Below are 54,200 nucleotides of genomic sequence, written 5' to 3'. Positions count from 1 at the left end.
GTGCATTAATAATGGGAGAAAACCAACCACCTCCAATCCCCCCTAAATTAGATATAGTAAAACATCCTCCAGTCATATCTGAAACATTTAACTCTTTTTTATGCGCTTTTTCTGATAATGATATTAATTCATAAGATAATTGTTCAACATTTTTTTTATTGACATCTTTTAATACAGGAACAAATAAATCATTCTTTACGTCTATAGCGATTCCAATATTAATATATTTTTTTAAAACAATTTTTTTATTATTAGAAGTAAAAGAACTATTAAATATAGGAAATTTTTCTAATGCATACGCGACTACTTTAATTATAAAAACTAATATTGTAATATTATTATTTATTTTTTTTTGATTTTTATTTTCGTTATTATATTTTTTTCGAAATTTTTCTAAATCGCTAATATTAACTTCATTAAACTGTGTAACATGAGGTATGTTAATCCAATTCTGATGCAAATTGTAACCAATTTTTTTCTGCATGCTACTTAATTCAAATTCTTCTTTTTCTAATTGATTGTAATTATTGACATCAGTTATTTTTTTTTCCTTTAAAATATTATTCTCAAGATTTTTTTGATATAATTCTATATCTTCTTTTAAAATACGATTTTTAGGACCAGTACCAACAATATCAAATAAATTAATATTTAAATTTCGTGCTAAACGTCTTATCACTGGAGTAGCATGAGAAAAATTCTCTTTTTTTATTTTTTTTTTAAATTCAAGACTAATATCTTTGTCTAAACAATATTCTTTTTTTTGTTTAACATCACAGTTGATGTCATCAACTTGACACATCATTATCAGAGAATTAGTTTTAATTTTTTCGCCAATTTTTATATAAATTTTTTTTACAAAACCTGATATGGGTGATGGTATTTCCATAGAAGTTTTATCTCCTTCTACAGTTATTAATCCTTGTTCTAATTCTATTTTTTCATCTGTATTAACTAATATTTCAATCACCTCTGCTTCATCTAAACCAATATCAGGCATTTTTACTTCTATATCCACTGTTTTTACCTCTCAAGCTAAACGCGGATTAATTTTATAAGTATTAATCTCAAATTTAACAATTGCATCTTCTACCACTTTTTTGTCAATATAATTTATATTAGATAATAAATTTAAAGCAGCTATCACAATGTAATAAGCATTTACTTCGAAATGATCACGTAACTTATCTCGACTATCTGAACGACCGAAACCATCAGTTCCTAATACATGATATTCTTTTGAAGGAATATAATTGCGAATTTGCTCAGCAAATAATTTCATATAATCAGTAGCTGCAACAGTAGGATTGTTATTCATAACTTTTTTAACATATGCTATTTTATTTTTTTTATTAGGATGCAACATATTCCATCGTTCACAATCTTGACCATTTCTAGCCAACTCTGTAAAAGAAGTAACACTGTATATATCTGTAGTAATAGAATAGTCTTTTAATAAAATTTCTGCAGCTTCGCAGACAGAACGCAAAATAGCACCAGAACCCATCAACTGTACTTTTAATTTAGTATTACCATGCAAAGTTTTTAATTTGTAAATTCCTTTACAAATACCTTCTTCTACACCTGTAGGCATAGAAGGCATGTAATAATTTTCATTAATTGTAGTAATATAATAATATATATTTTCTTGAGAGGGGCCATACATACGTCTTAATCCATCTTGTATAATTACAGCAACTTCGTAAGCGAAAGAAGGATCGTAAGATACACAATTAGGAATAGTTAGAGATTGTATATGACTATGTCCATCTTCATGTTGCAAGCCTTCGCCATTTAAAGTTGTTCTCCCTGAAGTTCCACCAATCAAAAATCCTCTTGCTTGTTGATCTCCAGCTGCCCAAAACAAATCCCCTATTCTTTGAAAACCAAATATTGAATAATAAATATAAAAGGGAATCATAGGAAAATCATTAGTGCTATACGAAGTAGCAGCAGCTAACCAAGATGAAGCCGCACCTAATTCATTTATTCCTTCTTGTAATATTTGACCTTTTTTTTCTTCTTTATAATATGCTAACAGTTCTCTATCTTGAGGAATGTACTTTTGACCATTAGAACTATAAATGCCAATTTTACGAAATAATCCTTCCATTCCAAAAGTTCTTGCTTCATCAGCAATAATTGGAACTATTAATTTTTTTATGGAATTATTTTTTAAAATTATATTTAAAACACGTATAAAAGCTATAGTTGTAGAAATCTCTTTCTTTTGTTCTTCTAACAACGATTGAAAATCTATTAAATCTGGTAAAATTAATTGATTAGTAAAACGAGACAAACGAAAAGGAATATAACCACCCAGCTTTTTTCGTTGTGAATGAATGTAACAATATTCTTCAGAATCTTTTTTGAAAGTCATGTATGGTAATTTTTTTATATCATCATTTGATACAGGAATATTAAAACGATCTCGAATATGCATTATTCCATTAATATCCATTTTTTTTATTTGATGAGCAATATTTTTACCTTCTGCAGTTACACCCATTCCGTATCCTTTGACAGTATGTGCTAAAATAACTGTTGGTTTATATTTTGTTTCTTTTGCTTTTTTTAAAGCATTAAACATTTTTTTTGGATCATGCCCTCCTCTATTCAACTTCCATATTTCTTCATCGGTCATATCTTTAACTAATTCATATGTTTCTTTATATTTTCCAAAAAAATATTTTCGAACATACGCACCATCTTTAGATTTAAGGGTTTGATAGTCTCCGTCAATTGTTTCATTCATTAATTGAATTAATTTGCCAGTGGTATCTTTTTTTAGCAAACAATCCCATCTGCTTCCCCATATGACTTTTATGACTTTCCATCCTGCACCATAAAAAAAACTTTCTAATTCGTTTACAATCTTTCCATTTCCTACTACTGGACCATCTAATCTTTGCAAATTACAGTTAATAATAAATATTAAATTATCTAATTTTTCGCGAACAGCTATAGAAATAGCTCCTTTAGATTCCGGTTCGTCCATTTCACCATCACCTAAAAAAGCATAAACTATTTGTTTTGAAGTATTTTTTAATTCTCGATTTTGTAAATATTTTAAAAATTTTGCTTGATAAATAGCACAAATGGGTCCTAGACCCATAGACACTGTGGGAAATTGCCAGAAATTAGGCATTAATTTAGGATGAGGATAAGAAGATAGACCTATTCCATCAACTTCTTGTCTGAAATTATTAATTTGTTCTTCTGATAAACGTCCTTCTAAAAAAGAACGAGCATAAATACCTGGAGAAATATGACCTTGAAAATAAACTAAATCACCTCCATCCTTATCGTTTTTAGCACGAAAAAAATGATTAAAGCAAACTTCGTATATTGTAGCAGAAGACTGAAAAGATGATAAATGACCACCTAAATCTAAATTTTTTTGTGATGCACGTAATACCATCATAATAGCATTCCAACGGATTGCTGAACGAATGCGTTTTTCTAAAATTAGATTTCCTGGATATTCACATTCATCTTCACTACAAATAGTATTAATATAATTACTAGTGAAAAAACAACTAAAAAATTCTACTCTATTAATTTTAGATTTTTTTAAAACTTGTTCAATTAAAAAATGAGCTCTTTTACGACCTTCTTGACGAATAACAGACTCAATAGCTTGCACCCAATCATTAGTTTCAATTGGATCCACGTCATTATATAAACGTTCTGACATGGTATAAATTCCTTATACATTATATATGTATTTTACGATTAAATTAAAATTTAATCCAAAAAATTATTATAACTAATTTTTTTTTAATGAAAATTTTATTTTTACATACTATTATCTAAATAAAAAATTAATCACAAATATCTTAAAAAAAATCAATAAAATTAAATATATATAAATATAATTAATTTTATTGATTTTATAATATAATAAATTTTGAAATTAATATTATGTTACTCTTTGAAAATGTTAAAAACGCAATTTTCTTGCTCAGTTACTCGTATAAATGTAGTTCTTTTTGTTAATTCTTTTAATTTTTCTGCACCTACATAAGTACAAGAAGAACGCAATCCTCCTAGAATATCACGTATAGTGCCGTCCACACTTCCACGAAAAGGTATTTTAACTGTCTTTCCTTCAGAAGCACGATATCCAGCAATTTTCCCAGTATAACGTTTCATTGCAGAAATAGAACTCATGCCATAAAATATCATATATTTTTTTGATTTTTCTTTGATTACATCTCCCGCACATTCTGTATGACCTGAAAGCATACCACCTAACATAACAAAATCTGCGCCCCCTCCAAAAGCTTTTGCAATATCCCCAGAAACAGTACATCCTCCATCGCTAATAATTTGCCCATTCAAACCATGTGCTGCATCAGCACATTCTATGATGGCTGAAAGTTGAGGGTAACCAACTCCAGTTTTGACTCGTGTAGTACAAACTGAACCGGGACCAATGCCTACTTTAACTACATCTGCTCCAGAAAGTATTAATTCTTCGACCATCTCTCCCGTTACAACATTTCCAGCACAAATAATTTTGTCTGGAAAATAATCTCTTACTAATTTTAAAAAAGAAACAACATGTTCAGAATAACCATTTGCAATATCAATACAAATATATTTTATCTCGGAAGACAATAAAAAAATTTTTTTAATTTTTAAAAAGTCTGTTTCAGAAATCCCAATTGATACAATTACATTATTTAATATCTTTTTAGAAGCAGAATGAATAAAAATCTTCCATTCTTCAAAAGAATAATATTTATGTACTGCCGTTAATATGTTAAAATCAGACAAAGATCTTACCATTTCAAATGTACCTATAGTATCCATGTTCGCTGCGATAATAGGAATACCAGACCAAATACTAGAAGAATATTTGAAAGAAAAACAACGCATAAGATCAACTTGAGCACGACTTTTTAGTATAGAACGTTTAGGTCTAATTAATACATCTTTAAAACCTAATTTAACATCTTCTTCAATTCTCATAAAATTATTATCCTAATTTAAAAATAAATACTAATAATAAAAATTTAAAATATGATGACTTATATTGTAGCGCTTACTGGGGGTATTGGTAGTGGAAAAACTACTGTTTCCAATAACTTCAAAAAAATCGGTATCAATGTTATTGATGCAGACGTTATTGCAAAAGATATTATAGAATATAATTTAAATGTATCATTTGCTATCAAAAAAAAATTTGGGAAAAAAATATTAAATTTAGATAATTCAATTAATCGATTTTTACTTAGAAAATATATCTTCCAGAACAATAACAATCGTTTCTGGTTAGAAAATCTATTACATCCTAAAATTTATAAAGAAACTAAAAATCAAATAAAAATTATAAAATCAAATTGGTGCCTATGGGTAGTACCTCTACTAATTGAAAAAAAATTAGAGAAAAAAGCTGATCGGATTCTTTTAGTTGATATACCAATACGAAAACAAATAACACGCATAATGCAAAGAGATAAAATCAGTCTTATAGAAGCTAAAAAAATCATTGCATTACAAGCTACTAGAAAAACAAAAATTTCTTTATCAGATGATATTATTTCAAATATAAAAAATATTGAAAAAATAAATACCTATGTTTTTTATCTCAATAAACTTTATTCATATTTATCAGAAAAAAATAACAAAAAAATAACGGAAATTAAAAAAAACTATTTAACAAAATTCTACTAACATATAAAAATTTTTTTAAAATTTTTGTGTTTAAATAATTCTTTCACAAATAATTCTTTCAATGTAAAGATTACTTTATAATAAAAAATTAAAACTTTAGTATTTATTTTTAAGAGAAGTTATAATATTGTAATTTGCAATTGGAAAATCAAAATATCTCAAATTATATAAATATTTCCAATCATAAGAATATCCTTCGATGCTATAGGGTTCACCTTTCCATTTTTTGATTAAAAAAAAATATAATTTTGTTTTTTTTAAATGAATGTATTCTACATATTGAAAAAAACTCACTTCTAATATGACAATTCCAACTTCTTCGAATAACTCTCTTTTTAATGCATGTACTATATTTTCATGTTTTTTTATTTTTCCACCTGGAAATTCCCATAAATTTTCTTTATATTTCCCTCTTGACACATAAACTTTTTTTTTATTTATAATAATTCCAATTGCTGCTTCTATATAATGCATTGGATATGTCCTTAATATGTCTTTATGTCTTCATATCCATAATAAAAAATATGTTATTTTATAAAAAAACCTTAAAAGCTCCCATGACAATACTTGTATTTTTTTCCTGACCCACATATACAAAGTTTATTTCGACTGATTTTAGTGTTATTAGGATCTACTCTTAAGTGTTTATTTAATTCTATGTATTTTTTTGCATAAGATAAATTAATTTTACTAAGAAATGATACTACTTCATATTTTAACAATTCTAACATGCTAGAAAACATATTAAAAGATTCTCTTTTGTATTCTTGTTTAGGATCTTTTTGAGCATAACCACGTAAATGAATACCTTGTCTCAAATAATCAATAGCTGATAAATGTTCCTTCCACAGAGAATCTAATGTTTGCAACATAATAATTTTTTCTATTGTTCGCATATTGTTTTGACCAATTAATTTTTCTTTATTTTCATAATTAATTTTTGCAAAATCTATTATTTTTTTTGCAATTTTTTCATTTGTTAAATTAGGATCTATAGTTACCCAGTCTGATATTGGAACATTCAAATGAAAATCAGTATTTAACTTATTTTCTAAATCAACAATATTCCATTTATCTTTTATTACATTCTTAGGTATATATAAAATAATATTTTTATTTAAAACATCTTGAAAAATATCAAAAATCATTAATTTTATATCTTTTGCATCAATTAATTTATTGCGTTGAGAATAAATTGCACTACGCTGTTCATTAATAACATCATCATATTCTAAAAGTTGTTTTCTGATATCAAAATTTCTATTTTCTACTTTTTTTTGAGCATTTTCTATAGCTTTAGTTACCCAAGGATGCTCAATAGCTTCATTAGAAGATAATCCTAATTTTCTCATCATATAAACAATTTTATCAGATGCAAAAATACGCATCAATGAATCTTCCATAGAAAGATAAAAACGTGAAGAACCACTGTCTCCTTGACGACCAGAACGACCTCTCAATTGATTATCGATCCGACGGGATTCATGACGTTCGGTACCAATGATATGAAGTCCTCCAGCAGAAACAACTAAATCATGTTCTTTTTTCCATCTTTTATTAATTTCTTCAAGTTGATTTGAATCGATATTCGGGTGTTTATTTAACTCTGCTTCTAAATTACCACCAAGAACTATATCTGTACCTCTACCAGCCATATTAGTGGCAATTGTAATGGATCCAGATTTTCCTGCTTGAGCAATAATTTCAGCTTCTTTAGCATGAAACTTCGCATTTAAAACATTATGTTTAATATTTAATTTGTACAACTCTTGAGAAATGATTTCTGATTTCTCAATAGAAACTGTACCAACTAAAACGGGTTTATTTAATTTTATACATTCTTGTATATCTTTAATAATAGCATTAATTTTTTCTTTTTGAGTAAGATAGACTAAGTCAGGCAAGTCCTTACGGATCATTTTTCTATTTGTTGGAATTACAATAGTATCAAGATTATAAATAGAACTAAATTCAAAAGATTCAGTTTCAGCAGTACCTGTCATACCAGATATTTTTTTGTATAACCGAAAATAATTTTGAAAAGTAATAGATGCTAGAGTTTGGTTTTCATTTTTTATGAAAACATTTTCTTTTGCTTCTATTGCTTGATGTAATCCATCCGACCATCTTCTTCCTGGCATAGTACGACCCGTATGTTCATCTACAATAATGACACTATTATCTTTTACAAGATAATCAACATCGCGAATGAACAATTTATGAGCCCGAAGCGCAGATAAAACATGATGCATTAATATTATATTGTTTGAAGAATATAGTGACTCACCTTCATTCATTAATTTCTTATTAAATAATATTTTTTCAATTTTAATTAACCCTCTTTCTGTTAAATATATTTGTTTAGATTTTTCATCAATAGAAAAATGTCCTGTTCCTTGGAAAACATCTGAATCTTCTTTTTTTTGGGAAATTAAAAGGGGAACAATATTATTAATTTCTTTGTATAGTTCAGAACTATCTTCTGATGGTCCTGAAATAATTAAAGGTGTTCTAGCTTCATCGATTAAAATTGAATCTACTTCGTCTACTAATGCATAATTTAATTCTCTTTGGACTCTTTCCTCAGAAGAAAAAACCATATTATCACGCAAATAATCAAAACCATATTCGTTATTTGTACCATAAGTAATATCAGATAAATAAGCTTTTTTTTTAGATGAAAAAGACATTTCGGACAAATTCAAACCCACTGTTAAGCCAAGAAATTTAAATAATAAAGTATTTTTCTCAGCATCTCTTTGAGCTAAATAATCGTTCATGGTTACTATATGTACACCTTTTCCACTTAATGCATTCAAATACGCTGGCAAAGTCGATGTTAAAGTTTTTCCTTCACCTGTTCTCATTTCAGCAATGCATTGTTGATGTAAAACAATTCCACCAAGTATTTGCACATCAAAATGACGCATACTAAAGACACGTTTGCTGGCTTCTCGCACTGTTGCAAAAGCTTCTGGTAATATATCATCTAACGTTTCACCATTACTTAATCTTAACTGAAACAGTTTTGTTTGTTCTTTTAATTTTTTATCTGATAAACTCTCAAAATTTTTTTCTAATTTATTAATAGATAAAACTATTTTTTTAAACTTTTTTAAAATACGATCGTTGCGATTACTAAATATTTTATTTAAAAATTTAATTAACATACTATAAATTCTCATATTTAAAATTTTTTAATCAAAAAAAAATAAAAATTTTTTATTGTTTTAAAATTCACTTAATCAATTATTTAAATTTAATTTATATAAAACATAATCAAAAATCTGATTAAAAAATATTTTTAAATTCATTTAAATAACAATATAAAATTAAAAAAATCATCTTTTAATAAAAAATAAAATTGCACTTTCTTGAATATAAAATTTATATTATTTAAAAAAATTTTTTAAAGAGAATAAAAAATTCTTTGTTTTCTTTATCAGAGAATATCTTGATAATATGTCACTATTACAATTTTTTTTATTTTTTACCAACCATATTGGTAGACTTCGATTATGTTTATCATTTTTTTCACAAAATAATTGTCCTGAATTATTAACATAAAACATATTAACATTTTTTGGAGGTTTTAATATTAGTGGTATTGGATGTTGATATTGCAGATATCTTCTATAAATTTGCATTGCTCCGGAAGCGCTATATAGTTTTGTTGTTTGATTATTATCTCTTCCTATCCAAGTAATTGCAATTTGTTTTCCATCAATACCTACAAACCAATTATCAACTAAATTATTTGTAGTACCAGTTTTTCCTGCTAAAGAAAATTCTTTAAACATTGTTCCTAAGGACTTTGCAGTTCCGCTATTAACTACTTGTTGCATAGCATATAATGTTAAATAAGAAGCTTCAGAAGATTCTATATGTTTCGATTGAGGTAAAGATTGATAAAATACTTTTCCATTATCAGAAATAATTGATCTAACTGATGATAATAATGACTTATCACCACCACTTGCAATTATCTGAAAGACTTGTGCTATTTCAATAGGTGTTAAATTAATAGCTCCTAAAGATATTGACGGTAAGGGAGTAATTTGATTTTTAGAAATACCCAAATGCAACCAACTATCAACTAGTTTTTTTAAACCTATATCGATACTAAGATTGACTGTAGGAATATTAATCGAATTAATTAAAGCGTCTAATAACATCACCTTTCCACTAAAAGAAAAATTATTATTTTTTGGTGTCCAATATTTACCATTATTTAATTTAATTGAAAGAGGCCGATCAGAAATCCAAGTATTCAAATTATATTTTTTAGGTTCTGATAAAGCAGTTAAATATGTTATTGGTTTAGATAAAGATCCAATAGCACGACGAGCTTGCAAGGCACGATTATAACCATTAAAATCAGGATTAGAACTGCCAATCAGCGCCTGTATTTCTCCAGTAAATCTATCTATTACTATCATGGCCACTTCTAGATCTTTCAGTTTTTTTTTATCTTTTAATATAGGAATTTCTATTTTAATAGATTTTTCCACCGCCTTTTGTGAAACAGGATCAAGAGTTGTAAATATTTTGATTCCAGAGAAATTTTCGATTGGATTTTTTATTTTATTTCTAAACTCTTTATATACAAGTTGCATAAAATAAGGATGAGGTGAAATCATATTTCCTTTAGATTGAACATTTAAAGATCGTTTACATAAATCTTTATAAATTTTTTTTGTAATATATTTCTGTTGATACAATGAAAACAAAACCAAGTTTCTTCTTTTTAATGCGGATTCAGGATGACTCCAGGGATTGTATAAAGACGCCCCTTTTACCATTCCAACTAACAAAGCATATTGTTCTAAAGTTAATTCATCTATTGGTCTGCCAAAATAATAAATACTGGCGAGAGGAAAACCTCGAATTTGTTCATCACCGTCTTGTCCTAAATAAACTTCATTTAAATATAATTCTAAAATTCGATCTTTTGAGTAAAAACCATCTAAAATTAAAGCCATATACATTTCGTTTATTTTTCTCAGAATTGAACGATCATTTGTCAAAAAAAGATTTTTTATCAGTTGCTGAGTAAGAGTGCTTCCTCCTTGTATTGTACGACCAGCCATTATGTTTACTAAAAACGCACGACCTATAGAAGATAGATGAATTCCATCATGCTGATAAAAATATTTATCTTCGATTGCCAGCAATGTTTTAACTAACATTTCTGGATATTTATAACGAGGAATAAATATACGTTTCTTTTTTTCAGGTGATTTTAACATGCTGATTAATTTAGGTTCTAAACGAAAAAAACTAAAATTACGATTATTTTCAATATTTTTTACTTCTTCTAAAACATTTTTTTTAAAAGATAATCGTGTATGAAATTCACCTTCTTGAATATCAGGAAAATCAAAAGAACGCCGTATAAATTCTATAGTATTGTCTTTTATACTATATTCTCCAGGTAACATAACTAAATTTACTTTTCTATACATGGTACTTTCTAAAAAATTTAATATATCTTTCTGAGAATATAAATTACCTGGTTCTAGATTTATGATGCGCCCATATATTGAGTTAGGAAAATTCCACACTTTTCCCTTAATTGAATTCTCTATCTTAATATATAAATACAATCCGTAAAAAATAATTAAAATGAACATCAATAAAAATATTTTTATCAAAATTTTTCTTTTTTTATATTCATGCACTTTAATAATTCCTTTGAATTTTATTCAAAAATTTTTATTGGAATGAATAAACTAATAATTTAATGTTGTTTATTTAAAAAAAATATAGAATTATATGCTGATTGGGGCAACTTAAAATGCAAAGGATATTCCACATATGTTAAATACAAACCTTTAGCAGGTGCAGTATCTCCTGCATATTTTCTATCTTTTTTTTGTAATAACTCTTTTATCCAAAATTCTTTTTTTTTAGAAATACCAATTTCAATTAAAGAACCAACAATATTTCGAACCATATGATGTAAAAAAGAATTAGCTGTAATATCAATAAAAACTAAACTATTACAACGAAAAACATTTAATTTAGTAATTTTACGCCAAGGTGAATACGATTGACAATTAACTGCTCTAAAAGATGTAAAATCGTGTTCTCCTAATAAAAATTGAGATTCAGAATACATTTTATTTATATTTAATTTTTTATAGACATGATTTAAATTAGTTTGAAAAAGAGCGGAACGAATATAATAATTATATATTATATAACGATAAGAACGTGTTATAGCACTATAACGAGCATGAAAATTTTCTGGAACCTCTTTGACCCATATAATAGAAATTTTTTTTGATAAATAACGATTTGCTCCCAATAACCAAGAATGTTTTTTTCTCACGGCTGCAGTGCTGAAATGTATAACTTGTCCTATACTATGGACTCCTGCATCTGTGCGACCTGCGCATATAACATCTATCTTATGATTAGCAACTATAGATAAAGCTCGTTCTATTTCTGCTTGAATAGTAGGCAATTTTCTTTGACGCTGCCATCCATGATATAAACTTCCATCATATTCCACTCCTAAAGCAAATTTTTTGATATTTTTTAGTACCATTTTAAAAACATCCTATCATGAATATTTAAAAAAATAATAAACTTAAATTCTTATAAAAAATATATTTAATTATAGTTTATGTTAAAATATTTTATTATAATGATTTATTTAGTAAAAAATTATATATTTAATATTATATTAAAAATATTTTTTTAAAAATTATATAATTTTGACTTAAATTCTTTTCTTTTCATTAAAATATATAACATATCAAGAAGAAATATAAAATTAATACATCTTAAAAATAATTTCTAAATTTAACATCACAAAAAATAATACAAATCAATATTTGTATTAACAATTTTTCTTTATATTTAATATTTAATAAAAATATTATCTCGGAGCGAGTTATGGAAAAAGAAAAAAACAAAAAAACATCATCTTTGAACGTTCTTTCTATTGCAGGTTTGAAACCTTATCAAAAAAAAATAGATGAGCCATATATGAATGAGAATCAAATTTTACACTTTCATAAAATCCTTGAAACATGGAAGAATCAATTAAAAGATGAAATCAACCATACTCTGCTCTATATACAAGATAAAGCTACAAATTTTCCAGATCCTATTGACCGAGCTACACAAGAAGAAGAATTTAGTTTAAATTTACGAAATCGTGATCGCAGTCGAAAATTAATTAAAAAAATTGAAATTACTTTAAAAAAAATTAAAGAAAAAAATTTTGGTTACTGCAGTTCTTGTGGAATTGAAATTGGAATTCGTCGTTTAGAAGCTAGACCTACTGCTAATTTGTGTATTGATTGCAAAACATTAGCAGAAATTAGAGAAAAACAAATGACTGGTTAGTTTTGTAGGCTAAAAAATTTATGTCGGGATATTCAATTGATTCGAAAAATTAATTCGAATATCCTTTCTTAATTAAAAAATATTAAAATAATGGAGTCAATATGGAGTCTATTACAATTTCCCAATTAAAAGATTGGAAAAAAAATAAAAAAAAAATTGCAGCTATTACAGCTTATGACTTTAGCTTTGCTAAATTGTTTTCTAATCAAGGAATTCCAATTATACTAGTTGGTGATTCACTTGGAATGACTATACAAGGTCACACTTCTACATTACCGGTGACAATACAAGATATTCAATATCACACAAAAGCAGTTAGAAAGGGAGCTCCAAAAACTTTTGTTTTGTCTGATCTGCCTTTTATGTCTTATTATGAAATTAGAGCAGCACTTAAAAATACAGCCAAAATCATAAGATCTGGTGCAAATATGATAAAAATAGAGGGTGGAAAATGGTTGGCAAAAATTATTAAAGAGCTATCTGATAGATCAATATTAGTATGTGGTCATATTGGTTTAACACCTCAATCTTTTCATTATCTAGGTGGATATAAAATTCAAGGAAGAGAAAAAAAAGATGCAAATAAATTAATAGATGAAGCATTATTATTAGAAGAATCTGGAATTCAAATGCTTATAGTAGAATGCATTCCAGAAAAATTAGCAAAAACAATAACTAAAAATTTATCTATTCCAGTTATCGGAATAGGTTCAGGTAAATATACTGATGGACAAATCCTTGTGATGCATGACTTGTTAGGAATTACCGAAGGAAAAAAAATGAGTTTTACAAAAAATTTCCTTTCTGGAAGTTGCAGCATTCAAGAAGCAATTCAAAAATATATACATGAAGTTCAAAAAGGTATTTATCCTAGTGAAAAATATAGTTTTTAAAAATATGGAGTTAAAGTGTATATTGTAAAAAAAATAGAAACTTTATATAAAAAAATAATAGTTCTAAAAAAAACAAATAAAACAATAGGATTAGTCCCTACAATGGGTAATCTACATAATGGTCATATAAATTTAATATTATTAGCAAAAAAACATGCGGATATTGTTATAGTAAGCATTTTTATTAATCCAATGCAGTTTAATTGTTTATTAGATCTAAAAAATTATCCCCAAACCTTTATCGCGGATTGTAAAATACTAGAAAAACAAAATGTAGATATAGTGTTTGCCCCTGATGTAAAACAAATTTATCCTAATGGTATAAAAAATCAAACATTTGTCGAAGTGCCAAAATTATCTAAAATTTTAGAAGGTCAAGCACGACCAGGACATTTTAAAGGTGTTACAACAGTTATTTCTAAATTATTTAATTTTATACAACCAAACTTTGCTTTTTTTGGAGAAAAAGATTATCAACAATTATTAACAATAAAAATTCTTGTAAAAGAATTAAATTATATGATAAAGATAATCAGCTCACCTATAATACGACTTCCCAATGGTCTTGCACTCAGTTCAAGAAATAATAATTTAAATTCTGAAGAAAATAAAATAGCACCCTATTTATATAAAATTATAAAAGAAACATGTGAAAAAATTCAAAACGAAGATGATCATGCTCGAGAAAATATTATTGAATTAGCTAAAATTTGTCTTATTAAAAAAGGATTTTCTATTGATATATTTAATATATATGATTCTAAAACATTAAAATATCCATCCCAAAAAAATAGAAAATCTATTCTTCTCGCATCTGTATGGCTCGGAAAAACTCGTTTAATTGATAATAAAAAAATTTTTTAATAAATTTAAAAATTTTGATTTTTTCATTATTATTTTTTAAAAACCACTTTCCCTATATATGGTAAATAACGATAAGACTGATCATAATCAATACCATACCCTACTATAAAAAAATTTTCTAAAATAGAAAAACCGATGAAATCAACACCAATATTAACTTCACGACACTCTGGTTTATCCAAAAGAGTACAAATTGACAATGATTTCGGATTTCTAAGTTTCAAAATATCTAAAACTTTACTCAAAGTTTTTCCTGAGTCAATAATATCTTCTACAATTAGAACATTTTTATTATAAATATCTTCATCTAAATCTTTTATAATTTTCACATCTCCATTAGATAACATTCCTCGTCCATAACTAGAGGTTGTCATAAAATCTATTTCGTGTTTAATATGAATACTGCGACATAAATCTGCTATAAAAACAAAAGAACCTCTTAGTAATGCTATTAATATCATTTTACTTTTACTGTTTTTATACTTTTTTGTAATTTCCCGGCCTAATTCTCGGACACGGATATCAAGTTCTTTTTTAGTAATAATCACTTGAATAGTATGTTTCATAATATTAAATAAATAGTTAGTGTAAATTAAATTATATTGAAAGTTTAAAGTAATGCACTGAATATTTTATTAAAAAATATAATATATTAAGAAAATAAATTTTTAATGTACAATTAAAATTTAAATATTTGTTTTTTAAAATGTTGCGCTAATAATGATCACTATGTTATAAAAATTAAAACAATAAAAAAATATTTTCTATATAAATCAAAATATAGTTTATGTTATATTTTATATATAATTATAAAAATTATATTTTATGCAATAAAAATATTACGTTTTTAATGTAATATAGTTTTTTTTATTATTAAAGAAATAATTTTTTATTATATTATTTTGATAAATATAAACACATATTTAATTTATGATAAAATCAAAAAATACTGCTTTTACAGCATTCTAAATAAATAAAAATATTTTTCATAAACAATGTAAATTATATTAAAAGATATTATCTAATACAATTAATTAACACACTTTACGTATTCAAAAAAAAATATTAATATCTATTTATAGCCTCTTCACTAGAATAGCTGTTCTAATAATTATAACTAGTCATGGTGTAGGCTCAGATAATATTTAAAAACCTGCCCATACTAAGGGCAGGTTTTTTTATGATATAAATACAAGGAATTATCAAATATGAAATTGTTAAAATTTGGTGGCACTTCATTAGCTGACGCAAAAAAATTTTTATCTGTAGCTGATATTATAGAAGAAAATATTAAAACAGAACAAGTTGCAGTAGTTCTTTCAGCACCAGCAAAAATTACTAACTATTTGGTTAATATTGTAGAAAAAACAATTAAAAATAATCAAATTTTAGAAAAAATAGATCTTGCGGAAAATATATTTATTCAGTTAATAAATAATCTTTTAAAAATACAATCTAATTTCCCTTATCAAGAAACAGAAAAAATTATCAAATCTGAATTTAATAAACTCAAAAACATAATACATGGAATTATCTTATTAAAACAGTGTCCAGATAATATTCACGCTACTATAATTTCTCGTGGAGAAATACTTTCAGTTTTGATAATGAAAAATATATTACAATCCAAAAATTATAATGTAACTATTATTGACCCTGTTAAAAATCTTGTTTCTATAGGTAATAATTACTTAGATTCAACTATTGATATATCTAAATCAAAAAAACATATTCGTAATATAAATATTCAAAAAAATGATATTATTTTAATGGCTGGTTTTATCGCAGGCAATCAAGATAAAAATTTAGTAGTATTGGGTCGAAATGGTTCTGATTATTCTGCTGCAGTTTTAGCTGCATGTTTAGATGCAAATTGCTGTGAAATTTGGACGGATGTTGATGGAGTTTTCACCTCTGATCCAAGAAAAGTTCCAAATTCTTATTTATTAAAATCAATATCATACCAAGAAGCAATGGAATTATCTTATTTTGGGGCCAAGGTATTGCACCCTCGCACTATTGAACCAATTTCTCAATTTAAAATCCCATGTTTTATTAAAAATACCGCTAATATTAAATCTCCTGGAACTTTAATTTGTGAAAAAAATCATTCTGAAAAAGATTTTTTAAAAGGTGTTACTCATATTGATGATATAGCAATGTTTAACATATCCGGACCTAGCATAAAATATATAAGAAATATAATTTCACGTGTTTTTACTGTGATATCAAGAGAGAATATTAAAACATTCTTAATTACTCAATCATCTTCAGAATATAAAACAAATTTTTGTATTTTTGAATGTGACATTCAGAAAATTCTGTATTCTTTAAATAAAGAATTTCAACTAGAATTAAAAACTGGATTATTAAATCCATTTAATATAAAAAAAAATTTATCTATTCTCTCAGTAGTTGGATCAAACATTTATAAAAAATTCGACATTGCATCAAAAATATTTTCTACTTTAGGCGCTTCAAAAATTAATATCCTTGCAATTGCACAAGGCTCTTCAAAACATTCTATTTCACTTGTAATTGAAAAAAAACATATTTTAAAAGCCATTCAAAATGTTCATAATATGTTGTTTTGTAATAAAAAAATTATTCATGTTTTTTTAATCGGAATAGGTGGAATTGGTACTACATTACTGAACCAAATATTAAAACAAAAAGATTTTTTAAATAAAAAAAATATAGAAATTAAAGTTTGCACTATTGCAAATTCTAAAAAAATATTATTTTTAGACAACTCTTATAATTTATCTAATTGGGAAGATGATTTTAAAAAATCAACTAAAAAATTTAATTTAACACTCTTAAATAATTTAATAAAAAATAATAATTTTTCAAATGCAGTAATCGTAGATTGTACATCTGATCAATTCTTATCAGAACAATATGTCAACTTCATTTATAATGATTTTCATGTAGTAACTTCCAATAAAAAAGCAAATACTAGTGAATTGGATTACTATAAAAAAATAAGAAATGCTACTTCTAAAACAAATAAAAAATTTTTATATGAAACTAATGTTGGAGCAGGATTGCCAGTAATAGAAACTCTTCAAAATTTATTCAAAACAGGTGACAACTTAATTCGTTTCAAAGGTATATTATCTGGATCATTATCTTTTATTTTTGGAAAATTAGAAGAAGGCACTTTACTGTCAGAAGCCACTAAAGAAGCTAAAAAGTTAGGTTTCACTGAACCAAATCCATTAGATGATTTATCAGGTATAGATGTTGCAAGAAAATTACTAATTTTAGCCCGCGAATCCGGATATAATATAGAACTTAAAGATATTAAAATTGAACCTTTATTACCAGATTCCTTTAAAAAATATGAAGATGTTAATGAATTTCTATCAAAATTAAAAGAATTAGACGTATATTTCTTGGAAAAAATCAATCGAGCACGTAATGCAGGAAATGTACTGCGATTTGTTGCTACAATAGAAAAAGAAGAACAATTTTTTATAAAACTTGAAGAAGTTAACATTAATGATCCATTATATAAAGTAAAAAATGGTGAAAATGCACTAGCATTTTATACTAATTATTATCAACCCATTCCTCTAGTGCTTAGAGGTTATGGTGCTGGTAATAATGTTACAGCGTCTGGAGTATTTTCCGACTTACTGCGTACACTATCATAAACGTCAGGAGCATAGTAATGATTAAAGTTTATGCACCAGCTTCTATTGGTAATGTTGGAGTGGGATTTGATATTTTAGGTGCTGCAATTATACCTATCAATGGTGATTTTTTAGGCGATTTTGTAACAGTAAAATTATCAGATAAATTTAATTTGATTAATAGAGGTGTTTTTTCTAATAAATTACCTCAAAATACCGAACAAAATATTGTTTGGAAATGCTGGTTGAAATTTTGTAAGGTTATAAAAAAAAATGTTCCTGTTTCTATTATACTAGAAAAAAATATGCCTATTGGATCAGGATTAGGTTCTAGTGCTTGTTCAATAGTAGCCACTTTAGTTGCTATAAATGAATTTTGTAATAAACCGCTAAGTGAAAAAGAATTATTACTTCTTATGGGAGAGGTAGAAGGTGAAATATCAGGAAGTATACACTATGATAACGTCGCTCCATCTTATCTTGGAGGACTACAGTTAATATTAGAAGATTCCGAAATAATAAGTCAAAAAATTCCAAATTTTAAAAATTGGTTTTGGATAATAGCTTGGCCAGGAATAAAAGTTCCGACTTCAGAAGCAAGAGAAATTCTACCAAAAAAATATAAAAAAGAAATATGCATAAAAAATAGTCGTCATCTATCTGGTTTTATTCATGCTTCATATAGTCAACAACCTTATTTGGCAGCGCGATTAATGCAAGATTTTATAGCAGAACCATATCGTATTAAATTGCTACCCAATTTTTTAGAAGCTAAAGAAAAAATCAAAAAACTTGGAGCTATAAGTTTCGGAATATCTGGTTCCGGACCGACTATTTTTTCTATTTCTGACAACATATATACAGCTCAAAAAATATCTTTATGGTTAACAGAAAATTATTTACAGAATAAAACAGGATTTGTTCATATTTGTTTTTTAGATTTAAAAGGTGCACGAAAAATAGGATAAAAAAATGAAACTTTATAATTTAAAAGATCATAGCGAACAAGTAGATTTTGAAACAGCTGTAAAACTAGGATTAGGACAACAACAAGGATTATTCTTCCCTGTAGAATTGCCTGTTATTGAACCTATTGAATTATCAAAAATATTAAAAATGGATTTTATTACTCGCAGCACCGAAATACTTTCTAAATTTATTCATTATGAAATATCAAAAGAAAAACTATATGAATATGTCAAAAAATCATTTTCATTTAAACATCCGTTAAAAATAAAAATTACAGAAGATATACATTGCTTTGAACTATTTCACGGCCCAACATTAGCATTTAAAGATTTTGGAGCACGTTTTATGGCTCAAATGATATTATTAATGAATAAAAAAAATGAATCAGTTACTATTTTAACTGCAACATCAGGTGATACAGGTGCAGCAGTAGCACATGCATTTTATGGAATGAAAAATGTACGAGTAATTATTTTATACCCTAAAGGAAAGATTAGTGAATTACAAGAAAAATTATTTTGTACTTTAGGTAAAAATATAAAAACTATATCAATCAATGGCAGTTTTGACGATTGTCAAAAGTTAGTAAAAGAAGCTTTTAACGATAAAAAACTCAAAGAATCAATAGGTTTAAATTCCGCTAACTCTATTAATATAAGTAGATTATTAGCACAAATTTGTTATTATTTTGAAGCTTTTTCTTTAATTTCAGAAAAACAGAGAAAAAATTTAGTTATAGCAGTTCCATGTGGAAATTTTGGCAATTTAACTGCTGGATTGTTATCTAAGTCTCTCGGTTTACCAATTAAATCATTTATAGCATGTACAAATGCTAATGATACAGTACCTAGATTTCTTCATAATGGAATATGGTATCCCCGGAAAACTGTATCTACAATCTCTAATGCTATGGATATTAGCCAGCCTAACAATTGGCCTCGAATTGAAGAATTATTTTATCGAAAAAAATGGGATTTAAAAGAACTGAGATTTGGCAGTGTGCCAGATTATAGAACCAAAGAAACGTTGAAGGAATTGTTTGACTTAGGTTATGTTTCTGAGCCTCATGCTGCAATTGCATATCGATTATTACGAGATCAATTAAAAAAGAACGAATTTGGCTTGTTTCTAGGTACTGCACATCCTGCTAAATTTAAAAACACTGTAGAAGAAATATTAAAAAATAAAATTTTACTACCTGATGCGCTAAAAAGTAGAATTGATTTACCATTGTTATCTCATAATATTAATCCTGTGTTTAGCAAATTAAAAAAAATTTTGTTAGCAAAATAAATATTATGTTAGAGAGGATTATAATATTTTCCTCTCTAAAAATAACATATATTGAATAATATAAAAAATTAATCATCTTTAAACGTTAAATAAAAAATGAATAATATCTCCATCTTGAACGTGGTAATTTTTCCCTTCTACTTTAAACTTTCCCATTTCTTTAATTTTTGCTTCACTTTTATATTTTATAAAATCTACATATTTAATAATTTCTGCTCTGATAAAACCTTTGCTAAAATCACTATGTATTTTATGAGCAGCTTGAATACTAGTACTTCCATTAAGAATTTCCCAAGCTCGAATTTCTTTTTTTCCTACAGTAAAAAAAGTTATTAAACTTAATAATTTATAACCGGCAGAAACAACATTATTTAAACTTAAAGTTTTTATATTAAACTCTTTCATAAAAGATTTTTGTTCTTCATCACACATTTTTACTAAATCTAATTCTAAATTTTCATGAATCGGAATAACTATAGAACCTTCTTTTTCAGCCATCTGATTTAATTCTTCTAAAAAGTAGGAAGATTCTTTTTCTTCATTAATATTAGCAATATACATTGTTGGTTTTAAAGTTAAAAAACGAAAATGACTAATTAATTCTTTTTCATCTTTTTTCAAATCAAGAGTTTTTAACATTAAAAATTTTTTTAAATGACTCATGCATTTTTTTAAAACATTAAGAGTCTTTTCTATTTTTTCGTTCTTTAAAATTGTTTTTTTTTGTAGTTGTAATATATTCTTTTCACAAAAATCAAAATCACATAATATAAGTTCACTATTAATAATATCTACATCTTTTACAGGTTGTACTTTATTATAAACGTGAGTAATTTTATCGTTTTTAAAACAACGAACAACATGTGCTATAGAATGAGTTTCTCGTATGTTGCCTAAAAATTGATTACCTAATCCTTCGCCTTTAGATGCTCCTTTAACTAAACCAGCGATATCTATAAACTCTATAAATGCATGAACTATTTTTTGAGGAGAAACAATTTTAATAAGATGATTGATGCGTTCATCAATCACTGAAACAATACCTATATTAGGTTTAATAGTACAAAACGGGAAATTAGCAACCGCTGAATTTCCTTTCGTTAAAAGATTAAATAAAGTAGATTTGCCAACATTGGGCAAACCTATAATACCACATTTAAAACCCATATCTTATACACCTTAAAAATAGAAGACATGTTATTTAATTAAAATTTTAAAATCTTAAAAATAAAATTTTCTTCTATTGCATGTAAAATTGCTCTTCGAATTAAAAATTTCTCTTTTTTTGTCGGGATTGATAATACAAAAGATGCTATTTGATCGCGATTAATTGGACGACCTATACCAATCCTAAATCGATAAAAATTAATTTTTTTATTAAAAACATTAACAACATCTCTCAATCCATTATGTCCATTATGTCCATAACTATATTTTAATTTTATAACTCCAGGTTGAAGTTCTAAATCATCATGAACTACTAATATTTCACTTAAATCAATATTATAAAATGATGCCATTTTCAATATTGACTGACCATTTATATTCATAAAAATATCAGGTACAAGTAATCGGATATAGTTTGATTCTATTTTAAAAGAAGCAGTAAAACCAAAAAATTTCTTTTCTTTTTTTAAATTTTTTAAATAATTTTTAGCTAAATTATAAACATACCAAGAACCTACATTATGACGTGTATTATGATAATCTATTTTTGGATTAGATAATCCAACTATCATTTTAATAGTATTCAAAAAAATGTCCTTTAATCTTAAAAAACTACTTTGATACTTTATGACATACATTAAAAAACATATAATTTTCCATTATATGTTTTTTAAAAATCATCAGAGAAAATATAAAATTAAGTAAAAAATATGATATTAAATTTGTATAAAATACCAACTTTATCATAATTAATAAATTATTTTTGTAAACGATTAGATGCTTCTTCCCAATTGACAACATTCCAAAAAGCTTTAATGTAATCTAATCGTCTATTTTGATATTTTAAATAATAAGCATGCTCCCAAATATCTAGACCAATTATAGGATAACCATAAGTATTCGATATTGATTTACCCATTAAAGGATTATCTTGATTAACCGTGGAGACTATAGATAAAACACCGTTTTGATTTACTAACCAAACCCAACCAGATCCGAAATGATTAAGTGCTGCTAATTCAAATTGTTTTTTAAAATTATCAATGGTACTAAATTGTTTTTCTATTTCTCTTTTCAGATCATTCGTTAAAACTGTTCCTGGTTTTAAACTTTTCCAAAAAAAACTATGATTTATATGCCCCCCTGCGTTGTTACGCAATATATTTTTTTCTTCTAAAATAATTTCATTTAAGATAGAAATCAATTCATCAATAGATAATGAAGAAAAAGTTGTTTTTTCTAAAATAGTATTAGTATTATTAATGTAATTTTGATGATGTTTAGTGTGATGAATTATCATGGTCTGTTCATCAAAGAATGGTTCTAATGCATTATATGAATAAGATAAATTAGGAAGAACGTAACTCATTTTATTTTCCTTAAAAATTTCAATAAAATTATAGGATTATTTTTTTAAAAATGTTAAATTAATAATTTGATCTTAAACATTTTTACAAATTATAGTACACTTGTTAAATTGTTAACAAGAATCATAATACATATTTTTACAGTATCTAGAATTAAAATTCTAAAAAATTAACTATATCAAATAAAAAGTATTTTAAAAATGAGATTTTGATGTCTACAACTCAAGAATTTAATTTGTTAAGCAACCGTTTTCGTACTTTTTATCCTGTTGTAATTGATATCGAAACAGCAGGATTCAATGCAAACACTGATGCAGTATTAGAAATTGCTATAATAACATTAAAAATGGATAAATTAGGATGGTTGCATAAAGAAAACACATTACATTTTCATATAGAACCATTTAAAGGTTCTGTAATACATTCTGACGCAATAGCTTTCAATAAAATTGATCCATTTAATCCATTACGTGGTGCTATTAGTGAAAAAATAGCGATTCAATCTATATTGAAAGCCGTACGAAAAGGAATTAAAAAACAAGGATGTAGTCGAGGAATTGTTGTAGCGCACAATGCTAATTTTGATCATAATTTTTTAATGGCAGCAATTCAAAGAGTAAAAATAAAAAATAATCCTTTTCATCCCTTTGTAACGTTTGATACAGCTGCATTAAGCGGATTAGTAGTCGGTCAAACTGTACTATCTAAAGCATGTAAAGCTGTTGGTTTATCATTTGATAATAATCAAGCTCATTCTGCGCTTTATGATACCTTACAAACCGCTAATCTATTTTGCGAACTAGTAAATCGTTGGAAACGTTTAGGTGGATGGCCTATTAATTTATAAAAAAACAATAACATAATTGATAAATAAAATATATTTAATAGTTTGCTTAATAAAAAAGATATGACATTAGCAATAAAGGTTTAAAATTAAACACTCTTTATTTAATGTCATATCTAATTTTATAAACATATTATATACATCTATTTTATACGAAATTATATTCTATATTTTTTTACTGTTTTTGATATTAATTTTTTTAACTCACCACTTTCGAACATTTCAACTATAATACTACAACCACCAATTAATTCTCCATCTACCCATAATTGAGGAAACGTTGGCCAATTTGCATATTCTGGTAATTTGTTTCTAATTTCCGTGTTTTCTAAAACATCTATATAAGCAAATTTTTCACCACAGGATGATAGAGCTTTCACTGCCTGTGCAGAAAAACCACAACTAGGAAACTCAGGAGTTCCTTTCATATAAATTAAAATAATATTATCTTTAATTTGTTTTTTTATTTTCTCAATAATGTTCATATTAATTTCCATTTTAAAAAAATTATACACAATATAACTTTAAACTATTTCTAGAAAAATTTTCTTGAAATACTGTAAAATAATTAATAGACAAAATTATTTTTTTTTGTAATACTAAAGTTTCATAGGGGCTGTTTTTGGATTTGACAAAATTATCAACAAAATAAAGTGCATGTCGAGGGACGGTTTGCCTCGATAAAAGCCGTAAAAAAATAATTGCAAACAATAAACAAAACTACGCTTTAGCAGCTTAAAAAACTGTATGAAGCCCTTCCTCCTTAGCCTCTATCTCTTAGGACGAGGAAAAAGGAAGGTCAAAAAAGAGAAAAACGTGCGCATCAAGCTTGACGATGACACGTACTGATTTTTCAAGCTATATACCTAAAATGAGTTTTTCCAAATTAGGTAATGAATTTAATTGAAGAAAAACTAAGCATGTAGTACTTTATTCGTAGAAATTTTGGACGCGGGTTCAAATCCCGCCAGCTCCAAAAATTATGTAATACTAAACTTCCAGACCTTATTATCTTTAAAATATAAATTTAATATTTTTTTTTGAATTGCGTTTTTGTCTCTTGAACCGTATAAAGAATAATGATATACATCATTAAAAGAATCAGAAATAATTGGCATACCAAATATATAGACTATTTGCTCCTGTGTCATACCAACATAATTTTTATTCAACATATTTCGATTTAAATATATTTTTTCTAAAATATTAGAATTGTATTTTTTTTGATCCACAGTTGAACAACTAGAAAAAAAAATAACTATTAAAAATATTTTGATGTAATTATTCATCATGTTATCCCAAACATAGTGTACATAAAAAATAATTAATACTCTTTGTTTTATCTTACAATATTTTATATTAATAAAAAATATTAATTTTTAAAAACTCTTTTATAAAATTTATATTTTTCGCATTCTATATAATCTAAAAAAATTTTTTAGACCAATTTAACTTAGTGGTTAAAGTTTTAAAATAATTATAACTTTTAGGATGAACGAGATTCAGATAATAACAACTACGACGAATAAATACACATTCACCTTTTTTTATTGTTAAAATAATTTGACTATCACAGCTTATCTTTAAATTAGTTTGAAAATTAGAAAATTTTAAACAAATTATACTGTCGCTATGAATTACTAATGGACGAGCAGATAAAGTATGCGGAAACATTGGTACTAATACAATTGCATCTAAAGATGTTTCTATAATTGGTCCGCCAGCTGAAAGTGAATAACCAGTAGAACCTGTAGGTGTTGAAACGATTAATCCATCTGCACGTTGAGAAAAAGAAAATTTATTATTAATATACACTTCAAATTCTATCATATGAGCTAAATGTTTTGTATGCAAAACAACTTCATTAATAGCTATACTCGATCTTGAAATTATTTTTTTTTGACACACTTGTGCATCTAGTAAAAAACGATTTTCTAAAAAATAATTTCCAGATAATACCTCTGATAATTTTTTTAAACCAGTATCTGGATTTAAATCCGCAAGAAAACCTAAATTACCTCGATTAATTCCAATAATTTTAATGTTATAGAATGACAAAACACGCGCTGCACATAATAAATTGCCATCTCCTCCTATAACTACTGCTAAATCACAATATTGACCAATTTCCACTAATGTAGCAGTATTAGGATTGTGTAATTTTAATTCTTTAGAAATAGTGCGTTCAATAAAAACCGTATAACCATTTTTTATTAACCACTTATAAAGAGTTTTATGTGTTATCAATGCACTCGCATGACGCGGACGCCCAATAATGCCTATACAAGTGAAATGTTGCTTCATTACATAAAAATTCCTAAAAAAAAATAATATCTATTATATTATAATAGTAAAGAGTCTTGAAAGATTAATTATAAGGTTTATAATATCTTCATTATTAACATAATAAATGGTAAATTCTATGAGTCATGAAGAAAAAAAAATAAATAAAAAAAAATTTTTAAAAAATGAAAAAATAGAAAAAATAAAAAAAAATTTAGATAATATTTCTCTTGAAAATAAAAAATTAGAAGATTTAAAATTTGAACTGATTCAGAATGAAAAAAAAATAAACGATATTGAATTACGTAAACTAGCAAATATAGAAAATATAAAAAAAAACACTGAAGAAAAAATAAAAAAAATAGAAATAGCAGAAATTGAAAGATTTTTAAAAGAAATAATTCCAATAATAGATTCTTTAGAAGATGTCTTAATAATATCTAATAGGTTAAATATAAAAGATACGCCTGTAATAAAAGGTATCGAGTTAACCCTGGAATCTTTATTAAATATACTATATAAATTAGGAGTAAAAACTGAAGGCAAAAAAAATGAGCTTTTTAATCCTGAAATTCACATGCTAAATTCAACAGAATCATCTGAAAACATACCATCTAATCATATTATTTCTACTGATAAAAAAGGATTTACTTTTAATAAAGTATTATTAAGAAAAGCAACGGTTACAATTTCTAAAAATTAATATTTTATTTTAAGTTAAAAACCAATTAATCGGTTTTTTTTTATTTTGAAGTAAAATTTTATTAGTAATAGAAAAATGTTTGCATCCAAAAAAACCTCGATACGCTGATAATGGAGAAGGATGAGATGCTTTTAATATATAATGATTATTCTCATCGATTAAATTACATTTTTTTTGTGCATCATTGCCCCATAACAAAAAAATAATAGAATTTCTATATAAATTAATTGCAGAGATCACCTTATCAGTAAAAATATTCCATCCTATATTACTATGCGATTTTGGTTTTCCTGATTCAACTGTTAAAATAGTATTCAATAAAAAAACACCTTGATCAGCCCAACTGGCAAGACATCCATGATTAAATTTATGTTTTTTTTTAAAATCGTTATTTAACTCTTTATATATATTCTTTAAAGAAGGTGGTATAGTAAAATTTTCAGGAACAGAAAATGATAAACCGTGTGCTTGATTCTTAGAAAAATATGGATCTTGTCCAAGAATAACAACTTTTATATCATTAAAATCAGTTAAAATAAAAGCGTTAAATATATCTTTTTTATCTGGATAAATTATTTTTTTTAAACGCTCTTTTTTGAGAAACTTGATTATATTAATAAAATATTTTTTTTTTTCTTGAGATAAGACATCTTTCCAAGATAAAATTATATTCATTTAAAATTTCCACCTTTAAAAATATTAACAATACTTTTCTTTGACTAGTATAATACTATAGGAAAAAAAATGGTTTTAGTAACACAAAACGCACCCAACTTCATAGCTCCAGCAATCGTAAAAAATAATCAAATTGTTGAACAATTTGATTTTAAAAAATATTCTAATGGTCAATCTGTTGTTTTATTTTTCTGGCCAATGGATTTTACTTTTGTTTGTCCATCAGAAATTATAGAATTTAACATACTCCATTCAGAATTTAAAAAAAGAAACGTAAAAATTGTAGGTGTATCTATTGATAGTGTTTTTGTTCATCAAGCATGGCAAAAAACACTACCCAAAAATGGCGGCATTGGAAAAATAAGTTTTCCCATGGTCTCTGATATAAAACGTAATATTCAACAATCTTACGGTATTGAACATCCAAATCTAGGTATAGCATTAAGAGCTTCATTTTTAATTGATTCTAACTGGATTATACGTCATCAAGTTGTGAATGATTTACCATTTGGACGTAATATAAAAGAAATGATACGCATGGTAGATTCTATAGACTTTCATAATAAATTTGGAGAAGTATGTCCTGCTAATTGGGAAAAAGGAAGAAAAGGTATGAAGGCCTCTTCTGAAGGAGTTTCTGAATATTTAAGCCAGTATTCTTAACAAGAAATTAAAGTCAGCAAAAAAATATTTTATGCTGGCTTTATTTTTGAATTTAAATTTTATACTATTTTTAAGATCAAATTAAATATTTCTTATTATAAGCATAACGATATTTAAATAAAATTGTCATCATTAATATCAGTATCATCTGTATGATATACGTCATTATCGATATTTTCTGAACTTGATTCATTATCAGTATCTGAATCATTGTAATGATCAGTATCTGAGTCATTGTAATGATAATTAATTAAATCATTATCGTGATGATTATTATTTAAAAAATTATCTTCTCCATGCTGTTCGAAAGTTGATTGATTGACAGTATCAAATATATCTTCTTCTGGTTTAGTATGACTAAAAACATTCATTAACATATTGCCTAAAATCATACCACCTGCCACACCTGTTGCTGTTTGCAATGCACTGCTGAGAAAACTGCTACTTCTACTGCTATTTACTGTCGGCAACGATTGAGTTGTTGGTAATACAGTTGTATTAGAAGAATTAGGCGGAATAATCTCTCTATTTTTATTCCATGGAATGTTATTATTAGTAGATATTGTTTGAGAAGCAGGTGATTTTTTGAAAAAACTCGATAAAAAACTTGTTTTTTTATTCAATTCTTTTGAATTAAATTCTTTAATTCTATTTTTCAACTCTTCAATTTTCATACCCATTTTTTTTATAGCTGTTTCTTGAATTAATATTGTTTGAGCCATATAATAAGAAGAGGCGGGTTGTTTTTTTGATAATTTTTGAATTAAATCATCTGCGGCACTGTCTCTTTCAGAAGAATTTAATTCAGTTTTTTTTAAACGATCAAATAAATTTTCTATCAACTTTTTTTCTTCATCTTTCATAATAAAATCTCATTTTAAAGTCAAGTTAATAAACTATTATATTTTCAATCAGATACTTTCTTTAATCGAATACTTCTTGAATAAATTTTTATGTAATATTGTAATTATTTTTATATACTTTTATTTAAAATACACAATTTATGATAATACTTTCATTTAAAATACACAATATATAAAAACATTTTTTTAATTATGTCAAATTATTTATAGTTAAGAATGATTTTCTTTATATGCATCTAATAGTTTAATTATGTTATACTTTTATACTTAATTTGATTGTTTTCAATGTAAAGAGACAAAAGTTTTATGAAAGCCATTGCGCGAGAAATCATACAAATCAATATTGAGGAAGAATTAAAAAGCTCTTATTTAGACTATTCTATGTCTGTAATAGTTGGCCGTGCCTTGCCAGATGTTCGAGATGGGTTGAAACCTGTTCACAGAAGAATACTTTTTGCAATGTACATATTAAATAATGACTGGAACAAAACATATAAAAAATCTGCTCGCGTAGTAGGTGACGTTATAGGAAAATATCATCCACATGGAGATTCTGCTGTATATGATGCAATAGTTCGCATGGCTCAAAAATTTTCATTACGTTACATGCTTATAGATGGTCAAGGAAATTTTGGGTCAGTAGACGGAGATTCTGCTGCAGCAATGCGATATACAGAAATTCGAATGTCTAAAATAGCTCATGAGCTATTAAACGACTTAGAAAAAAACACTGTTGAATTTTTGCCAAACTATGATGGGACTGAATATATACCAGAAATATTGCCTGCAAAAATACCTAATCTTTTAATAAATGGCTCATCAGGTATTGCTGTAGGAATGGCTACAAATATTCCACCTCATAACTTGAATGAAGTAATTGATGGATGTTTAGCTTATATCGATAATAATGATATTACTCTGCAAGAACTGATTAAATATATTCCGGGACCAGATTTTCCAACAGCTGGAATCATTCATGGAAAATCAGGTATCGAAGAAGCTTATCGTACAGGAAAAGGAAAAATTTATATTCGCGCACGAAGTCAAATTGAAAAAAATAAAAAAAACAAAAAAGAATCTATTGTATTTGATGAAATACCTTATCAAGTCAATAAATCACGTTTGATTGAAAAAATAGCAGAATTAGTAAGAGACAAAAGAATTGATGGAATTACTGCTTTACGTGACGAATCAGATAAAGATGGAATGAGAATTGTTATAGAAATTAAAAGAGAAGCAATATCTGAAATAATTTTAAATCAATTATATTCTCTAACTCAACTACAGGTATCTTTTGGGATTAATATGGTTGCTTTATGTCAAGGACAACCTAAAACATTATCTTTAAAAGAAATATTAAAGTATTTTTTATTTCACAGACAAGAAATCATTACAAGACGCAGTATTTTTGAATTAAATAAAATGCGTAATCGTATACACATACTTAAGGGATTAAATAGTGCTTTAATAAATATTAATTCGATTATTGAAATAATAAAAAAATCAGAAAATTTAATCAATGCTAAAAATTTGATTATTAAAAAAAAATGGAACTCTGAAATAATAAAAGAATTTGATTATTTACAAGAAAAAAATAATCTATCAAAAAACAACAAATATCGTTTCACTGAAAAACAAGTAGAAGCTATATTAGATTTACGTTTGCATAAGCTAAGTAGCCTAGAACAAAAAAAAATCATTGTAGAACACAACGATTTAATAAAAAAAACCAAAGAACTAAAAGAAATACTTCATAATCCAAAACGTATGCTTGATGTTATCAAATCAGAGTTGCTGTTAATAAAAGATAAATTCAGCGATAAAAGACGCACAGAAATTAATGATAATCATGCAGATATTAATCTTGAAGACTTGATTAATCAAGAAGATGTAGTAGTCACATTATCCCATTCAGGATACGTCAAATATCAACCTCTTTCTGATTATAATGCTCAAAGAAGAGGTGGAAAAGGAAAATCAGCAGCAAAAATAAAAGAAGAAGATTTTATAGAAAGTTTAGTAATAGCAAACACACATGATACTATATTATGTTTTTCTAGTCGAGGTATTCTGTATTGGATGAAAGTTTATCAGTTACCGGAATCTAGTAGACATGCAAGAGGAAGACCCATAGTTAATTTATTGCCCTTAAATCCTAAAGAAAGAATTACAGCCATATTGCCAGTACATGAATATAAAGATAATCTAAATATTTTTATGACAACTGCACATGGAATAGTAAAAAAAAGTTCTTTAAATCAATTTAAAAAACCTAGACTAACAGGAATTATCGCTATTAATTTACATGCAAATGACGAACTTATTGGTGTTGCTTTAACTGATGGGAATAATAATATTATGTTATTTACACAAAACGGTAAAGTAGTCCAATTTCTAGAAAAAAGTGTTCGAACTATGGGTAGAACTGCATCTGGAGTCAGAGGTATAAAAATTAAAAAAAACGATAAAGTAGTATCTTTGATTGTACCAAAAAATAAAGGAAGTATTTTAATAGCAACGAAAAATGGATATGGAAAACGCACAAAAATTATAGATTTTCCTATCAAATCACGTGCTACTCAGGGCGTAATATCTATTAAAATAACAAAAAAAAATGGGAAAATAATTGGAGCAATAGAAGTTGTAGAAAAAGATCAAATTATGATGATCACTGATGCAGGAACGTTAGTTAGAATTAGAGTTTCTGAAGTAGGAATATTAGGAAGAAATACACAAGGTGTTATATTAATAAGAACATCAAAAAATGAAAAAGTTGTTGCTTTACAAAAAATTGTAGAACCTATATAAAAAAATATTGTCTTATCTACATTAATAAAAATATTAATAAAAGATAAGAAAATTTATTTGAACTCTTTATAATCAATAAATAAGTTAAATTAATTATGAAAAATAGTTTGTTTGTCACTAAACGCGATGGAAGAAAAGAAAAAATAAATTTAGATAAAATCCATAAAGTATTAAATTGGGCATCAGAAGGACTAGATGATATATCTGTATCACAAGTTGAATTATGTTCTCGAATTCAATTTTACGATAATATTACTACTATTAATATTCATGAGACTATTATCAAAGCTGCTGCCGATCTCATTTCGCAAGATACACCAGACTATCAATATATGGCTGCACGATTAACTATATTCCATCTTCGGAAAAAAGCATATGGTCAATTTGAACCTCCTCAATTATATGATCATGTAAAAAAAATGGTTATTTTAGAAAAATATGATAAAGATTTGCTAAAAAATTATTCTTATGAAGAGTTTTTGCAAATGAATTCTTTTATCAATCATTGGCGAGATATGAATTTTTCATATGCAGCTGTTAAACAATTAGAAGGAAAATATTTAATACAAAACCGCATTAGTGGAAAAATATACGAAAGTGCACAATTTTTATATATATTAATATCTGCCTGCCTATTTTCTCAATATCCAAAAAATATTCGAATGAACTATATTCATCGTTTTTACGATGCTATCTCTACTTTTAAAATTTCATTACCTACACCAATCATGTCTGGAGTTAGAACTCCTACTCGTCAATTTAGTTCTTGTGTTTTAATTGAATGCGCTGATAATTTAAATTCTATTAATGCTACAAGCAGCGCCATTGTTAAATATGTTTCCCAACGAGCTGGAATTGGCATCAATGCAGGTCAAATTCGCGCGTTAGGAAGCCCTATTAGAAATGGAGAGGCATTCCACACTGGTTGCATACCTTTTTATAAACATTTTCAAAGTGCTGTTAAATCTTGTTCTCAAGGAGGTGTTCGCGGCGGGGCTGCAACTATTTTTTATCCAATATGGCATTTTGAAGTTGAAAGTTTATTGGTTTTAAAAAACAATAGAGGAGTTGAAGAAAATAGAGTACGTCATATTGATTATGCATTACAAATCAATAAATTAATGTATGAAAGATTATTATCAGGAGACCAAATAACATTATTTAGCCCTTCTGATGTTCCTGACTTATATGAAGTATTTTTTTCTGATCAAAAAAAATTTGAAAAAATATATCTGCAATATGAAAGAAAAAAAAATATAAGAAAGAAAACAATTAAAGCATTAGATTTATTTTCATTAATGATGCAAGAAAGAACTTCTACTGGACGTATTTACATACAAAATGTAGATCATTGTAATTTACATAGTGCATTTAATCCTGAATTATCTCCAATAAGACAATCTAATTTATGCTTAGAAATTACATTACCTACTAAAGCATTAAATGATATTTACGACCAAGATGGAGAAATAGCACTTTGTACATTATCGGCTTTTAATTTAGGCGCCATTAAAAATCTTGATGAATTTAAAGAATTATCTATATTATCTGTACGTGCACTAGATGAAATATTAGAATATCAAAATTATCCAATACTAGCAGCTAAAAAATCAGCTATTTCTAGACGATCTTTAGGAATTGGAGTGATTAATTTTGCATATTATTTAGCTAAAAATAAAGTGCGTTATTCAGATGGCAGTGCAAATAATTTAACACATAAAACTTTTGAAGCCATGCAATATTATTTATTAGAAGCGTCTTGTGAATTAGCAAAAGAAAAAGGCGCATGCGCTTTATTTAATCATACTAATTACTCTTTAGGGAAATTACCTATAGATACATATAAAAAAGATATTGATAACATATGTAACGAACCACTACATTTAGACTGGAACTCGTTGCGTTATAGAATCAAAAAATATGGTTTAAGAAATTCAACATTATCTGCTTTAATGCCTTCAGAAACATCTTCCCAAATATCTAATGCGACAAATGGAATTGAACCACCAAGAGGTTTTATTACCATTAAAGTATCTAAAGATGGAATATTACGTCAAGTTGTTCCTGAATATAAAAAATTAAAATCACAGTATGAATTACTTTGGAACATACCTAATAACACCGGATATCTAGAACTAGCTGGCATTATGCAAAAATTTATCGATCAATCTATTTCAGTGAACACTCACTATGATCCAAAAAGATTTTTAAACAATAAAATTCCTATGAAACAACTTCTCTATGATCTTTTATTATCATATAAACTTGGTTTAAAAACTTTGTATTATCAAAATACTTTAGACGGTTCTGAAGATCATCAAAACATTATATCTGAATCGATAGAAAATATATGCGAAAGTGGCTCATGCATTATATAAAAAATAAAAATATTCAAAAAAAATACACATTATAATCTTAAATTTATCATGAGGTGCAAGATTATGTCTTATACAATTTTTTCAAAAAAAAAAAATAATCAACTCAACGAACCAATGTTTTTTGGTCAACCGGTAAATATTGCTAGATATGATCAACAAAAATATAATATATTTGAACAATTAATTGAAAAACAATTATCGTTTTTTTGGAGACCTGAAGAAATAGATCTTTCTCGAGATAGAATAGATTTTCAAAACTTACCTGATAATGAAAAACATATTTTTATTAGTAACTTAAAATATCAAACATTACTAGATTCTATTCAAGGAAGAAGTCCTAATATAGCTTTTTTACCAATCATATCTATCCCTGAATTAGAAACCTGGATTGAAACATGGTCGTTTTCAGAAACTATTCATTCACGTTCTTATACTCATATAATTAGAAATATTGTTAACTTTCCATCTTTAATATTCGATGATATTATTTCAAACAAACACATTAATGACCGTGCTCAAAACATTTCGGTTTATTATGATGAACTGATAAAAATGACTAGTTATTGGCATTTATTAGGTGAAGGCAATCATCTAGTCAACAATAAAACAATTCATATCGATTTAAACGTGCTGAAAAAAAAACTATATCTATGTTTAATAAGTGTAAATGTTTTAGAAGCAATTAGATTTTATGTTAGTTTTGCATGTTCATTTGCATTTGCAGAAAGAGAACTGATGGAAGGAAATGCAAAAATTATACGATTAATAGCACGCGATGAAGCATTGCATTTAACAGGAACTCAACATATTTTAAATCTTTTAAGTGATATAAAAAACAATGAAAATATGAAAGATATAGCTTTAGAATGCAGAGAAGAAGCTATTAATATATTCATTTCAGCTTCAGAACAAGAAAAAAAATGGGCTGAATATTTATTTCAAAACGGGTCAATGTTAGGATTGAATAAAGATATACTTTGTCAATATATAGAATATATTACAAATATTCGTATGCATGCTATTGGTTTTAAAATGCCCTTTAAAAAAAAATCTAATCCTATCCCCTGGATTAATGATTGGCTAACCTCTGATAATATACAAAATGCTCCTCAAGAAACAGAAATTAGTTCGTATTTAGTTGGTCAAATTGATTCAGAAGTATCTGATAATGAATTCAAAAAATTTAAATTATAAAATCAAATATAATATTATTGAAATAATAAATATTAAAAAAAAAATTTTTTATAAAAAAAACTTATCTCTATTATTTATTTTAGAATTAAATAATATTAACATAGAATATCAGTGCAGATCCGGATATTGTGGAATATGTAGAATTGAATTAATCAAAGGAAAAATATTTTATTTAATAAAACAGCCTATGGCTGCTCTATTTAAAAAAAATGAAATATTTCCATGTTGTTGTAAACCAAATGGCAATATTATAATTAAAATTTAAAATTATATTTTTAAAATTTTATACAATATATATTCATTCAGATTGAACTGATGTTAATGCGATAGTATAAACAATTTCTTCTACTGAAGCACCTCGTGAGAGATCATTTACTGGTTTTCTTAGTCCTTGTAACATTGGACCAATAGAAACTATTTTCGAGGAACGTTGAACTGCCTTATAAGCTATATTTCCAGAATTTAAATCTGGAAAAATAAATACATTTGCAGTTCCTGAAATAGGTGAATGGGGTGCTTTTAATTTAGCAACTCTTGCTGAAATCGCAGCATCATATTGTATGGGGCCATCAATAATTAAATCAGATCTTTTATTTCGTACAATAGAAGTAGCCTTTTTTACTTGCTCCACTTGATATCCACGACCAGAACAACCAGTTGAATAAGACAACATAGCAATACGTGGTTCTATTCCAAAAATTTTAGCTGAATCTGCAGATTGAATTGCAATTTCTGCTAGCTCTTCTGCAGTTGGATTAATATTGATAGCACAATCACCATAAATTAAAACTTGACTTGGTAATAACATGAAAAAAACAGATGATACTAATGAACTCTGAGAATTTGTTTTAATAATTTGCAATGCTGGACGTATAGTGTTAGATGTAGTATTTACTGCTCCCGAAACCAATCCATCTACTTGATTAGATTCTAAAATTAAAGTAGCTAAAACAGTATTATCTTCTAATTGCTTTTTAGCGTATAATTGACTTATACCTTTTTCTTTACGGATTTCTAAAAAACGAGAAATATAATTTTCTCTTATTAAAACAGGATTGATTATTTCGATATTTTTATTTAAATAAATTCCTTTATCGTTTGCTATGGTACGAATTTTTTTTGGATCTCCTAACAATACACATTGAGCAATATTATCATTATAACATATTGCGACAGCTTGTAATATTCGGATTTCATATGATTCAGGTAATATAATACGTTTATTTCTTTTTTTTGATAGTGATTTTAAATTATTACAAAATTCTTGTGGAGAACATGTCATAACACGATTATATTTTTTTTTAGGACTTATTAAAGAAGTAGCACAAAAAAAACTAGAAATATATTTTTGCAATTTTTTAATATATACTAGATCCTTTAATTTAATGTTAAAATTAAAAATTTGTAATTGGGATAAAACATCGATTGTACTCTTTTCTGTGAAAAAAACAGAAATAGATCTTTGTATTAAAACTTCACATAAAGAAAAAATATAATTTTTTGATTTCAATACTCCTGTTAATATTATACACTTAATCTGATTGTTATTTAAGTAAGAATTAAAATTTAAAATATCTATAAAAACATCTATACGACTAAAAGAAAGTATTATTAAAGAATTTGAATAATGTTTATTTAACATATTGAAATAACTTTCATCAAATATGATTATTTCTTCTATAATGTGATTTTTATTTTGTATTAAATGAACATATTGTATATTTAAAAAGTTTAAAACATCTATTACATGTATTGTGACAATTTTTTTATTCCAAGGAATAGCAGCTATAATTGAAAAAAAATTATTTTTAAATGTTTCGTTAGAAATAACTTTTTTTTTCTTATTTTTTATTTCTTTTAATAGCATTAATTTTTTTATAAAATTATGTTTTTTTTCTAAAAAAGGAGAATTAATTTTATTAAAAATTATACCCAGAATATTTCTGTATTTTTTTTGTTGTAAAAATACATTAATTTTTTTTTCCTTTTTTTTAATACATTCTAAAGAAGAATCTTCTAAATTTGATATAAATATTATTTCTGCATTTAAATTTTGAGAAATATCATAATTAATCTTATCAGCATCACTACTATATTTTTTTTTCATTCCTTCAATTAAAATGATTTCATATAATAATTTTTTATTATAAAATTTATCTTTAATGTCATTTAATAGTAAAAAATATTCAGATGAATTAAAAAAAACTTCTGAAAAATCTACATGATCTAACGTTCGAACTATTTTTGAAAAATATTTTTTAATGATTAAATATGTATCATCCAATACATTTTTTATACAAGAAAAATATAAAATAGATTGAATAGATTTTTTTTTAAATTGATTGTTATTAAAAAAATGAATTGTACTTAAACTTACTGAAGTTAAACCAACATCTTCATCTAAAGGAACTAACATTATAATACGCGACATAATTATCCTATCATGAGATATAAAAATTATAACATACTAAAAAATTATTATATTTTATTAATTATCTTACTAGTTTCTTGAGCTATCGCTGCTTCCTCATCTGTTGCAACCACTAAAACTGGACGGGAAGAACATTTGGTAATTATCCCCGATTTATCCCCTACAACAGACAAATTAAGTTCTGAATCAATCTGAAAACCTAATAAAGATAATCTAGAAAAAGTTAATTCTCTTACTAAAGGTACATTTTCACCGATACCACCAGTAAAAATAACAGCATCTAAACGATTTTCCATTAAACTCATATAAGAAGCAATATACTTTGATAAACGATGACAAAAAACATCTACAGATTTTTTAGCATTTTTTTTGTAATTATAATTTTTCTCAAAATAACGAAAATCACTACTGATACCACTTAAACCTAATAATCCAGATTTTTTATTTAAAATTATCTCAATTTCATTAATACTTAAATTAAGTTTTTTATTCATAAAAAAAATAATCGAAGGATCTAGATCGCCGCTTCGAGTCCCCATAACCAATCCTTCTAAAGGAGTTAATCCCATTGAAGTATCCACACATATTCCGTTGCAAATAGCAGAAATAGAAGCTCCATTACCTAAGTGACATGTTATGATGTTTAAAGATTCAAATTTTTTGTTTAGGATAACGGCAGTTTTATGAGCGACGTAATTGTGACTAATACCATGAGCACCATAACGTCTGATACCATGTTTCTTGTAAAAATTATATGGTATTGCATATAAAAAAGAAGTTTCAGGCATATTTTGATAAAAATCTGTATCAAAAACTGCCACATTTTTTTTGGATAAAATAGGAAATTTTTCAGTTATTATTTTGATTCCAATGAGATTTGCTGGGTTATGTAATGGAGCAAAAGATACTGCATCTTGAATGCATTTGATAACATTATTATTAATTAAAGTTGATTTTTTTATTTTTGCACCACCATGTACTACTCTGTGTCCTACACCTACTAAATTTTTAAAAAGATCTTTTTTTTGTGACAAAACATGATCTATAATAAAATTTAAAGCAACTTCATGACTAATATTTGAACCTATTTTTTTTTTATATTTTATTCCTAAACATTGCCATGTAATATATGTTTTAGATAAAAATAAACACTCTACTAAACCAGATAAATACTTTTTCTCATTATCAGGATTTAATATCGCAAATTTTATAGAAGAACTACCACAATTTAATACAAGAATTAAATTATTCAATTTTTTATCCATTGTTCTATTTTAATGATATTTAAAAATATATTTAAATTTTAATATATAAATATTTATAATTCTGAAAAAATCAGGAAAATTATATGAAACTTCAAAAAAAAATTATTAAGTTGCTGGGAGTAAAACCAGTAATTATACCAGAAAAAGAAATCAAAAATTGTATTAATTTTTTAAAAAAATATCTTCTCAGTCACATCAACCTAAAATCTTTAATAGTTGCTGTTAGTGGAGGACAAGACTCTACATTAACAGCTAAAATCTGTCAAATCACTGCTGAAATATTAAGAAATGAAACAAAAGATCTTGATTATCAATTTATCGCATTACGCTTGCCATATGGAATTCAAGCTGACGAAAAAGACTGCAAAGATGCAATTAATTTTATATGTCCAGATCAAATTTTTAATATCAATATAAAAAAATCGGTTTTAAGTAGTGAAAAATCTTTGCGAAAATCAGGCATTATTATTTCCGATTATATAAAAGGTAATGAGAAAGCTAGAGAAAGAATGAAAGTACAATACAGTGTTGCTGGTATGAAAAAAGGTCTTGTAGTCGGAACAGGACATGCAGCAGAAAATATAACTGGATTTTTTACAAAATATGGAGATAATGGAACAGATATAAACCCTATAGCTAAATTAAATAAACGACAAATTCAATTATTATTAAAGAAATTAAATTGTCCAAAACATCTATATTTTAAAAAACCAATGGCAGATTTAGAAGACGACCATCCACAAAAAGATGACGAATCTGTTTTAGGTGTTACATATAATACAATTGATTCTTATCTGGAAGGGGAAAAAATAGATCTTAAGAGCCAAAAAATTATTGAAAAATTGTATTTAGATACGTTACATAAACGTAATTTGCCTGTTATACAGTAAATAATTTTTAATGTAATATCATTTTTTTTTGCTCAATAGAGTGAATTTGAATTTTAATAATTTCACTAATTGGATCTTCAGGACAATTTTCTACAAAATAAATTAAATCCGTTAAAGCAACATGATTACATTCTAATTGTGCATATATTAGTCCTCTATCACGAATTTCATATGGATTATTTGGATCAATTTGTAATAATAAATTAGTTACATTTAATGCTAATTCCATTTTTTTTTCTTCCATTAATGCAGATTTTAATGTATCCAACATTTTTCTAATGACAGTAATAGGTTCAGATTTATACAAATCATTTTCATATAATTCTGCAGTTGGGCTAATATTGCCTTTTAACCAAACTTCTAAAGTATGTTGATCTAATATCTCGCCATTAAAAGGATTAATAAACCATTTTTTTTTATTCACCCAATCTGCTCTTAAAATAAGCTGAGTAGGAAAAACAACAGGATTCAATGGCAATTTTAATTCTTGAGCAATATGCAACAAAAGAATACCTAAAGATACTGCAGTACCTTTTCGGGTTTTCAGTACATTATCGATCCATAGTGTATCTGATAGATTATAAATGCCAGTAGCACCACCAAAATTCCAGTGTGTATAGAATAACTCCAACAACTTTGCTAATTGTCGATTAGGTTCATTTTCAGATGAAATATAAGATTCGGCTTCTTTTATTTTGTTTTTTAATTCAGCTAGAACACAATTTGAAGGAAAATCTTCGCGAATAGCTTGAGAAGCTACAACAATAGATTCAAAAAGTGATAATTGAGAAAAATTAATATTAGAAAGAGATTTCATATTGTCAGTAATAGTAGTATTTTTTAATTAATAATTAGAATTTTAAATGATATCATTAATATATTCTATATTGAAATAGAATATTTTTTGATTTTTTTAACATAAATTTTTTTTAATAAATTTTTAAATGTTATAAATTTTTATTCATTATATTTTTCCCAATTGTCACACGATCGTTTCCTCCATAATCTTGATAAGATTCTATTTCAAAAAAATTATATTTTTTAAATAAATATTGAACTTGTACTTTTTGATTCCATCCATGCTCTATTAACAACCAACCTCCATCAAATAAATAATTTTTTGCATTTTTGATTATATTTTTAATATCTGACAATCCGTTATTATCAGATATAAGAGCATCAAATGGTTCAAAAAAAATATCTTTTTTAAAAAAAACAATTTCTTTTTTGCTAACATATGGCGGATTACTTACAATAATGTTAAATTTTTGATTTATATTTGAAAACCAATTACTAAAAAAAAAAGAAACATTTTTAATTTTTAATTTATCTGCATTCATTCGAGCTATTCTAAGAGCTTTTTCTGACTTATCAATACCGACGATCTTCAAATTAGAAAAAACGCTAGCTAAAGCTAGAGAAATAGCTCCACATCCAGTACCTAAATCTAAAATTGAAGTAGAACTTTTATTAATTTTAGTTAATACTTTTTCTACTAAAATTTCTGTATCAGGTCTTGGAATAAGAGTATCATACGAAACAAATAAAGACAAAGACCAAAACTCTTTTTCTTTTATAATATACGCTATAGGTTCTCCATGAGAACGGCGATAAATTAAATCATTTAAATGTTTATATTGATTTTTGTTTAATCTAATATGATCAGACCTCATGATAAAACTGCGCGTGCGTTTTGAAACATAACCTAATAAAAATTCAGCTTCATATTTAGGATTGTCTACAAAACATAGTTTTTTAATAGATTCATTTATCCATTTTTTAATATTCATTTTTATACTCAGATAGAGAAAAAAGCATGTCTGCTTGATATTCTTGTGTTATTGGTTCAATAAGTAAATCTAATTTACCTTGTAATACTTCATCTAGCTTATAGATAGTTAAATTAATTCTATGATCTGTAATTCTATTTTGGGGAAAATTATATGTTCTATTTCTATCTGATCGTTCACCAGTTCCTAATAAATTTCTTCTCATAGAGGATTTTTCTTGATGATCTTGCGCTAATTTAGCAGCATAAATACGTGCTGATAGAATTGATAAAGCTTTTGCTTTATTTTTATGTTGTGAACGTTCATCTTGACACTCTACTACGTTACCAGTAGGAATATGAGTAATTCTAATAGCAGAATCAGTAGTATTCACGTGTTGTCCTCCTGCACCAGAAGAACGAAAAGTATCAATTTTTAAATCAGACAAATTAATTTCCTGTTTTTCAGCTTTTGGTCTAACAGGCATGACCGCAACAGTACAAGTAGATGTATGAATTCTTCCCTGTGATTCTGTTTCTGGTACTCTTTGTACACGATGGCCGCCCGATTCAAATTTCAAACGACCACATGCACCTTTTCCTGTAATTTTTGCAATTATTTCCTTAAATCCCCCTTTTTCACTTTCACTAGTATTCATTATTTCTACTTGCCATGAACAGTATTCAGCATACCGTACATACATTCTAAATAATTCACCAGCAAAAATAGAAGATTCATCTCCCCCTGTTGCCGCTCGAATTTCGATAAAACAGCTGTGTTTATCATCAGGATCTTCAGGTAATAATAATTGATTGATTTTCTTTTCTAAGATTTTATTTTTTTTATTTAAACAAAGTAATTCTTCCTCAGCCATATCTTGAATTTCAATATCATTTAATAAAACCTTGATATTTTTAATATCAACTTCTAATTTTTCCCATTGAATGAAATATTTTATAATTTTTGAAAGTTTTAAATATTCCTTAGATAAAGTTCTCAAATGTTCTCGATCCGAGATGATATTTTTCTGAGTAAGCATAACTTCAACTTCTTCATAACGATTCCGTAAAGATTTTAATTTATTTAAAATAGAATTATTCATAAAATCCTTCTATTGATTAGCGTCTTCTAAAAATAATTTTTAATTAATCTTAAACAATGTATTATTAATATAATTAAATATATACAAAATATTTTTTGCTTAAAAATTATCAAAAATTATAAAAAATTAAAATGTCTATACTAAAATAATTATATTATTTTATGTATAGTTTTTTAATTTTAATAAAAAATAATATAAAAAATATTTAAACTAATAAACGAAAATTAAAATGATTCATACATATTTATCTCCTGCAAAAATTAACTTATTTCTATATGTAACAAGTAGACGAAAAGATGGATATCATAACATACAAACTTTATTTCAATTTCTTGATTATAATGATAAATTAAAAATTATCCCTAATAAAATAGGTAAAATTCATCTATTTACTGAAAAAAAAAATCTATTAAATTCAAACAATAGCATTATTATTGCTGCTAAATTATTAAGGAAACAAGCTCTATTTCACGGTAGATTACCCAATTCTAATTATGGAGCAAAAATATTTTTAAAAAAAAAATACCTATAGGGGGTGGATTGGGTGGAGGCTCTTCTAATGCTGCAACTACTTTAATTGTTTTAAATAAATTATGGAACATAGGATATACGTTAAAAGAACTCGCATCCATTAGTCTTAAAATAGGGGCAGACGTTCCCGGTTTTATTATGGGAAATACCGCTATTATTGAAGGAATAGGAGACATATTACATCCTATTATACAAAAAGAAAAATGGTATTTAGTTGTTTATCCTTATATTAAAATTTCTACGCGAAAGATGTTTAGCAGTCTATTTACAATAAATGATATTCCTAAAAAATCAATTCAAGAATTATTACAACAACCTTTCAGCAATGATTTTGAAAAAATAGCAAAAAAAAAATTTATTAAAATAAAAAATTTAATTGCAATGTTATCTTTATACGCACCTTCACGTATGACTGGTACAGGATCTTGTATTTTCTCAGAATTTAATAACAAAAAATCTGCAGAAAAAATCTTTTCTTTATTGCCTGAAAATATGAAAGGATTTATAGCTAAAAGTGTTAATATTTCAGCATTGCATAAAAATCTTAATAAAAAATATGTATTTTAAAAAATAAAAAATATTTTATATGAATTTACTCATTTAAAGATTAATAATAAAACATATTATAATTAAATATATAAAAAATTACTAATTAAAAATAAAAAAGGTTCTTTATGCCTGACATGAAACTTTTTTCTGGAAATTCTATTCCCAAACTAGCAAAATTTATTGCAAATCGATTGTATATTAATTTAGGCAAAGCATCTGTAGGTCGATTTAGTGATGGTGAAATAAGTGTTCAAATAAATGAAAATGTAAGAGGGGGTGATGTTTTTATTATCCAATCTACTTGTTCGCCTACTAATGATAATATAATGGAATTAGTTGTAATGGTAGATGCTTTAAGAAGAGCTTCTGCTGGTAGAATTACTGCAGTAATACCATATTTCGGATATGCTCGTCAAGATCGGAGAGTAAGATCAGCAAGAGTTCCCATAACTGCAAAAGTAGTAGCTGATTTTCTGTCTAGTATTGGAGTAGATCGTGTATTAACAGTAGATTTGCATGCAGAACAAATACAAGGTTTTTTCGATGTACCCGTTGATAATGTTTTTGGGAGTTTGATTCTTTTAGAAGACATGCTTCAAAGAGAACTAAAAAATCCAATTGTTGTTTCTCCTGATATTGGAGGAGTAGTAAGAGCCAGAGCAATTGCTAAATTACTTTATGATACTGACATGGCGATTATTGATAAAAGAAGACCTCGTGCTAACGTATCTCAAATTATGCATATTATCGGAGATGTAGCTAATCGAGATTGTATTCTAGTAGACGATATGATAGACACAGGAGGAACTCTTTGCAAAGCTGCAGAAGCTCTTAAAGAAAGAGGGGCTAAAAGAGTTTTTGCATATGCAACACATCCTGTTTTTTCTGGAGACGCATCAATACACTTAAAAAATTCTGTTATTGACGAAGTGGTTGTGTGTGATACAATTCCACTATCAAAAAAAATTGAATTGCTACCTAATGTACGAACACTAACCTTAGCAGGCATGTTAGCAGAAGCAATAAGACGAATTAGTAACGAAGAATCAATTTCTGCTATGTTTGAACATTAAAATCTTTATTAAAACAATTCTAAGCACACTATAATTTTTATATGAATATAAATAATGTGCTTAGTTTTTAAAATAAATTTAAAAACAATAAAAAGTATTTTTTGAATTTTAAAAATATAGAAATTATCATAGAATGTTTTATATAATAATTATAACTGTATTGATTAAAATAACTAAAAATAAAAAGAAATACAAACGCTAAAAAAGTACCTCGAAATATTCCAAACAACCCTCCTAAAATAATATCATAATAAGAAAAATGAATAATTCTAATAATTTTTTTCATAAAAAAATTTAGAACGTATTTCATCACAAAAAAAAAACAACCATTGATAAAATTAAAAAATTTTTTTTAAAATAAACATTTTGAATAGAATTTGTAAAAAAAGAACTAAAATAATCATATTTATAAAAAAAATAAAAATTAAAAAACCAAAAAAAAATAGAAATTATTTCTTGATAAAACCCCCGTAATAATCCCCTAAAAACTGAAAGAATAAAAGTTAAAATAATAATATAATCTAATAGAAACATAAATTTTTCCAGAATTATATTTTTTATATATTAATTTATATTGATGTGCTTAAAGATAGAAATTCTGCAACAGTTAAAAAAGAACCAAAAATTATAATCGCATCGTTCTTTTTGGTTAATATAAATGCTTTTTTATAAGCTTCATCAATAGTATTGAAAACAGATGTATTACACATAGGGAAAATATTTTTTAATTGATTTTTAGTGGCCGTCCTAATCGTTTTTAAAGGTGCAGTGAACCAATAATTAATTTTACTTATTAACGGCTTAATAATACCTAAAATATCTTTATCGTTTAATACACCTACTACTGCATATATTTCCCCTTTTATATCAATTTCATCTATTTTTTTAGATAAATATAAAGCAGCATCAGGATTATGAGCTACATCAAGAATAATATGAGGAAAAGTAGAAATTATTTCGAATCTACCTGGTAATTGAATACTAGAAATAGATTTTTTTATAGTTTTTTTATTAACTTTTAGATCCGAATAATACAAAGCAGCTAATGCAACAGCTACATTTGATAATGGTATATGAGTGATAGGTAAATTATATAGATGAACATCCGAATGAATAAAATTCCAATAATGATTTTTTTTTTCCCATGACCAATCTATATCAATTTTTTTCAAGATCGTTTTTTTTTCTTCAGCTATTTTATACATAGAATCAGGAATGTTTTTTTCTCCAATAACAGCAATTTTATTTTCCCTAAAAATTCCAGATTTTTCACGTGCTATACTTGTGCGATCATTTCCTAATAGAGCAGTATGATCTATACCTATATTAGTTATTATAGATATATTAGAGTCTATAATATTAGTAGCATCTAACCGACCTCCTAATCCTACTTCTAATATAAGAACATCTAATGAATATCTTTTAAATAAAATTAATGCAGAAAGTGTAATAAATTCAAAATAAGTTAATAAAATAGAATTTCTTGCTGATTCTACAAGCTGAAAAGAAGTGATATACTCTTCTTCATCAAGAAAAGATCCATTAATTCGAACTCTTTCTACAAATCTTATAAGATGTGGAGAAGTATATAAACCTACTTGATAACCTGAATTTAATAATAATCTTTCTAATGTTGCACAAGTAGTTCCTTTTCCATTAGTTCCTGCAACAGTAAAAACAAAAGCTTTTGAATTCAATACATCTAACTTTTTCGCAAGATATTTTAATTCAATAAGATTTTGTATAGTTTTTTTATCTGATTTTTCTAAATATTTAATCCACGTAGATAAAGAACAATTTTTATTTAGCATATCAATCTTATTTTTTATATAAAGTAATATTTGATGTTCTGAACAAAAAAATATTAATTTTATGAATTTTTTATATATTAATAAATTTTATAAATTTAACTCTTCAATTTTTTATTTTTAAAACTTTTATAAAAAATTAAAATATAAAAATTATATATAATTGTATTATTAGATAATAAGATGTTGGTATTTTAAAATAAAATGCCAATAAAATTATCATGACAAAAATCAATATTATTTTAAAAGTATTTAATAAATATATATTTATTATTAATAAAATTTTATAATATATAAAATATATTTCATAAAATAATTATAGAGTCAATTTAATTAAGCTAATTAATGGGCTGGGATATATACCTAATATTAATAGTATTATCCCTGATATACATATTGCTATTCCAGATGGAGTATAAAACCAATTGTTAGATATATTCCAATTTTTTTTAAACAATTCTGATGGACTTAAGTACAAATTCAAAATTATTCTTAAATAACAATACAATCCTAATATACTGCTAATCAAAAAAGCAAAACCTATTATCCATAAATGTTCTTGTATAATAATCGACAATATATAAAATTTTCCAATAAATCCTAAAGTTATTGGGATACCAGATAAGGAAAGTAAAGATAAAGTAAATATACTCGATAAAAGTGGTTGTGACCAAAATAATCCTTGATATGAATGTATTAAATCACTGTTATTTTTTTTATGTGAATTTGAAATTAAATTAATAGTACCAAAACAAACTATGTTACTGAATAAATAACTGAATAAATACACTGCGCTACCTTCTAAAGAAAACAAATAATTCTTCTTTGATACGAATAATACCACTAAAACATATCCTAACTGAGATATTGACGCATAACCAAAAAATCTTTTAATATTTTTTTGGAAAAGAGCCATTATATTTCCTATCAATATAGAAAAAATAGTTGCAAAAAATAATGAAAAATATAATTTTTCGTTCTCTAAATGAGAAATATTTGATAAAAAATGTATTAATACAATAAAAATAGAAATTTTACTCGCAGTTGAAAAAAAAGATAATACGGATGTAGGTGTTCCTTGATAAATATCAGGAGTCCATAAATGAAATGGTACAATCGATAATTTAAAAAATAAAGATAAAAGAACCATAACAATTCCGAACAAAAATACTAATTTTTCATGTTTAGGAACAATATTAAAGACTTGATGTATAGATGAGAAGTTAAGACTACCAGAAATAGAATAAATCCATGCAATGCCAAGCAATAAAAAACTAGATGAAATAGCGGATAAAATAATATATTTAAATGAAGCTTCTAAAGAATGTTTTTGATAACTAGAATAAGCAATTAAACCAAAAATTGGTAAAGATATTAATTCCATATTAACAAAAAATGACGCCATATGATTAGATATTATTAAAGAAGTAGCACCTAAACTTGAAATTATCATTAACAAATAAAACTCTTCTTTGTTAAACGGATATTTTAATAACCACGGATATGCAAAAATACATGTACAAATACTAGAAATCATAATCATTGCAATATATAAAATAGAATATCTATCAATATGAAACAAACTAGTTATATCTATAGGAACAATTTCAGTTAATAAATATAGGGAGCAACATGAAAAGGAAAAACCTAATATAGTAAAAACAGCAATAAAAAAATGATTCCGACTATAAGAAATAGATAATATAACTATTACTGCGGTGAATATTATAATCAAAAAAGGCAGCAGCGCTGTTAATTGTTCTAAATTTATTGTCATTGCTAATGATTACCTTATCTTTAAAAGAGAATTGTTAAATTTTTTTTGAATATTGTGTATAGAGTTATACGAAGTGTCTATTATTTTTTGTGGATTTAAACCCAAAAAAACTAACATGAAGATTAATATTAATATTACCCATAATTCTTTTTTGTTTATGGAAAAAATTGAATATTGTTTTTTGCATGAACCCCAAAAAATTTTTTGAATAATATTCAAAGAATAAATAGAGGAAAAAACAATACCTGTTGTTGCTAATATAGATATATAAGGAAAAACTTGAAATGTGCCAGATAGAATTAAAAACTCACCAATAAAATTACCTGTTCCAGGAATTCCTAAGTTTGCTAAAGAAAAAAACAAATAAAAACCTGGTATCCAATAAATGCAAGACCATAAGCCTCCCATTTCGTTTATGCTTTGAGTTTTAAAATATTTATAAAGTTGACCAGATAAAATACATAAAGCAGCAGAAGTTAAACTGTTTGATAAAATTTGTATCATGGCTCCTTGAAGTGCTATTTCATTATTACTATAAATAGCTATTAAAATTAATCCCATATGAGAAATAGAGGAATAAGCAATAAATCGTTTAATATTTTTTTGAGAAAAAGCAAGCCAAGATCCATAAAATATACTTATGAGACCTAAAAAAATTGCAATTAAAGAAAATTTTTCTGTTGAATGAGGAAACAAAACTAAATTATATCTTACAAGAGCATAAGGAGCGGTTTTTAACAAAACACCAATAATTTCTACCGTGCCACAAGAAGCCGATTGAGAATGTACGTTTGGTAACCATCCATGAAATGGAATAATAGGCATTTTTATAGCAAATGATAAGAAAAAACCTAACATGACTATAAATTCTATATATCTATTAATCGATTGATTAAGCAAAATATTATAATTAAAAGTTAATACATTAGTAGTTTGATAATAGCTAAAAACTAACAATAAAATAGATGACAATAGTATTAAACCAGAAGTCTGTCCATATAATAAAAATTTATTAGCAGCAAGAAAATTTTTCTTTTTTTCAATTTGATCACTCCACAGTGCAATTAAAAAATACATTGGGAGCAACATCATTTCCCAAAAACAAAAAAATAAAAACAAATCAAAAGAAATAAAAACTCCAATAATTCCGGTAAAAACAAGCATAAAATTAAAATAAAAAAACCCTTCATTTTTTTTGATTTCATTCCATGAACATAAAACTGCTATTATAGATAAAAAAGAAGAAAAAATAAGCATTACAATAGAGAAACCATCAGTCGCAACATGAAATTCAATACCAAATCTTGATATCCAAGGTATGATTAATTGACGATCGAAATAAAGATTATGTCTTGTTTGAATCCAATAATAATTTTCTTGTAAAAATATTTGCATTATAACAAATAATGTTAAAATTATTCCTAATAATGCAATCCAACGGGGCAAATTTTTGTTTAATTTATAAGAAAAAAAAGAAAAAAAAGCACTACAAAATGGAATTATAATTAATAAAGAAAGTAACATTACACGTATATTCCTATGATTTACTATGACTATTTAATTAATGGAATTAATTTTTATTTTTAGAAAAACATAAATTTATAAATAAAATAAACTATTTCAAATCAAATCAATAAAATAAAATCAATGCAAAAATTAAATTAATACCTAATACTATTGAAGCCGCATACCATCTTATATAACCATTACTAGTTTTTAACAAATAAAAATTAAATATCTGAATAATTTTTACAAAATAGTTAATAATTTTATTAAATGGATCAGAAGACAATAATTTAGATAAACGTAAATAAGAATTTATAAAAAACATATTGTAAAACCAATCAAAACCCCATCCCTTTAAAAAAAATTGATGTATATGATTTATTGATTTAAACTTTAAAAATTTATCAAGAAAAGATAATTTTTTAATCCAAAAATAATATGATAAATATATTCCAGATACAGATAATATGCTGCATATTATTTCTAATATAAACTTATTATCGTTTAACAAATAAGATGAAGGAAATATATGTAATAATGGTGGTGATATATATGAACCTAAAGCGGTAGATAATAATAAAAGAATAAATAATGGAATGTTATGTTCTAATTCTCGAGGTGAATTAACTTCATGAATATCTTCTCCATGAAAAACAACAAAAATCATTCTAAATGTATAAAGAGCTGTCAAGAAAGAACAAAATAAAGCAATTAAAAAAAAATAAATATGATTACTTTTTAAAACACTAAATAAAATATTACCCTTGCTATAAAATCCAGCTGTAACTAAAGGGAAAGCAATTAAAGAGGCGCCACCAACTATAAAATTGATGTATAAAAAAGGCAATTTTTTGCGTAAACCACCCATTTTAAATATATTTTTTTCGTTTTTACATGACAAAATCAACGAACCTGCAGATAAAAATAATAATGCTTTAAAAATTGCATGTACAATTAAATGTATAATTGCCGCACTCCATGCTTGAACACCTAAAGCTAAAAACATATAACCTATTTGACTCATTGTTGAATAAGCTAAGATACGCTTTATATTATTTTGAACTAAAGCAGAAAAACTCGAAATTAATATTGTCGATGTACCAATAAGTCCAACCAAAAATAATATATTAGGAGTTAATAGAAATAAAAAGTGTGTTCTTGCTATTAAATAAACACCAGCTGTTACCATAGTAGCTGCATGTATTAAAGCTGAAACAGGACTTGGTCCAACCATTGCATCAGATAACCAAGTTTGTAACGGTAACTGTGCTGATTTCCCAATTACACCTAATAATAAAAAAAATGTAATAAAATTTAAATCATAAATACTTTTCATACCAAGAAAAGTCGATAAAAATTTAATTTCTTTAAAATTTAAAGTACTGTATTCTCTATATATTAAAAATATAGCAACTATCAGAAAAACATCAGAAATTCGAGTTAAAATAAAAGCTTTAAAAGCATAACGAATATTATTAAATTTAGTATAATAAAAACCAATTAGTAAATAAGAACACAAACTAACTCCTTCCCACCCCAAATACATAAATAAAAAATTATCAGAAAGTACTAAAACTGACATGCTTGCTATAAATAAATTAGCATATGCAAAAAAACGTGAATAACCTTCTTTATGCCTCATGTACCAAGAAGAAAAAATGTGGATCAATAAACCAACACCTGTAATTACAAATAACATACTCAAAGACAGTCCATCTAAAAAAAGACCAAAATCAATCTTGAAATCATTAATAGATAACCATTTCCACAAAGTCTCGGTAAAAACTTGATTATTATTTTTAATAATGCTGATACCATAAAAGCAAGTTATAAAAAATGATATAAATATAGAAAATACACCCACTCTTGATACATTTTTATGAGAAATAACACCTTGCATAGAAGATAAAAATAAAAATCCGATCAGTGGAAATAAAATTATAAAAAAAATAATACTCATCCATTCATCTCACTTAATATGTCAATGTTTAATGTTTTTTTGCACCTATAAAATTGAAGTAATAACGCCAAAGCTATACTGGCTTCCGATGCAGCTACAGTAATAGCAAATATGTACATTATTTGACCATCTGCTTGATGCCAGTAACTACCAGCTACTATTAATGCTAATCCAGCAGCATTTATCATTATTTCTAAACTAATTAATATAAACAATATATTACGTCGAACAACTAAAGATGTTAAACCTAAAATAAACAATATTAATGATAGAAATAACCCGTGAAATAAAGAAATCATGAATTATTATCCTTAATAAAAATTAATTAATTATAAAATTTTATTTTTATTTACATATTTTTTTTCTGTTCCAATATGAAAAATAACAACTAAAGCAGATAACAAAAGAATAGAAGATAATTCAACTAAGAGCATATAAGGACCAAATAAATTTATACCTACCATTTTTGAGTTAATTAATAATCCATTTATTTTTTCTTCTTTTAAAAAAAATACTGCGTAACTCATAGATAAAAATAGTATAAATGATAAAATACTGGGTCCAATCCAAAAAGTCGGTTTTAAATAATTTTTTTCTTGAAGATTATATTTACTACTAATATCAAGCGTCATAATTACAAAAACAAATAAAACTATAATAGCCCCTGCATAAACGATCACTTCTAGAACACCGGCAAAAAAAGCTCCGAGTGAAAAAAAAACACCAGCTATTGATAAAAGAGAAATAATTAAATACAACAAAGAATATACTGCATTTTTTTGAATGATTACTAAAAAAGTAGAAATCACTGCTGCAAATGAACATATATAAAAAACAAATTCCATAAAAACCTCCTTATGGCAATAAATCTTTTACATCAACGGGTTTAGACTCAATATCTAAATCACCTATTTTTTTTCCCTTTACAGCTACGCCGGAAAAATTATAAAAATCGTAATTTGGATACTTACCTGGACCTGAAACTAATAAATCTTTTTTTTCATATACTAAATCTTTTCTTTGAAAATCAGCTAATTCAAAATCAGGAATCAATTGTATTGCAGCTGTAGGACAAGCTTCTTCACATAAACCACAGAATATACAACGAGAAAAATTAATTCTAAAAAATTCTGGATACCAGCGCCCATTACTTTTCTCAGATTTTTGCAAAGAAATACAATCGACAGGACAAACTGCAGCGCATAAATTACAAGCTACACAACGTTCTTGTCCATCTATATTACGCGTTAATATAATACGACCTCGATAACGAGGAGACAGATGTACTTTTTCTTCTGGATATAATTTAGTTTCAGATTTAGAAAAAATATTTGCTCCAATCATTAAAATACTTCTTATTTGTGTAAAAAATCCAATAATAATATTCTTTAATATCATAAATAAAAAAATCTCTTATAAAATTTACAATAAAATAAAAAAAGCAGTTAAAAACAAATTGAAGAGTGTTAATGGCAAACAAAATCTCCATCCAAATGATAACATTTGATCATATCGTGGTCTTGGTAAAGATGCTCGGATTAAAATAAAAATAAAAATGAAAATAATAGTTTTTAAAATAAACCAAATTAAACCAGGAATCCAAGGTCCAAGCCAGCCACCAAAAAAAATTGTTACTATTAACGATGAAATTATAATAATAGAAATATATTCACCAATAAAAAACAAACCAAACTTCATCCCTGAATATTCAATATGATAGCCATCAGCTAATTCTTGTTCAGATTCAGGTTGATCAAATGGATGTCTATGACAAACTGCTAAACCTGCTATGAAAAAAGATAAAAAACCAAAAAACTGCGGGAAAATATTCCATATATCTCTTTGACTATTTATAATATCAGATATTTTAAAAGAGCCTGATTGCGCTACTGCACC

Annotated in this window: 48 protein-coding genes and 1 other RNA gene (1 of these 49 running past the window's edge); 19 read left to right on the top strand and 30 right to left on the bottom strand. The window is 25.9% G+C overall.

All coding sequences use genetic code 11. The features are described 5' to 3' along the window. The 3 genes from ACTP5B_RS01625 to ACTP5B_RS01615 all read right to left on the bottom strand — a co-directional run. The coding region (locus ACTP5B_RS01625) for a 2-oxo acid dehydrogenase subunit E2 (protein ID WP_464829398.1) at positions 1 to 1,018 on the bottom strand (1,018 nt) is incomplete at its 3' end. A gap of 12 nt (positions 1,019 to 1,030) precedes the next feature. Further along, complete coding sequence (gene aceE, locus ACTP5B_RS01620) at positions 1,031 to 3,697, bottom strand: pyruvate dehydrogenase (acetyl-transferring), homodimeric type (protein ID WP_464829396.1); 2,667 nt, start codon at positions 3,695 to 3,697, stop codon at positions 1,031 to 1,033. 230 nt (positions 3,698 to 3,927) lie between these two features. Further along, positions 3,928 to 4,977, bottom strand: a complete 1,050-nt coding sequence (locus ACTP5B_RS01615) for a GMP reductase (RefSeq protein ID WP_464829395.1) — start codon at positions 4,975 to 4,977, stop codon at positions 3,928 to 3,930. A gap of 54 nt (positions 4,978 to 5,031) precedes the next feature. Here ACTP5B_RS01615 and coaE point away from each other — a divergent pair, with 54 nt between their 5' ends. Then, complete coding sequence (coaE, locus tag ACTP5B_RS01610) at positions 5,032 to 5,682, top strand: dephospho-CoA kinase (protein ID WP_464829426.1); 651 nt, start codon at positions 5,032 to 5,034, stop codon at positions 5,680 to 5,682. Between the two features lie 96 nt (positions 5,683 to 5,778). Here coaE and ACTP5B_RS01605 read toward each other — a convergent pair whose 3' ends face one another. The 4 genes from ACTP5B_RS01605 to truA form a co-directional block, all read right to left on the bottom strand. Beyond that, positions 5,779 to 6,156: an NUDIX domain-containing protein gene (locus ACTP5B_RS01605; RefSeq protein WP_464829393.1), complete on the bottom strand. Its 378-nt coding sequence runs from the start codon at positions 6,154 to 6,156 to the stop codon at positions 5,779 to 5,781. Positions 6,157 to 6,227: 71 nt separating this feature from the next. Beyond that, entirely contained in the window at positions 6,228 to 8,852 is a 2,625-nt protein-coding gene (gene secA / locus ACTP5B_RS01600) for a preprotein translocase subunit SecA (RefSeq protein WP_464829392.1), read from the bottom strand. 222 nt (positions 8,853 to 9,074) lie between these two features. Then, positions 9,075 to 11,363, bottom strand: a complete 2,289-nt coding sequence (gene mrcB, locus ACTP5B_RS01595; RefSeq protein ID WP_464829390.1) for a penicillin-binding protein 1B — start codon at positions 11,361 to 11,363, stop codon at positions 9,075 to 9,077. A gap of 59 nt (positions 11,364 to 11,422) precedes the next feature. Beyond that, positions 11,423 to 12,235 carry a tRNA pseudouridine(38-40) synthase TruA gene (gene truA, locus ACTP5B_RS01590; protein WP_464829389.1) on the bottom strand — a complete coding sequence of 271 codons (813 nt, stop codon included), beginning with the start codon at positions 12,233 to 12,235 and terminating at the stop codon, positions 11,423 to 11,425. Positions 12,236 to 12,585: 350 nt separating this feature from the next. On the opposite strand from truA, the gene dksA reads away from it, so the two are divergent. The 3 genes from dksA (at position 12,586) to panC (ending at position 14,798) form a co-directional block, all read left to right on the top strand. Next, positions 12,586 to 13,041, top strand: coding sequence for an RNA polymerase-binding protein DksA (gene dksA / locus ACTP5B_RS01585; protein ID WP_464829387.1), 456 nt, complete (start codon positions 12,586 to 12,588; stop codon positions 13,039 to 13,041). A 101-nt stretch (positions 13,042 to 13,142) separates the two neighbouring features. Then, a complete protein-coding gene (gene panB, locus ACTP5B_RS01580; RefSeq protein ID WP_464829386.1) occupies positions 13,143 to 13,934 on the top strand; it encodes a 3-methyl-2-oxobutanoate hydroxymethyltransferase in 792 nt (263 codons plus the stop codon). A 15-nt stretch (positions 13,935 to 13,949) separates the two neighbouring features. Further along, complete coding sequence (gene panC / locus ACTP5B_RS01575; RefSeq protein WP_464829384.1) at positions 13,950 to 14,798, top strand: pantoate--beta-alanine ligase; 849 nt, start codon at positions 13,950 to 13,952, stop codon at positions 14,796 to 14,798. 29 nt (positions 14,799 to 14,827) lie between these two features. Here the strand turns inward: panC and hpt are convergent, their stop codons facing one another. Further along, positions 14,828 to 15,364 (bottom strand): hypoxanthine phosphoribosyltransferase, encoded by a 537-nt coding sequence (gene hpt, locus ACTP5B_RS01570; RefSeq protein ID WP_464829383.1) that lies wholly within the window; start codon positions 15,362 to 15,364, stop codon positions 14,828 to 14,830. A gap of 642 nt (positions 15,365 to 16,006) precedes the next feature. Here hpt and thrA point away from each other — a divergent pair. Genes thrA through thrC form a run of 3 tightly spaced genes read left to right on the top strand, consistent with a single transcriptional unit; the run spans position 16,007 to position 20,698 of the window. Next, complete coding sequence (thrA, locus tag ACTP5B_RS01565) at positions 16,007 to 18,457, top strand: bifunctional aspartate kinase/homoserine dehydrogenase I (protein ID WP_464829382.1); 2,451 nt, start codon at positions 16,007 to 16,009, stop codon at positions 18,455 to 18,457. A 17-nt stretch (positions 18,458 to 18,474) separates the two neighbouring features. Continuing rightward, a complete protein-coding gene (thrB, locus tag ACTP5B_RS01560; RefSeq protein ID WP_464829380.1) occupies positions 18,475 to 19,404 on the top strand; it encodes a homoserine kinase in 930 nt (309 codons plus the stop codon). Positions 19,405 to 19,408: 4 nt separating this feature from the next. Next, entirely contained in the window at positions 19,409 to 20,698 is a 1,290-nt protein-coding gene (thrC, locus tag ACTP5B_RS01555; protein ID WP_464829378.1) for a threonine synthase, read from the top strand. A gap of 78 nt (positions 20,699 to 20,776) precedes the next feature. Here the strand turns inward: thrC and ychF are convergent, their stop codons facing one another. From ychF to ACTP5B_RS01540, 3 genes are all read right to left on the bottom strand, one after another. Then, positions 20,777 to 21,865, bottom strand: coding sequence for a redox-regulated ATPase YchF (gene ychF, locus ACTP5B_RS01550; RefSeq protein ID WP_464829377.1), 1,089 nt, complete (start codon positions 21,863 to 21,865; stop codon positions 20,777 to 20,779). A gap of 38 nt (positions 21,866 to 21,903) precedes the next feature. Continuing rightward, entirely contained in the window at positions 21,904 to 22,437 is a 534-nt protein-coding gene (gene pth, locus ACTP5B_RS01545) for an aminoacyl-tRNA hydrolase (protein WP_464829424.1), read from the bottom strand. Positions 22,438 to 22,622: 185 nt separating this feature from the next. After that, the gene (locus ACTP5B_RS01540; RefSeq protein ID WP_464829375.1) at positions 22,623 to 23,234 is read right to left on the bottom strand and encodes a Fe-Mn family superoxide dismutase; all 612 of its coding nucleotides are present in this window, start codon (positions 23,232 to 23,234) and stop codon (positions 22,623 to 22,625) included. A gap of 209 nt (positions 23,235 to 23,443) precedes the next feature. Here ACTP5B_RS01540 and rnt point away from each other — a divergent pair, with 209 nt between their 5' ends. Further along, positions 23,444 to 24,079 (top strand): ribonuclease T, encoded by a 636-nt coding sequence (gene rnt, locus ACTP5B_RS01535; protein ID WP_464829374.1) that lies wholly within the window; start codon positions 23,444 to 23,446, stop codon positions 24,077 to 24,079. Between the two features lie 155 nt (positions 24,080 to 24,234). On the opposite strand, the gene grxD is transcribed toward rnt, so the two are convergent. Then, a complete protein-coding gene (grxD, locus tag ACTP5B_RS01530; RefSeq protein WP_464829372.1) occupies positions 24,235 to 24,561 on the bottom strand; it encodes a Grx4 family monothiol glutaredoxin in 327 nt (108 codons plus the stop codon). Between the two features lie 127 nt (positions 24,562 to 24,688). Between grxD and ssrA the strand changes: the two genes are divergently transcribed. Then, positions 24,689 to 25,055, top strand: a transfer-messenger RNA (tmRNA) gene (gene ssrA / locus ACTP5B_RS01525). 1 nt (position 25,056) lies between these two features. Here the strand turns inward: ssrA and ACTP5B_RS01520 are convergent. Then, entirely contained in the window at positions 25,057 to 25,365 is a 309-nt protein-coding gene (locus ACTP5B_RS01520; RefSeq protein ID WP_464829370.1) for an outer membrane protein assembly factor BamE, read from the bottom strand. Between the two features lie 136 nt (positions 25,366 to 25,501). Continuing rightward, the gene (gene nadK, locus ACTP5B_RS01515; protein ID WP_464829369.1) at positions 25,502 to 26,380 is read right to left on the bottom strand and encodes an NAD(+) kinase; all 879 of its coding nucleotides are present in this window, start codon (positions 26,378 to 26,380) and stop codon (positions 25,502 to 25,504) included. Between the two features lie 118 nt (positions 26,381 to 26,498). Between nadK and grpE the strand changes: the two genes are divergently transcribed. Continuing rightward, positions 26,499 to 27,062, top strand: a complete 564-nt coding sequence (gene grpE, locus ACTP5B_RS01510; protein WP_464829368.1) for a nucleotide exchange factor GrpE — start codon at positions 26,499 to 26,501, stop codon at positions 27,060 to 27,062. Between the two features lie 9 nt (positions 27,063 to 27,071). Here grpE and ung read toward each other — a convergent pair whose 3' ends face one another. Beyond that, on the bottom strand, positions 27,072 to 27,731 hold the full coding sequence (ung, locus tag ACTP5B_RS01505; RefSeq protein ID WP_464829423.1) for a uracil-DNA glycosylase: 660 nt from the start codon (positions 27,729 to 27,731) through the stop codon (positions 27,072 to 27,074). A gap of 75 nt (positions 27,732 to 27,806) precedes the next feature. Between ung and ACTP5B_RS01500 the strand changes: the two genes are divergently transcribed. Next, the gene (locus ACTP5B_RS01500; protein WP_464829367.1) at positions 27,807 to 28,400 is read left to right on the top strand and encodes a redoxin domain-containing protein; all 594 of its coding nucleotides are present in this window, start codon (positions 27,807 to 27,809) and stop codon (positions 28,398 to 28,400) included. A gap of 113 nt (positions 28,401 to 28,513) precedes the next feature. On the opposite strand, the gene ACTP5B_RS01495 is transcribed toward ACTP5B_RS01500, so the two are convergent. Continuing rightward, a complete protein-coding gene (locus ACTP5B_RS01495) occupies positions 28,514 to 29,263 on the bottom strand; it encodes a DUF2076 domain-containing protein (protein ID WP_464829365.1) in 750 nt (249 codons plus the stop codon). Positions 29,264 to 29,569: 306 nt separating this feature from the next. Between ACTP5B_RS01495 and gyrA the strand changes: the two genes are divergently transcribed. From gyrA to yfaE, 4 genes are all read left to right on the top strand, one after another. Further along, complete coding sequence (gene gyrA, locus ACTP5B_RS01490) at positions 29,570 to 32,071, top strand: DNA topoisomerase (ATP-hydrolyzing) subunit A (protein WP_464829364.1); 2,502 nt, start codon at positions 29,570 to 29,572, stop codon at positions 32,069 to 32,071. Between the two features lie 95 nt (positions 32,072 to 32,166). Next, on the top strand, positions 32,167 to 34,449 hold the full coding sequence (gene nrdA / locus ACTP5B_RS01485) for a class 1a ribonucleoside-diphosphate reductase subunit alpha (protein WP_464829362.1): 2,283 nt from the start codon (positions 32,167 to 32,169) through the stop codon (positions 34,447 to 34,449). 63 nt (positions 34,450 to 34,512) lie between these two features. Further along, the gene (gene nrdB, locus ACTP5B_RS01480; protein ID WP_464829360.1) at positions 34,513 to 35,643 is read left to right on the top strand and encodes a class Ia ribonucleoside-diphosphate reductase subunit beta; all 1,131 of its coding nucleotides are present in this window, start codon (positions 34,513 to 34,515) and stop codon (positions 35,641 to 35,643) included. Between the two features lies 1 nt (position 35,644). Then, on the top strand, positions 35,645 to 35,908 hold the full coding sequence (yfaE, locus tag ACTP5B_RS01475) for a class I ribonucleotide reductase maintenance protein YfaE (protein WP_464829421.1): 264 nt from the start codon (positions 35,645 to 35,647) through the stop codon (positions 35,906 to 35,908). Positions 35,909 to 35,941: 33 nt separating this feature from the next. Here the strand turns inward: yfaE and pta are convergent, their stop codons facing one another. Both pta and ACTP5B_RS01465 read right to left on the bottom strand, forming a co-directional pair. Then, entirely contained in the window at positions 35,942 to 38,074 is a 2,133-nt protein-coding gene (pta, locus tag ACTP5B_RS01470; protein ID WP_464829358.1) for a phosphate acetyltransferase, read from the bottom strand. 47 nt (positions 38,075 to 38,121) lie between these two features. Beyond that, positions 38,122 to 39,339 carry an acetate kinase gene (locus ACTP5B_RS01465; RefSeq protein ID WP_464829356.1) on the bottom strand — a complete coding sequence of 406 codons (1,218 nt, stop codon included), beginning with the start codon at positions 39,337 to 39,339 and terminating at the stop codon, positions 38,122 to 38,124. A gap of 83 nt (positions 39,340 to 39,422) precedes the next feature. Here ACTP5B_RS01465 and nadE point away from each other — a divergent pair, with 83 nt between their 5' ends. Beyond that, entirely contained in the window at positions 39,423 to 40,229 is an 807-nt protein-coding gene (nadE, locus tag ACTP5B_RS01460) for an ammonia-dependent NAD(+) synthetase (protein ID WP_464829354.1), read from the top strand. Between the two features lie 7 nt (positions 40,230 to 40,236). Here nadE and sirB1 read toward each other — a convergent pair whose 3' ends face one another. From sirB1 to prfA, 3 genes are all read right to left on the bottom strand, one after another. Next, complete coding sequence (sirB1, locus tag ACTP5B_RS01455; protein WP_464829352.1) at positions 40,237 to 41,046, bottom strand: invasion regulator SirB1; 810 nt, start codon at positions 41,044 to 41,046, stop codon at positions 40,237 to 40,239. Positions 41,047 to 41,176: 130 nt separating this feature from the next. Continuing rightward, positions 41,177 to 42,019, bottom strand: coding sequence for a peptide chain release factor N(5)-glutamine methyltransferase (gene prmC / locus ACTP5B_RS01450; protein WP_464829350.1), 843 nt, complete (start codon positions 42,017 to 42,019; stop codon positions 41,177 to 41,179). Continuing rightward, a complete protein-coding gene (prfA, locus tag ACTP5B_RS01445; protein ID WP_464829348.1) occupies positions 42,009 to 43,100 on the bottom strand; it encodes a peptide chain release factor 1 in 1,092 nt (363 codons plus the stop codon). The genes prmC and prfA overlap by 11 nt, the downstream gene beginning before the upstream one ends. Before the next feature lie 229 nt (positions 43,101 to 43,329). On the opposite strand from prfA, the gene ACTP5B_RS01440 reads away from it, so the two are divergent. The 3 genes from ACTP5B_RS01440 to ACTP5B_RS01430 all read left to right on the top strand — a co-directional run bounded on the left by ACTP5B_RS01440 (position 43,330) and on the right by ACTP5B_RS01430 (position 45,253). After that, a complete protein-coding gene (locus ACTP5B_RS01440) occupies positions 43,330 to 43,632 on the top strand; it encodes a hypothetical protein (RefSeq protein ID WP_464829346.1) in 303 nt (100 codons plus the stop codon). Between the two features lie 8 nt (positions 43,633 to 43,640). Further along, entirely contained in the window at positions 43,641 to 44,198 is a 558-nt protein-coding gene (gene ispE, locus ACTP5B_RS01435) for a 4-(cytidine 5'-diphospho)-2-C-methyl-D-erythritol kinase (protein ID WP_464829344.1), read from the top strand. A 107-nt stretch (positions 44,199 to 44,305) separates the two neighbouring features. Continuing rightward, a complete protein-coding gene (locus ACTP5B_RS01430; protein WP_464829342.1) occupies positions 44,306 to 45,253 on the top strand; it encodes a ribose-phosphate pyrophosphokinase in 948 nt (315 codons plus the stop codon). A gap of 67 nt (positions 45,254 to 45,320) precedes the next feature. Here the strand turns inward: ACTP5B_RS01430 and ACTP5B_RS01425 are convergent, their stop codons facing one another. The 9 genes from ACTP5B_RS01425 to nuoH form a co-directional block, all read right to left on the bottom strand. Then, positions 45,321 to 45,539: a CvpA family protein gene (locus tag ACTP5B_RS01425; protein WP_464829420.1), complete on the bottom strand. Its 219-nt coding sequence runs from the start codon at positions 45,537 to 45,539 to the stop codon at positions 45,321 to 45,323. Between the two features lie 283 nt (positions 45,540 to 45,822). Beyond that, positions 45,823 to 47,064: a bifunctional tetrahydrofolate synthase/dihydrofolate synthase gene (folC, locus tag ACTP5B_RS01420; protein WP_464829340.1), complete on the bottom strand. Its 1,242-nt coding sequence runs from the start codon at positions 47,062 to 47,064 to the stop codon at positions 45,823 to 45,825. 313 nt (positions 47,065 to 47,377) lie between these two features. Continuing rightward, positions 47,378 to 48,838, bottom strand: coding sequence for an NADH-quinone oxidoreductase subunit N (locus ACTP5B_RS01415; protein ID WP_464829339.1), 1,461 nt, complete (start codon positions 48,836 to 48,838; stop codon positions 47,378 to 47,380). A 9-nt stretch (positions 48,839 to 48,847) separates the two neighbouring features. Further along, on the bottom strand, positions 48,848 to 50,362 hold the full coding sequence (locus ACTP5B_RS01410) for an NADH-quinone oxidoreductase subunit M (protein WP_464829337.1): 1,515 nt from the start codon (positions 50,360 to 50,362) through the stop codon (positions 48,848 to 48,850). A 106-nt stretch (positions 50,363 to 50,468) separates the two neighbouring features. Then, positions 50,469 to 52,304, bottom strand: coding sequence for an NADH-quinone oxidoreductase subunit L (nuoL, locus tag ACTP5B_RS01405; protein ID WP_464829336.1), 1,836 nt, complete (start codon positions 52,302 to 52,304; stop codon positions 50,469 to 50,471). Continuing rightward, a complete protein-coding gene (nuoK, locus tag ACTP5B_RS01400; protein ID WP_464829334.1) occupies positions 52,301 to 52,603 on the bottom strand; it encodes an NADH-quinone oxidoreductase subunit NuoK in 303 nt (100 codons plus the stop codon). The genes nuoL and nuoK overlap by 4 nt, the downstream gene beginning before the upstream one ends. Before the next feature lie 30 nt (positions 52,604 to 52,633). Further along, a complete protein-coding gene (gene nuoJ / locus ACTP5B_RS01395) occupies positions 52,634 to 53,149 on the bottom strand; it encodes an NADH-quinone oxidoreductase subunit J (protein ID WP_464829332.1) in 516 nt (171 codons plus the stop codon). Between the two features lie 10 nt (positions 53,150 to 53,159). After that, positions 53,160 to 53,702: an NADH-quinone oxidoreductase subunit NuoI gene (nuoI, locus tag ACTP5B_RS01390; protein ID WP_464829330.1), complete on the bottom strand. Its 543-nt coding sequence runs from the start codon at positions 53,700 to 53,702 to the stop codon at positions 53,160 to 53,162. 24 nt (positions 53,703 to 53,726) lie between these two features. Further along, positions 53,727 to 54,200: the 3' end of an NADH-quinone oxidoreductase subunit NuoH gene (gene nuoH / locus ACTP5B_RS01385; RefSeq protein ID WP_464829328.1), read on the bottom strand. It continues 495 nt past the right edge of the window; 474 of the gene's 969 nt are visible here — the last part of the coding sequence; its start codon lies off the right edge, out of view; it ends in the stop codon at positions 53,727 to 53,729.

The sequence above is a fragment of the Buchnera sp. (in: enterobacteria) genome (assembly GCF_056343165.1).
This window is presented reverse-complemented; position numbering and strand designations above follow the sequence as displayed.

Bases quoted from the DNA above. Each gene is read 5' to 3' on its own strand.
- ACTP5B_RS01425 (WP_464829420.1), bottom strand. From the start codon at position 45,539: ATGAAAAAAATTATTAGAATTATTCATTTTTCTTATTATGATATTATT.
- prfA (WP_464829348.1), bottom strand. From the start codon at position 43,100: ATGAATAATTCTATTTTAAATAAATTAAAATCTTTACGGAATCGTTAT.
- thrB (WP_464829380.1), top strand. From the start codon at position 18,475: ATGATTAAAGTTTATGCACCAGCTTCTATTGGTAATGTTGGAGTGGGA.
- ychF (WP_464829377.1), bottom strand. From the start codon at position 21,865: ATGGGTTTTAAATGTGGTATTATAGGTTTGCCCAATGTTGGCAAATCT.
- truA (WP_464829389.1), bottom strand. From the start codon at position 12,235: ATGGTACTAAAAAATATCAAAAAATTTGCTTTAGGAGTGGAATATGAT.
- ACTP5B_RS01520 (WP_464829370.1), bottom strand. From the start codon at position 25,365: ATGAATAATTACATCAAAATATTTTTAATAGTTATTTTTTTTTCTAGT.
- nuoK (WP_464829334.1), bottom strand. From the start codon at position 52,603: ATGATTTCTTTATTTCACGGGTTATTTCTATCATTAATATTGTTTATT.
- pth (WP_464829424.1), bottom strand. From the start codon at position 22,437: ATGATAGTTGGATTATCTAATCCAAAAATAGATTATCATAATACACGT.
- sirB1 (WP_464829352.1), bottom strand. From the start codon at position 41,046: ATGAAATCTCTTTCTAATATTAATTTTTCTCAATTATCACTTTTTGAA.
- nadK (WP_464829369.1), bottom strand. From the start codon at position 26,380: ATGAAGCAACATTTCACTTGTATAGGCATTATTGGGCGTCCGCGTCAT.
- ACTP5B_RS01540 (WP_464829375.1), bottom strand. From the start codon at position 23,234: ATGAGTTACGTTCTTCCTAATTTATCTTATTCATATAATGCATTAGAA.
- ACTP5B_RS01415 (WP_464829339.1), bottom strand. From the start codon at position 48,838: ATGACAATAAATTTAGAACAATTAACAGCGCTGCTGCCTTTTTTGATT.
- gyrA (WP_464829364.1), top strand. From the start codon at position 29,570: ATGAAAGCCATTGCGCGAGAAATCATACAAATCAATATTGAGGAAGAA.
- aceE (WP_464829396.1), bottom strand. From the start codon at position 3,697: ATGTCAGAACGTTTATATAATGACGTGGATCCAATTGAAACTAATGAT.
- ACTP5B_RS01615 (WP_464829395.1), bottom strand. From the start codon at position 4,977: ATGAGAATTGAAGAAGATGTTAAATTAGGTTTTAAAGATGTATTAATT.
- ACTP5B_RS01605 (WP_464829393.1), bottom strand. From the start codon at position 6,156: ATGCATTATATAGAAGCAGCAATTGGAATTATTATAAATAAAAAAAAA.
- nadE (WP_464829354.1), top strand. From the start codon at position 39,423: ATGAAACTTCAAAAAAAAATTATTAAGTTGCTGGGAGTAAAACCAGTA.
- pta (WP_464829358.1), bottom strand. From the start codon at position 38,074: ATGTCGCGTATTATAATGTTAGTTCCTTTAGATGAAGATGTTGGTTTA.
- nrdB (WP_464829360.1), top strand. From the start codon at position 34,513: ATGTCTTATACAATTTTTTCAAAAAAAAAAAATAATCAACTCAACGAA.
- nuoI (WP_464829330.1), bottom strand. From the start codon at position 53,702: ATGATATTAAAGAATATTATTATTGGATTTTTTACACAAATAAGAAGT.
- ACTP5B_RS01495 (WP_464829365.1), bottom strand. From the start codon at position 29,263: ATGAAAGATGAAGAAAAAAAGTTGATAGAAAATTTATTTGATCGTTTA.
- nuoJ (WP_464829332.1), bottom strand. From the start codon at position 53,149: ATGGAATTTGTTTTTTATATATGTTCATTTGCAGCAGTGATTTCTACT.
- grpE (WP_464829368.1), top strand. From the start codon at position 26,499: ATGAGTCATGAAGAAAAAAAAATAAATAAAAAAAAATTTTTAAAAAAT.
- ACTP5B_RS01410 (WP_464829337.1), bottom strand. From the start codon at position 50,362: ATGTTACTTTCTTTATTAATTATAATTCCATTTTGTAGTGCTTTTTTT.
- panB (WP_464829386.1), top strand. From the start codon at position 13,143: ATGGAGTCTATTACAATTTCCCAATTAAAAGATTGGAAAAAAAATAAA.
- nuoL (WP_464829336.1), bottom strand. From the start codon at position 52,304: ATGAGTATTATTTTTTTTATAATTTTATTTCCACTGATCGGATTTTTA.
- secA (WP_464829392.1), bottom strand. From the start codon at position 8,852: ATGTTAATTAAATTTTTAAATAAAATATTTAGTAATCGCAACGATCGT.
- coaE (WP_464829426.1), top strand. From the start codon at position 5,032: ATGACTTATATTGTAGCGCTTACTGGGGGTATTGGTAGTGGAAAAACT.
- rnt (WP_464829374.1), top strand. From the start codon at position 23,444: ATGTCTACAACTCAAGAATTTAATTTGTTAAGCAACCGTTTTCGTACT.
- dksA (WP_464829387.1), top strand. From the start codon at position 12,586: ATGGAAAAAGAAAAAAACAAAAAAACATCATCTTTGAACGTTCTTTCT.
- prmC (WP_464829350.1), bottom strand. From the start codon at position 42,019: ATGAATATTAAAAAATGGATAAATGAATCTATTAAAAAACTATGTTTT.
- hpt (WP_464829383.1), bottom strand. From the start codon at position 15,364: ATGAAACATACTATTCAAGTGATTATTACTAAAAAAGAACTTGATATC.
- folC (WP_464829340.1), bottom strand. From the start codon at position 47,064: ATGCTAAATAAAAATTGTTCTTTATCTACGTGGATTAAATATTTAGAA.
- ACTP5B_RS01430 (WP_464829342.1), top strand. From the start codon at position 44,306: ATGCCTGACATGAAACTTTTTTCTGGAAATTCTATTCCCAAACTAGCA.
- nrdA (WP_464829362.1), top strand. From the start codon at position 32,167: ATGAAAAATAGTTTGTTTGTCACTAAACGCGATGGAAGAAAAGAAAAA.
- thrC (WP_464829378.1), top strand. From the start codon at position 19,409: ATGAAACTTTATAATTTAAAAGATCATAGCGAACAAGTAGATTTTGAA.
- ACTP5B_RS01465 (WP_464829356.1), bottom strand. From the start codon at position 39,339: ATGGATAAAAAATTGAATAATTTAATTCTTGTATTAAATTGTGGTAGT.
- ACTP5B_RS01440 (WP_464829346.1), top strand. From the start codon at position 43,330: ATGATTCATACATATTTATCTCCTGCAAAAATTAACTTATTTCTATAT.
- ACTP5B_RS01500 (WP_464829367.1), top strand. From the start codon at position 27,807: ATGGTTTTAGTAACACAAAACGCACCCAACTTCATAGCTCCAGCAATC.
- thrA (WP_464829382.1), top strand. From the start codon at position 16,007: ATGAAATTGTTAAAATTTGGTGGCACTTCATTAGCTGACGCAAAAAAA.
- grxD (WP_464829372.1), bottom strand. From the start codon at position 24,561: ATGAACATTATTGAGAAAATAAAAAAACAAATTAAAGATAATATTATT.